The 57,671-nt window shown below is 41.8% G+C and carries 56 protein-coding genes, 1 tRNA gene and 2 pseudogenes (2 of these 59 cut by a window edge); 37 read left to right on the forward strand and 22 right to left on the reverse strand.

The window, feature by feature from the left end; translation table 11 throughout:
• The 3 genes from HXT41_RS05050 to HXT41_RS05060 form a co-directional block, all read right to left on the reverse strand.
• Positions 1-1,005: the 5' end (the start) of an LPXTG cell wall anchor domain-containing protein gene (locus tag HXT41_RS05050; protein ID WP_421788603.1), read on the reverse strand. The gene continues 2,520 nt to the left of window position 1, outside the view; only the first 1,005 of its 3,525 coding nucleotides appear in the window; it begins with the start codon at positions 1,003-1,005; its stop codon lies off the left edge, out of view.
• 185 nt (positions 1,006-1,190) lie between these two features.
• Positions 1,191-2,249, reverse strand: coding sequence for a hypothetical protein (locus HXT41_RS05055; protein WP_421788605.1), 1,059 nt, complete (start codon positions 2,247-2,249; stop codon positions 1,191-1,193).
• Positions 2,250-2,447: 198 nt separating this feature from the next.
• A complete protein-coding gene (locus HXT41_RS05060; protein WP_116431970.1) occupies positions 2,448-3,281 on the reverse strand; it encodes a tyrosine-type recombinase/integrase in 834 nt (277 codons plus the stop codon).
• 166 nt (positions 3,282-3,447) lie between these two features.
• On the opposite strand from HXT41_RS05060, the gene HXT41_RS05065 reads away from it, so the two are divergent.
• Positions 3,448-3,693 carry a helix-turn-helix domain-containing protein gene (locus tag HXT41_RS05065; RefSeq protein ID WP_421788822.1) on the forward strand — a complete coding sequence of 82 codons (246 nt, stop codon included), beginning with the start codon at positions 3,448-3,450 and terminating at the stop codon, positions 3,691-3,693.
• Here HXT41_RS05065 and HXT41_RS05070 read toward each other — a convergent pair.
• Positions 3,653-3,726 (reverse strand) — tRNA-Met (locus HXT41_RS05070). The genes HXT41_RS05065 and HXT41_RS05070 overlap by 41 nt on opposite strands.
• 155 nt (positions 3,727-3,881) lie before the next feature.
• Here HXT41_RS05070 and HXT41_RS05075 point away from each other — a divergent pair.
• The 17 genes and pseudogenes from HXT41_RS05075 to HXT41_RS05155 all read left to right on the forward strand — a co-directional run bounded on the left by HXT41_RS05075 (position 3,882) and on the right by HXT41_RS05155 (position 18,373).
• Complete coding sequence (locus HXT41_RS05075) at positions 3,882-4,913, forward strand: homoserine O-succinyltransferase (RefSeq protein WP_004109954.1); 1,032 nt, start codon at positions 3,882-3,884, stop codon at positions 4,911-4,913.
• Between the two features lie 201 nt (positions 4,914-5,114).
• Entirely contained in the window at positions 5,115-5,969 is an 855-nt protein-coding gene (atpB, locus tag HXT41_RS05080; RefSeq protein WP_004109952.1) for a F0F1 ATP synthase subunit A, read from the forward strand.
• 77 nt (positions 5,970-6,046) lie between these two features.
• Positions 6,047-6,280 (forward strand): ATP synthase F0 subunit C, encoded by a 234-nt coding sequence (gene atpE / locus HXT41_RS05085; protein WP_004109950.1) that lies wholly within the window; start codon positions 6,047-6,049, stop codon positions 6,278-6,280.
• A 55-nt stretch (positions 6,281-6,335) separates the two neighbouring features.
• On the forward strand, positions 6,336-6,878 hold the full coding sequence (locus HXT41_RS05090) for a F0F1 ATP synthase subunit B (protein WP_004109948.1): 543 nt from the start codon (positions 6,336-6,338) through the stop codon (positions 6,876-6,878).
• Positions 6,879-6,977: 99 nt separating this feature from the next.
• Entirely contained in the window at positions 6,978-7,559 is a 582-nt protein-coding gene (locus tag HXT41_RS05095) for a F0F1 ATP synthase subunit delta (protein ID WP_064621453.1), read from the forward strand.
• Between the two features lie 16 nt (positions 7,560-7,575).
• A complete protein-coding gene (gene atpA, locus HXT41_RS05100) occupies positions 7,576-9,237 on the forward strand; it encodes a F0F1 ATP synthase subunit alpha (protein WP_012913755.1) in 1,662 nt (553 codons plus the stop codon).
• A 3-nt stretch (positions 9,238-9,240) separates the two neighbouring features.
• Positions 9,241-10,245, forward strand: a complete 1,005-nt coding sequence (locus tag HXT41_RS05105; RefSeq protein ID WP_004574170.1) for a F0F1 ATP synthase subunit gamma — start codon at positions 9,241-9,243, stop codon at positions 10,243-10,245.
• A 6-nt stretch (positions 10,246-10,251) separates the two neighbouring features.
• Positions 10,252-11,739, forward strand: a complete 1,488-nt coding sequence (atpD, locus tag HXT41_RS05110) for a F0F1 ATP synthase subunit beta (protein ID WP_012913756.1) — start codon at positions 10,252-10,254, stop codon at positions 11,737-11,739.
• A 2-nt stretch (positions 11,740-11,741) separates the two neighbouring features.
• Complete coding sequence (locus HXT41_RS05115; RefSeq protein ID WP_033888552.1) at positions 11,742-12,056, forward strand: F0F1 ATP synthase subunit epsilon; 315 nt, start codon at positions 11,742-11,744, stop codon at positions 12,054-12,056.
• 576 nt (positions 12,057-12,632) lie between these two features.
• A complete protein-coding gene (locus HXT41_RS05120; protein ID WP_012913757.1) occupies positions 12,633-12,818 on the forward strand; it encodes an antitoxin VbhA family protein in 186 nt (61 codons plus the stop codon).
• An 18-nt stretch (positions 12,819-12,836) separates the two neighbouring features.
• Positions 12,837-13,556 carry a Fic/DOC family protein gene (locus HXT41_RS05125; RefSeq protein ID WP_116994916.1) on the forward strand — a complete coding sequence of 240 codons (720 nt, stop codon included), beginning with the start codon at positions 12,837-12,839 and terminating at the stop codon, positions 13,554-13,556.
• 294 nt (positions 13,557-13,850) lie between these two features.
• Positions 13,851-15,101 carry a Fic family protein gene (locus HXT41_RS05130; RefSeq protein WP_415705500.1) on the forward strand — a complete coding sequence of 417 codons (1,251 nt, stop codon included), beginning with the start codon at positions 13,851-13,853 and terminating at the stop codon, positions 15,099-15,101.
• 30 nt (positions 15,102-15,131) lie between these two features.
• Entirely contained in the window at positions 15,132-16,181 is a 1,050-nt protein-coding gene (locus HXT41_RS05135; protein ID WP_012913760.1) for an FAD:protein FMN transferase, read from the forward strand.
• A gap of 248 nt (positions 16,182-16,429) precedes the next feature.
• Positions 16,430-17,122, forward strand: a pseudogene (locus HXT41_RS05140) (type I restriction-modification system subunit M); the annotation flags it as partial.
• Positions 17,123-17,762: 640 nt separating this feature from the next.
• Positions 17,763-18,050 carry a terminase TerL endonuclease subunit gene (locus HXT41_RS05145; protein WP_199172869.1) on the forward strand — a complete coding sequence of 96 codons (288 nt, stop codon included), beginning with the start codon at positions 17,763-17,765 and terminating at the stop codon, positions 18,048-18,050.
• 12 nt (positions 18,051-18,062) lie between these two features.
• A complete protein-coding gene (locus tag HXT41_RS05150) occupies positions 18,063-18,191 on the forward strand; it encodes a hypothetical protein (protein WP_255408308.1) in 129 nt (42 codons plus the stop codon).
• Complete coding sequence (locus HXT41_RS05155; protein ID WP_080551010.1) at positions 18,188-18,373, forward strand: head-tail adaptor protein; 186 nt, start codon at positions 18,188-18,190, stop codon at positions 18,371-18,373. The genes HXT41_RS05150 and HXT41_RS05155 overlap by 4 nt, the downstream gene beginning before the upstream one ends.
• A 5-nt stretch (positions 18,374-18,378) precedes the next feature.
• On the opposite strand, the gene HXT41_RS05160 is transcribed toward HXT41_RS05155, so the two are convergent.
• From HXT41_RS05160 to HXT41_RS05170, 3 genes are all read right to left on the reverse strand, one after another.
• The gene (locus tag HXT41_RS05160; protein WP_102703314.1) at positions 18,379-19,956 is read right to left on the reverse strand and encodes an Eco57I restriction-modification methylase domain-containing protein; all 1,578 of its coding nucleotides are present in this window, start codon (positions 19,954-19,956) and stop codon (positions 18,379-18,381) included.
• A 62-nt stretch (positions 19,957-20,018) separates the two neighbouring features.
• Positions 20,019-20,423 carry a hypothetical protein gene (locus HXT41_RS05165; protein ID WP_116773841.1) on the reverse strand — a complete coding sequence of 135 codons (405 nt, stop codon included), beginning with the start codon at positions 20,421-20,423 and terminating at the stop codon, positions 20,019-20,021.
• 50 nt (positions 20,424-20,473) lie between these two features.
• The gene (locus HXT41_RS05170) at positions 20,474-20,914 is read right to left on the reverse strand and encodes a hypothetical protein (protein WP_421788608.1); all 441 of its coding nucleotides are present in this window, start codon (positions 20,912-20,914) and stop codon (positions 20,474-20,476) included.
• A 238-nt stretch (positions 20,915-21,152) separates the two neighbouring features.
• Here HXT41_RS05170 and HXT41_RS05175 point away from each other — a divergent pair, with 238 nt between their 5' ends.
• From HXT41_RS05175 to HXT41_RS05230, 12 genes and pseudogenes are all read left to right on the forward strand, one after another.
• Entirely contained in the window at positions 21,153-21,353 is a 201-nt protein-coding gene (locus tag HXT41_RS05175) for a hypothetical protein (protein WP_033888430.1), read from the forward strand.
• A 201-nt stretch (positions 21,354-21,554) separates the two neighbouring features.
• Complete coding sequence (locus HXT41_RS05180) at positions 21,555-21,716, forward strand: hypothetical protein (protein ID WP_004109027.1); 162 nt, start codon at positions 21,555-21,557, stop codon at positions 21,714-21,716.
• Between the two features lie 76 nt (positions 21,717-21,792).
• Positions 21,793-22,707, forward strand: a pseudogene (locus HXT41_RS05185) (type I restriction-modification system subunit M); the annotation flags it as partial.
• Complete coding sequence (locus HXT41_RS05190; protein WP_421788610.1) at positions 22,704-23,903, forward strand: restriction endonuclease subunit S; 1,200 nt, start codon at positions 22,704-22,706, stop codon at positions 23,901-23,903. The pseudogene HXT41_RS05185 and the gene HXT41_RS05190, both read left to right, overlap by 4 nt.
• A gap of 38 nt (positions 23,904-23,941) precedes the next feature.
• On the forward strand, positions 23,942-27,241 hold the full coding sequence (locus HXT41_RS05195) for a type I restriction endonuclease subunit R (RefSeq protein WP_421788612.1): 3,300 nt from the start codon (positions 23,942-23,944) through the stop codon (positions 27,239-27,241).
• A 188-nt stretch (positions 27,242-27,429) separates the two neighbouring features.
• Positions 27,430-29,160 (forward strand): FTR1 family iron permease, encoded by a 1,731-nt coding sequence (locus tag HXT41_RS05200; protein WP_076002587.1) that lies wholly within the window; start codon positions 27,430-27,432, stop codon positions 29,158-29,160.
• A gap of 95 nt (positions 29,161-29,255) precedes the next feature.
• Positions 29,256-29,900 (forward strand): iron transporter, encoded by a 645-nt coding sequence (locus HXT41_RS05205; RefSeq protein ID WP_076002588.1) that lies wholly within the window; start codon positions 29,256-29,258, stop codon positions 29,898-29,900.
• 72 nt (positions 29,901-29,972) lie between these two features.
• Complete coding sequence (locus HXT41_RS05210; protein ID WP_102155495.1) at positions 29,973-31,244, forward strand: DUF2318 domain-containing protein; 1,272 nt, start codon at positions 29,973-29,975, stop codon at positions 31,242-31,244.
• A gap of 12 nt (positions 31,245-31,256) precedes the next feature.
• On the forward strand, positions 31,257-32,591 hold the full coding sequence (locus HXT41_RS05215) for an ABC transporter permease (RefSeq protein WP_102155493.1): 1,335 nt from the start codon (positions 31,257-31,259) through the stop codon (positions 32,589-32,591).
• The gene (locus HXT41_RS05220) at positions 32,581-33,948 is read left to right on the forward strand and encodes an ABC transporter permease (RefSeq protein ID WP_012913771.1); all 1,368 of its coding nucleotides are present in this window, start codon (positions 32,581-32,583) and stop codon (positions 33,946-33,948) included. Before HXT41_RS05215 ends, HXT41_RS05220 begins: the two co-directional genes overlap by 11 nt.
• A 40-nt stretch (positions 33,949-33,988) precedes the next feature.
• Positions 33,989-34,834 carry an ABC transporter ATP-binding protein gene (locus HXT41_RS05225; RefSeq protein WP_004109895.1) on the forward strand — a complete coding sequence of 282 codons (846 nt, stop codon included), beginning with the start codon at positions 33,989-33,991 and terminating at the stop codon, positions 34,832-34,834.
• 44 nt (positions 34,835-34,878) lie between these two features.
• Positions 34,879-35,478: an FMN-binding protein gene (locus HXT41_RS05230; protein ID WP_116994918.1), complete on the forward strand. Its 600-nt coding sequence runs from the start codon at positions 34,879-34,881 to the stop codon at positions 35,476-35,478.
• Positions 35,479-35,490: 12 nt separating this feature from the next.
• On the opposite strand, the gene HXT41_RS05235 is transcribed toward HXT41_RS05230, so the two are convergent.
• Both HXT41_RS05235 and HXT41_RS05240 read right to left on the reverse strand, forming a co-directional pair.
• Complete coding sequence (locus HXT41_RS05235) at positions 35,491-35,727, reverse strand: hypothetical protein (protein ID WP_421788615.1); 237 nt, start codon at positions 35,725-35,727, stop codon at positions 35,491-35,493.
• Positions 35,728-35,901: 174 nt separating this feature from the next.
• Positions 35,902-36,405, reverse strand: coding sequence for a hypothetical protein (locus HXT41_RS05240; protein WP_116994920.1), 504 nt, complete (start codon positions 36,403-36,405; stop codon positions 35,902-35,904).
• A gap of 194 nt (positions 36,406-36,599) precedes the next feature.
• Between HXT41_RS05240 and HXT41_RS05245 the strand changes: the two genes are divergently transcribed.
• Positions 36,600-37,340 (forward strand): response regulator transcription factor, encoded by a 741-nt coding sequence (locus HXT41_RS05245; RefSeq protein WP_410310244.1) that lies wholly within the window; start codon positions 36,600-36,602, stop codon positions 37,338-37,340.
• On the forward strand, positions 37,334-38,551 hold the full coding sequence (locus tag HXT41_RS05250) for a histidine kinase dimerization/phosphoacceptor domain-containing protein (RefSeq protein ID WP_102703322.1): 1,218 nt from the start codon (positions 37,334-37,336) through the stop codon (positions 38,549-38,551). The genes HXT41_RS05245 and HXT41_RS05250 overlap by 7 nt, the downstream gene beginning before the upstream one ends.
• A gap of 38 nt (positions 38,552-38,589) precedes the next feature.
• On the opposite strand, the gene HXT41_RS05255 is transcribed toward HXT41_RS05250, so the two are convergent.
• Positions 38,590-38,850: a hypothetical protein gene (locus tag HXT41_RS05255; protein WP_012913776.1), complete on the reverse strand. Its 261-nt coding sequence runs from the start codon at positions 38,848-38,850 to the stop codon at positions 38,590-38,592.
• Positions 38,851-39,039: 189 nt separating this feature from the next.
• On the reverse strand, positions 39,040-39,252 hold the full coding sequence (locus HXT41_RS05260) for a hypothetical protein (protein ID WP_004105675.1): 213 nt from the start codon (positions 39,250-39,252) through the stop codon (positions 39,040-39,042).
• 423 nt (positions 39,253-39,675) lie between these two features.
• On the opposite strand from HXT41_RS05260, the gene HXT41_RS05265 reads away from it, so the two are divergent.
• Positions 39,676-39,963: an addiction module antidote protein gene (locus tag HXT41_RS05265; RefSeq protein WP_004109873.1), complete on the forward strand. Its 288-nt coding sequence runs from the start codon at positions 39,676-39,678 to the stop codon at positions 39,961-39,963.
• Between the two features lie 212 nt (positions 39,964-40,175).
• On the opposite strand, the gene HXT41_RS05270 is transcribed toward HXT41_RS05265, so the two are convergent.
• From HXT41_RS05270 to nrdH, 5 genes are all read right to left on the reverse strand, one after another.
• Positions 40,176-40,769, reverse strand: a complete 594-nt coding sequence (locus tag HXT41_RS05270) for a hypothetical protein (protein WP_041160459.1) — start codon at positions 40,767-40,769, stop codon at positions 40,176-40,178.
• A 368-nt stretch (positions 40,770-41,137) separates the two neighbouring features.
• Entirely contained in the window at positions 41,138-42,217 is a 1,080-nt protein-coding gene (nrdF, locus tag HXT41_RS05275; RefSeq protein WP_012913780.1) for a class 1b ribonucleoside-diphosphate reductase subunit beta, read from the reverse strand.
• Between the two features lie 82 nt (positions 42,218-42,299).
• Positions 42,300-44,525, reverse strand: coding sequence for a class 1b ribonucleoside-diphosphate reductase subunit alpha (nrdE, locus tag HXT41_RS05280; RefSeq protein ID WP_421788618.1), 2,226 nt, complete (start codon positions 44,523-44,525; stop codon positions 42,300-42,302).
• Between the two features lie 76 nt (positions 44,526-44,601).
• Entirely contained in the window at positions 44,602-45,102 is a 501-nt protein-coding gene (gene nrdI / locus HXT41_RS05285; RefSeq protein WP_116994922.1) for a class Ib ribonucleoside-diphosphate reductase assembly flavoprotein NrdI, read from the reverse strand.
• Between the two features lie 3 nt (positions 45,103-45,105).
• On the reverse strand, positions 45,106-45,366 hold the full coding sequence (nrdH, locus tag HXT41_RS05290; protein ID WP_004574150.1) for a glutaredoxin-like protein NrdH: 261 nt from the start codon (positions 45,364-45,366) through the stop codon (positions 45,106-45,108).
• 425 nt (positions 45,367-45,791) lie between these two features.
• On the opposite strand from nrdH, the gene gndA reads away from it, so the two are divergent.
• Complete coding sequence (gene gndA / locus HXT41_RS05295; protein ID WP_004574149.1) at positions 45,792-47,246, forward strand: NADP-dependent phosphogluconate dehydrogenase; 1,455 nt, start codon at positions 45,792-45,794, stop codon at positions 47,244-47,246.
• A gap of 89 nt (positions 47,247-47,335) precedes the next feature.
• On the opposite strand, the gene HXT41_RS05300 is transcribed toward gndA, so the two are convergent.
• From HXT41_RS05300 to HXT41_RS05320, 5 genes are all read right to left on the reverse strand, one after another.
• Complete coding sequence (locus tag HXT41_RS05300) at positions 47,336-48,673, reverse strand: ATP-binding protein (protein ID WP_116431957.1); 1,338 nt, start codon at positions 48,671-48,673, stop codon at positions 47,336-47,338.
• A gap of 280 nt (positions 48,674-48,953) precedes the next feature.
• A complete protein-coding gene (pgl, locus tag HXT41_RS05305; RefSeq protein WP_076002595.1) occupies positions 48,954-49,778 on the reverse strand; it encodes a 6-phosphogluconolactonase in 825 nt (274 codons plus the stop codon).
• Positions 49,779-49,832: 54 nt separating this feature from the next.
• Positions 49,833-50,774 (reverse strand): glucose-6-phosphate dehydrogenase assembly protein OpcA, encoded by a 942-nt coding sequence (locus tag HXT41_RS05310; protein WP_004109831.1) that lies wholly within the window; start codon positions 50,772-50,774, stop codon positions 49,833-49,835.
• Entirely contained in the window at positions 50,771-52,351 is a 1,581-nt protein-coding gene (zwf, locus tag HXT41_RS05315) for a glucose-6-phosphate dehydrogenase (protein ID WP_162863138.1), read from the reverse strand. Before zwf ends, HXT41_RS05310 begins: the two co-directional genes overlap by 4 nt.
• Before the next feature lie 103 nt (positions 52,352-52,454).
• A complete protein-coding gene (locus HXT41_RS05320; protein WP_421777236.1) occupies positions 52,455-54,893 on the reverse strand; it encodes an acyltransferase family protein in 2,439 nt (812 codons plus the stop codon).
• Between the two features lie 304 nt (positions 54,894-55,197).
• Between HXT41_RS05320 and HXT41_RS05325 the strand changes: the two genes are divergently transcribed.
• On the forward strand, positions 55,198-55,692 hold the full coding sequence (locus tag HXT41_RS05325) for an inorganic diphosphatase (RefSeq protein WP_004105658.1): 495 nt from the start codon (positions 55,198-55,200) through the stop codon (positions 55,690-55,692).
• A gap of 149 nt (positions 55,693-55,841) precedes the next feature.
• On the opposite strand, the gene HXT41_RS05330 is transcribed toward HXT41_RS05325, so the two are convergent.
• Complete coding sequence (locus HXT41_RS05330) at positions 55,842-56,633, reverse strand: hypothetical protein (protein ID WP_004109821.1); 792 nt, start codon at positions 56,631-56,633, stop codon at positions 55,842-55,844.
• A 240-nt stretch (positions 56,634-56,873) separates the two neighbouring features.
• On the opposite strand from HXT41_RS05330, the gene HXT41_RS05335 reads away from it, so the two are divergent.
• Positions 56,874-57,665, forward strand: coding sequence for a response regulator transcription factor (locus HXT41_RS05335; RefSeq protein WP_033888627.1), 792 nt, complete (start codon positions 56,874-56,876; stop codon positions 57,663-57,665).
• On the forward strand, positions 57,665-57,671 hold the start of the coding sequence (gene nth, locus HXT41_RS05340) for an endonuclease III (RefSeq protein ID WP_004109815.1). 668 nt of this gene lie beyond the right edge of the window; only the first 7 of its 675 coding nucleotides appear in the window; its start codon is at positions 57,665-57,667; the stop codon falls past the right edge of the window. The genes HXT41_RS05335 and nth overlap by 1 nt, the downstream gene beginning before the upstream one ends.

Consider the following 57,671-nt stretch of genomic DNA (forward strand, 5'->3'; position numbering starts at 1 on the left):
AGTGAACTGGCTCGTCACATCAGTACCCTTAGTGATGATGTCATCGACTGAGGAGACGGTAGTTGATGCCTCGGGGATTGGAGCAGCATACACATGCACATCATTCATGTCTGGATCCCACAAATAGTCAGCAGCCGTATAATCATCAGACAGGGTGAATGTGTCGAGGCTATCTCCCAGGTTCTCGCCCAAGCTACCGTTAACCACAGAGCCGAGCTTGTCGCCATCAAGGATAGTAGAAGCATCCGCACCGGTCGTGTTTGTATGCTTTGCGTCAATAACGGTTGCCCATTTACCGTTCACGTATTTGACCCAGGACTTATCAGGTGTGAAGTCCCACAGTTTCGGCTGATCTTTTGCAAGAACGATAACAATCAAATCAGTATTTGGCGTACTCATACCCTGAGCAGCGAATGAAGCGAGTGTATTAGCTGAATCAATATCATCAAACACTGTGTATTCGCTACCGCCGTGATTATATTTTCTGGTACCGTTCTGTGTTTCATTGTTCCATGCTGATAACCATTGAGCGCCAGTTGCTTGCGCGCTAGAAGTATTGTTATATTCTGGTTTTGTGACTCCTGGTCCTGCTGTTGTTGCGGTGAAGCCTACACCCCAGATACGGCAATCCGCACTACCCGTACCACCGCGAGCAGCGTATTCCGTCTCGCAATCACCACGAGCCTTCGATAATGCAGCGTTAATTTGCGCTCTAGCTGCTGCTTCTCGGGTAGCAGAGCTACCGATGGCTACACCTTCTGATTGGATAGCGCGCACCACTGCTTCATTATCTGATGCGGAACCTAGGTTATCATCGGTAACCCAGAATGTATTCGATTTATATGTGCCAGATCCGCCAGTGTTTCCACCTGTCCATCCGGCACCGCCAGCGGCAAATGCGGATCCTGTCAACATTGTTGATGCGACAACGATACCAGCAAGAGCGCGATGTGAACCTTGTCGGATCTTGTCTCTCATACTTTTATGCTTAGCGAAAAGCGACATAAAAGTCTCCCTTTTTCAAATTACTTATTATGAAATGCGAAACCAAAAAGTTTCACATTCAGTAATGAGAAAATGAAAAAATTTTATTTTATATCAATAAAAATTTGGTATTGATAAAAATGGTTGGTTTTAGAAGTCGTCTAAAACCAACCACTATGTAAAAGGAAAATGAGTAAAGATGGAAACTATTTGCTATTAGTTACATCACCGTCACCATCTGGTGTTCCATCGGTATTCCATCCAGTGCCACAGCGATAGATATATCGACATTGATTAGGCGTTCTATGTGATTCATTATATGCTTTCCCGTCAGCAAGGTACTTATCCCAGTCGACCGCACCCGAATTCTTATTCTGTGCTGGCGCACTATAAGAAGACCCACCACGAGTACTTGAACGAGGAGCTCCCGAGCTAGTACGAGCCGAAGACTGGGAACGAGCCTGCGGAGCTGCTTGCGCTGCTGCCGCTGCGGCAGCGTCTGCCTGCTGCTTCGCTTGTATACTTGCGTTTACACTGTCGATTGCGCCTTGGACTGGCTCAAGAGCCTTAGTCAAAGACTCGACGGTTGCTTTCTTATCATTCAACGCTGCGGTAAGCGTGTTTATCTGGTTTTGCAGGTTATCACGAGTAGCATTATCAGCCACTTGACCGTCTGATGAGGAGAGCAGATTATTCATCTCATCAAGCTTCGCCTTCACCATATTCTTAGCATTTTCAAGATCCTTCACATTCTTCGACTTTGTGACCTGAACGACTGAGTTTTTCAGAGCCTTAGTGGTCTTATTAAGCTGTGCTGTAGTCTTATCAAGACTAGACATGGTCGCGTTGAAAGCCTGAGTGTAGGAGATAGCACAATTCAAAGACTGCGCCTTACTTACCTTTTTACTCTTAGCATGCTGGGCTGTGAATGTGGTGTAGGTTTTAGCGTTTGCAACCTGCTCCACACTAGTCACAGTCTTAGCAGTTTCATCAGCATCCTGGCGTGTCTTCTCGTACTGTGCCCACGCTTTGGCGTACGCACTGTTTGCCTGGATGCACGCTTGAGTCTTGGAATCTCTTAAAGACTTCACACCCAGCATACTCGCAACCAGCAAAGCTATAACTACAACAACCGCAGTAGCAATGATGATAAGCTTACGCTTCTTCTTGCTCCCTGGCTTCTGGTCACCGCGACCAGAAATAGCATCTAGTCTCGTAATCTCGGTTTCTTGTTTAATAATCTGATTTTTATCCATATTAGCCATAATTATCCTTCGTCTTTCTATCTATGTTTTTACTATACGTAAATATTCAGGTGAAAGATATATACATACTTAGTGTCGTTCTAATTTTTCTTTCCTAATCTCGATAACTTTTGCTTTATACATAGTAGTGAGAATACGATTGGCAACTTTTTGATATAAAGTCAATATGCTCGTGTGCTCCCCTCATATTGTCTTGTTTTAGAGGCGAACAGCTTCTGTAATGGCACTGCTATCAGGGAATGTGAGACTGATATATATTTGAGTGGTTTCTACACTAGCGTGGCCAAGGAGTTTAGATACTAAGAGAAGGTCGTGTGTACTTTCATATGCCTTAGTGGCATATCGATGTCTGAGACTATGTGTGGAGTATCCGTTACCAAGAAGCTGAGAGATGTGATGCGCAATATAGGATGCTTCGACGTGACCGGTCCATCTGCTAGGAAACATGTATCCATGCTTGTTGGCGATGATTTGTGCGAGATCTGGCGCGATGGGGACAGTGCGTTCTTTGCGTCCTTTACCGTGTACAAGAAGCTGGGGATGAGTATTAAGCATCATAATATCGGATGAAGATACTTGTGCTATCTCACTACGTCGTAATCCACATTCTGCCCCGAGCCTGAGCATGGCTTCATACTCCTTGTTACCTCTAACTCGGGCTAAAGCACCACGAATGATGTAATCAGGACATGGATGAGGTATTGCGTATTCTTTACGAATTTTAGGTAACTTTACTGTTGGATTGACATCAATAATTTCTTCTTCAATCATGTATGAGTAAAACGAGCGTATTGTTGAAGAATAACCTTTGCGCGTTTCTCGTTTCCAGTCTTGGTGTGCAAAAAGCTCAACAAGTTGTTGTCCTGTAATATCTTCTGGTGGCTGATTAAGTAGGCGTGCAAGCCGACTGATTTTGTAGTAGCGGCATCTAATCGTATCTTCTGTATATCCACTTGCTTCAAGATATTCCAGCCAATGTGTAACATATGTTTCCCAACTATTAGGGAGTAGTTTTCTTTTGATTTTTAACATAAAAACATAGACTAGAATACGTAGAGAAAAGATTTTACGTATTGTTTCGTTACACGGTTTCAAGTCCGTTTTTTTTTACAAATACATAATATGTGATATACTATATATGTAACTAACCGATAGGATGAAAAGGCTAGTTGGTTTTAGGAAAGAAAGATGAATGATAATGGATTTGACATTGAATCAGATTGTGACAATGAATATTCGTATGCTTTTGGCGGGTCAAAGACGTACGCAAAATGAATTGGCGGAAGTATTAGATATGACACGACCGTCGGTCAATATGAGATTAAATGAAGCCACTCCATGGCGTGTTCCGGAAATAGAAAAGGCCGCAGAATTCTTAAAAGCAGAACCTACGACCTTATTCGTAGCGGGGCATGGATTTGAACCATGGACCTCTGGGTTATGAGCCCAGCGAGCTACCGAGCTGCTCCACCCCGCGTCGGCTACTTTTAGCAGCTCTATCTACGATAGGTGCAAATTTAAATTTGTCAACTTTCGGGCGTGTCTCGCTGTATTTGGTTAGAATTTTACGATTCGTGCACATGAGTGACATAGGCACAATAAACATAAACAAGTGTGGAGTATAATAAACACATGCCTATTAAGATTCCTGAAGGATTGCCAGCGCGAAGCATATTAGATGCTGAGCGAATTTTTGCATTGGAACGCCCAGAAGCAGAACAGCAGGATGTTCGACCACTTCGTTTGTTGATTTTGAATCTTATGCCCAAAAAAATCGAGACAGAAACTCAGCTTTTGAGACTCATCTCTAAGTCTCCTTTGCAAGTCGACGTCGATTTTATGAAAACTTCTACGCATGTATCAACGCATGTTAGCGCTGATCATTTAGTAAAATTCTATGAAAATCTTGACGCACTTCGTAACAACTATTACGACGGATTTGTTGTGACGGGAGCTCCTGTTGAGCATATGGAATTTGAAGATGTCGACTACTGGCACGAATTTACGCAAATTCTTGACTGGGCATCAACACACGTTTTCTCAACAATGTATTTGTGCTGGGGTGCAATGGGTGCGCTTTACTATCGATATGGCGTAAAAAAGCATGTTCTCAGCAAAAAAGTTTTTGGTGTGTTCCCGCAATATTTGCAGGATGAGTACTGTTTTCTTACAAATGGTTTTGATGAAATCGCTTTACAACCGCATTCTAGAATAGCGAGTGTTGATGTTGACAGCATTTCTGCAGATCAGCGTTTGCAAATTCTTACGTATGGTCCCGAATCTGGTCCGGGCTTAGTTGCTACGCGTGATTTTTCTGAAGTTTTTGCGCTAGGACACTGGGAATATGGCAAAATGACTCTTGCGCAGGAATATGAGCGTGACATGTTAAAAGGTTTGAGCAACGTTCCATTTCCTTACAACTATTTCCCTCATGACGATCCAAAATTAGAGCCATTATTTTCTTGGCGCGCGCACGCGAATTTGCTTTGGCGCAACTGGCTTAATTGGGTGTACGAAACTACGCCTTACAATCTTTCTGATATTCCTCATTTAAGAACTGCTGGAAGGCTTGGAACTGAACGTTCTATAAGACATGAGCCAGCTTCTCCGCGCTCCGATAATTTTTATCCATTTGACGGAGTTAAGTACGGTATGAATAAATAAATTTTGACGTTGCGTAATTTTATGTACAAGCAAAGAGTACAATCAGCAATTAGATATATTTTTCGTTTCGTGCCCCGCGCCTTACGAAATATGAAACATATGATCTAGTTGATATATATGCCGCAAGAATGAATGAATTGAGTATGTGAGTGAGCGGCACTGAATTGAGGCGTGTGAACGAATTGCTATAAGGAGGCACTTATGGATGTAATGGTTGATGTTTTACAGAAGACCACAACTGTAGCTTCTACTGTAGCTTCGAATAAACCAGAGCTACCTAATATTAGTGAGTTTTTGCCTCCAGAAATTTTGTTCCAAGGCACTCCATTTGCCATGAATCGCATTATTTTAGTGCGCTTACTTATGGCAGTAGTAGTAATGATTATTTTTGGAATTGGTGCTATGCGAGCAAAGGTTGTTCCTGGCAGATTCCAAAGCGTGCTTGAAATTTTGATGGATTTTGTGCGCTACAACATTGTTTACGAAATGATTGGCGAGGAACGCGGCAAGCGCTATGTGCCAATGATGTCCACATTATTCCTCACTATTTTCTTCTTTAATCTTTGTTCTGTGATTCCAGGATTAAATATGGCTGCAACCGCAACCATTGCTTGTCCGCTGGTATTTGCTTTGTGGGTTGTTTGCCAATATCTTATTGCTGGCATTCGCGAAAAAGGTTTTTTGCGATTCTTCCGCGAAGCATTGTTCCCAGCGGGTGTGCCATGGCCGATTTACTTTATTCTTTCGCCATTGCAGCTCATAGAATTAATAATTGTGCGACCACTTTCGCTTACAATTCGTTTGTTTGCGAATATGATTGCTGGCCATTTGCTGGTGGCCACTTGTTTAGTATTCACCAATTTCTTCGTGGTGGATTCCAGCAATAAACTCCTTGCCTTAGGCGGTGCTTTGTGGCTGCTTGGTGGCATTCTGTTTACCCTATTCGAAATTATGGTAGCTGGCTTGCAGGCATTTATTTTTACAGTGCTTGCTTCAGTCTACATTTCGGAAAGTTATCCGGAAGAGGAAGAAAAGTCTGCTGTTGTAGCTGCTTAATAAAAGTAGTTTAGATTTTCAGATTTTACATATCTTACGGGTTTATACTGGTTACTGTTTCAACAGAAAGGAAACCAATGAATAGTATCATCGCTCTTGCAGGTTTGACCGGCAACCTGAGCATTCTTGGCTTTGCTGTAGCAACTATTTCCCCTGCACTCGGCATGGCAATAGTAGTGTCTAAGGCTATGGAATCTACTGCACGTCAACCAGAGGTTGGCAACCGCATTCAGCTGTTTATGTTCGTCGGCTTGGCATTTATTGAGGTTTTGGGCTTGCTTGGCTTCGTTTCCTACATTATGGGAGCCTGAACAAAACTTACAATGCACAACACGAATAGTGTTGAAAGAATAGAAAGGACAAGCCATGGCATATGCAGCCGGAAGTAATAAGTTGGCGTTGTTCTTGCCTGAGCCTTATGACGTACTGTGGTCATTAGTAGTTTTGGTAGTTCTTGCAGCGTTTTTCTACAAGTTTGTTATGCCTAAATTCCAGGCAATTCTCGACGAGCGTGCAGAAAAAATTGAAGGCGGAATGGCTAAGGCTGCTAATGTGCAGCGTGAAGCAGACGAGTTGAAGAGCCAGATTGAAAACGAACTTTCTCAAGCTCAAACTGATGCTGCAAAGACTCGTGAAGAGGCTCGATCGGAAGCTTCAAAAATTATTGGCGAAGCTAGACAACGCGCTGAAAAGGATGCTGCGAAGATTATCAGTGAAGCGCAGCATTCCATTGAGGCTCAGCATAAGCATGCCATGTCCAGCCTCCAAGGAGAGGTGTCGGTTCTTGCAGCAGCTTTAGCTGGCAAGATTCTTGCATCCAAATTGGATGACGATACCGTCAGCTCCAAGATTATTGATCATGTGATCGATGAAGTTGGAGACACTAAAAATTCGGATCAAAGCAAGTAAAGTAATGTACAAAACTGAATGATCGCAAAATAAAATTACGGTTATTTCATTTTGTATTATTTGCATTACTTCGTTTTTTACAGAAACGAGGAGGTAAGAATGCCAGAAAAGGCATCGCGAGTAAACGATAGTTTGTCGCGTTCTTCGCTTGCTCAGGCCATCTCAGATGCGCACGATGAAGCGCAGCGCATTTCAGACGAGCTTTCGTCAATGATGGACATGATTGATAAGTATCCTGAGCTTTCTGATGCGATTACTGATCCGAATAGGTCTTCGGAAGATAAGTCTCGCCTTATTGACGAGCTTATTGGAGGTAAGGCGCACCCTGTTGTATTGCGCATTATGCATTATCTAGTAGGAACTTGGCACGGAGGTGCCGAAAGCGGTAAAACCGGTAGCTTCGGTGGTGCTTGGTCAGGATTTGAGCGTGAAGCTGGCGAAACATTGGTTACAGTCACTACTGCTCAGCCGCTTACAGATAAGCAAATTAAGCGTTTGATTGAAATCTACAGCAATAAGTTGGGTCATCGTGCATACATTAACCCAATTGTGGATCCAAACGTACTTGGTGGTATGCGTATACAAATCGGTGATCAAATAACCGATCGCACCATGTTGATGCAGCTTAAGCAGTTGCAGCGTTCTGCGCGAAATGGTGCTTGGACACAGGCAGTGAAGTAGTAAATTAAGGAGAATTATGGCGGAACTATCTATTGATCCCGCCCTGATACGCAAGGCGCTCGACGGGTTTGTTGACTCGTATAAGCCTACCGACATGCCAACGCAAGAAGTTGGCTATGTTGTTACGGCTGGTGACGGCATTGCGCACGTAGCTGGATTGTCCGGCTGCATGGCAAACGAGCTGCTCACATTCGAGAACGATACCTTGGGTCTTGCGTTCAACCTTGATGCACACGAAATCGGCGTCGTTATTCTCGGCGATTTTACAGGTATTGAGGAAGGGCAGGAAGTATACCGCACAGGCGAGGTGTTGTCTGTGCCGGTTGGTGACGCTTATCTTGGTCGTACTGTGGATCCGTTGGGTAATCCAATCGATGGTTTGGGTGCGATTGAGTGCAGTGAGCGTCGTATTCTTGAAGCCCAGGCTCCAGACGTTATTCACCGTCATCCAGTCGATGAACCATTGTCTACTGGTTTGAAGGCTATTGACGCAATGACGCCAATAGGTCGTGGTCAGCGCCAGTTGATTATTGGTGACCGTCAAACAGGTAAGACTGCAATCGCAATAGATACGATTATTAACCAGCGTGCTAACTGGGAAACTGGAGATCCAAAGAAACAGGTTCGCTGCATTTATGTAGCAATCGGTCAAAAGGGTTCTACTATTGCTTCAGTGCGCCAAAGCCTTGAAGAAGCAGGAGCTATGAAGTACACCACAATCGTGGCAAGTCCAGCTTCTGATTCTGCAGGTTTTAAATACATTGCACCTTACACTGGTTCTGCAATCGGTCAGCACTGGATGTATAACGGCAAGCACGTTTTGATTGTTTTCGATGATCTGTCGAAACAAGCAGAAGCATACCGTTCAATTTCCTTGCTTTTGCGTCGTCCACCTGGGCGTGAAGCTTACCCAGGCGACGTGTTCTACTTGCACTCTCGTCTGCTTGAACGTTGTGCTAAGCTTTCTGACGATTTGGGTGGCGGTTCTATGACCGGTCTTCCAATTATCGAAACCAAGGCAAACGATGTTTCTGCATACATTCCAACCAACGTGATTTCTATCACCGATGGTCAGATCTTCTTGCAGTCTGATTTGTTCAACGCCGGTCAGCGTCCAGCAGTAGACGTTGGTATTTCCGTGTCTCGTGTTGGTGGTGCAGCTCAGGCTAAGGCTTTGAAGAAAGTCTCCGGCATGTTGAAGATTTCCTTGGCTCGTTACAAGTCTTTGGAATCCTTCGCAATGTTCGCTTCTGATTTGGATGCAGCCTCAAAGGCGCAGCTTACTCGCGGTGCTCGTTTGACTGAGCTACTTAAGCAGAAGCAGTTCTCTCCTCGAGCAATGGAGCAAGAAGTTGTTTCTGTGTGGGCTGGTACTCATGGCAAGCTTGACGATATTCCTGTGAAGGATGTGTTGCGTTTCGAAAGCGAATTGTTGGATTACTTGGATAAGGGAACCGACATTTTGCAAGTAATTCGCGATACTGAAGACTTCACTAAGGAAACTGAAGCTAAGCTTGATGCAGCCATTGATGATTTCCGTAGGACGTTTAAGACATCTGCTGGCAAGCCTTTGATTGTAAAGGATTCTTTGCCGCCGGCTGAAAACCCTGCTCCTGTTGAGAAGGAACAGCTCGTAGCTAAGCCGAAAGCAGACAGTCGCGAGCCTGAGGGGAAGTAGCGTATGTCCTCCCAACTTGCATTGAAATCGAGAATTATTTCCACACAGTCTTTGGGTAAAATCTTTAAGGCTCAGGAAATGATTGCGTCTTCTCATATCGCTAAAGCGCGAGATATTGCGCTTAATGCTAAGCCTTATAGTGACGCAATTTTCGATGCCGTGCAGGCGTTGGTAGCTCATCACGAAGCAAATATTAAGCATCCTATTTTTGGTAAAGAGCATGCTGGCAATCGTGTAGCAGTTTTAGCTCTTACTTCTGATCGTGGTATGGCAGGTGCGTTTACGTCTTCGATTATTCGTGAGACTGAAGCACTTCTTGCAAAACTCGATGCAGAAGGTAAGCATGCAGAACTGTACGTGTACGGTCGACGCGGTGCAACTTACTACAAGTATCGCAATCGCGATGTGGCAGGTACTTGGGAAGGTTCTACTGACCACCCAGACGTTACTATTGCTGAAAAGATTTCCGATACTTTAATGGACGCTTATATGACGCCGGAAGCAGAAGGCGGAGTTTCGGAACTGTATATTGTGTTCACTGAATTTATAAATATGGTGAGGCAAAAAGTTCGTACGTTACGCATGCTGCCAGTTGAGTTGGTTCCTTTGAAGGACGGTGAAGAGTTTTCTATGCATCGTCCTGACTATGAAGCAGCTTCTGGTCCTTCAGCAGCATTGTCGTCTACGAGCGCAGTTTCGGCTCGTGAAGAAGCAGTGAGCCGCAGCAATCCAGAAGCTGTGGAGTATTGCTTCGAACCAAGCCCGGATGAAGTATTGGATGCTGTTTTGCCGAAGTATATTCAGTCTCGTATTCACGAGTGCTTACTTACTTCTGCTGCTTCCGAAACGGCAAGCAGACAGAACGCTATGCATACGGCTACAGATAACGCCCGCAATTTGGTGGATGATTTGACAAGAAAGCTTAATGCTTCTCGTCAGGCATCCATTACTCAAGAACTTACCGAAATTATCGGCAGCGCTGATGCGCTGAATAATGAGGAGGATTAGGAGCATATGGCTGAAAATCAGACCACAGCGCCTCCAGAAGCTGAGCAGGAGGTCGATCCAACAGCTGGTCGCGTAACCCGCGTTCAGGGTTCCGTGATTGACGTTGAATTCCCGGTCGGCTATCTGCCGGATATTTACAATGCTCTCAAAGTCGATATCAACACCGTTGGAAACACCGAGGGAGATACCGTCCACGAGATTACGCTGGAAGTTGAGCAGCACCTTGGTGATTCGACTGTGCGTGCAGTTGCTTTAAAGCCTACTGACGGTTTGGTTCGTGGTGCTTTAGTGCGAGATACTGGCGGCCCAATCTCTGTACCTGTTGGTGATGTTACTAAGGGTCACGTGTTCGATGTTACAGGCAACATTTTGAATGCTAAGCCTGGCGAGCACATTGAAATAACTGAGCGTTGGCCAATTCACCGTAACCCACCTGCTTTTGATCAGCTTGAGTCTAAGACTCAGATGTTCGAAACTGGTATTAAGGTTATCGATTTGCTTACCCCTTACGTTCAGGGCGGTAAAATTGGTCTGTTCGGTGGTGCAGGCGTTGGTAAAACTGTGTTGATTCAGGAAATGATTCAGCGCGTTGCACAGAATCACGGTGGTGTGTCTGTGTTTGCTGGCGTTGGCGAACGTACCCGTGAAGGTAATGATTTGATTGGCGAAATGGCTGATGCTGGCGTTTTGGAGAAAACAGCGCTTGTCTTTGGCCAGATGGATGAGCCTCCTGGGACTCGTCTTCGCGTGCCTCTTACCGCTTTGACTATGGCTGAGTACTTCCGCGATGTGCAGAATCAGGATGTGTTGCTGTTCATCGATAACATATTCCGCTTTACTCAGGCTGGTTCTGAGGTTTCCACGCTGCTTGGTCGTATGCCTTCCGCAGTTGGTTACCAGCCAAACTTGGCAGATGAAATGGGTGCATTACAGGAGCGTATTACTTCTACGCGCGGCCATTCCATTACGTCACTTCAGGCTATTTACGTTCCTGCAGATGATTACACTGATCCTGCACCTGCAACAACCTTTACGCACTTGGATGCAACTACTGAGCTTTCGCGTGATATTGCAGCTAAGGGTATTTACCCAGCTGTGGATCCTTTGACTTCTACTTCTAGAATTTTGGATCCGCGTTACGTTGGTCAGGCTCATTATGATTGCGCGAACCGCGTTAAGGCTATTTTGCAGCGTAACAAGGAGCTTCAGGACATCATCGCTTTGATTGGTATCGATGAGCTTGGTGAGGAAGATAAGACTACTGTCAGCCGCGCTCGTAAGATTGAGCAGTTCCTTGGTCAGAACTTCTATGTGGCTGAAAAGTTCACTGGTCGTCCAGGTTCTTATGTGCCAGCAGACGAAACCATTGAGGCATTCACTCGCATTTGCGATGGTGTTTACGATGAGATTCCTGAGCAGGCATTCTCTGGTATCGGTGGCATTGATGATCTTGAGCGTCGTTGGCACGATATGCAGCAAGAGTTTGGTGCGTGATTATGTCGGAGAAGCAAGTAAAATCGCTGCACGTTAGTGTGGTGGCAGCCAGGCATCCTGTTTGGGAAGGTGACGCCAAGTTTGTGGTTATTCCTTCTGTGAATGGCGCAATGGGCGTGCTTCCTGGACATGAGGCTGTGCTTGCGTTGATTGATCACGGTTTTGTGAAGGTTGACGATTTGAAAGGCGTGCGTCACGTTTTTAAGGTGACGGATGGCTTCTACTCGGTTGACTCTGACAATATTACGATTGCTGTTGAGCATAGTTGTAACGTTGATAAAGACGGCAACGTGCTGCCTAACGCTAAGGTGATTTAAGGTTGCTTTTGTTGCTTATGTAAGTTTGTTGCTTTTGTAAGTTTATGAACTTGTGTAAGCAAGGTAATCTCTTCTAAGGCAGGAGTTTGGGATATTCTCAGGCTCCTGCCTTTTTGTTTTTATAGCGCGTTTGTAAAGAAAATAGATCTCAGAGGCGAAGCACTGTTACTAACTCAGCTAACGAACTGAGAAAGTAACGGTGATTGGCAAAACACTGTTAAAAACTCAGTTAGCCGACTGAGAAAGTAACGCTCACAAACGAAACGACGTGTTTGTTTCGAGCAGCCATTGCGCTATGTCTATTACGCGGATTCCTTCAATGTCGTAAGAATCGTGGCGAGTGTTTGCAAGCAGATTCGCACTTTCACTTTCAAAACTGTAAAATTTTTTCACTTTTGAAAGTGAGTGCCTATTTGCGTTCGTGTGCGAAGGCTCTTTCTTTTTGCTTAAGTTTTGCGAATCTTTACTTTTGAATATGCAAAATCGCAAAATATGCTGTGATCAAAATGCATTGCGAATAGTAAAATAGTGTGTAGTTATTTTTGATTTTTGAGCGGGTTCTGGCAGGGAGAAGAAATGATTGATAAAGAAACGCAACGTAGGCGTCAAGAAAATTTGGGTCTTGCAATAGCTTCAGGCAAACTTGAAGGCAATTCGCCTTCAAAAGAGTTTCTTTATGACGCAAATCAATATGCTAATGGTCTTATAAGTAGCAATGAATTTGTTGCTAGAATGCGTTCTAGATATGGCGTGATGGATTAAGTTATTGGGTTGTGTGTCGTGGAAACAGTTTTTGACCCTTATCTTATTCCTCACACAAGGGTATTGAAGAACAAATCTAATATAAATAATCAGATTGAATTAGATAAATATGAGAACGATGCTGTTCTCACAAGATGTTCTATTTTGTACGAAAACTTGCCACATGCTGAAGGAACTGTTAAGCAATTGCAGTGGATTCATCATTATCTTTTTCAAGATGTTTACGATTGGGCTGGCCAGATTCGCACTATAGATATGACTAAAGGCGGCGGCGAACCGTTTCATCCGCTTGAATACATGGGCGTTGGGATTCGTTACTGTGAGCAAACGCTTAAAAATGATAATTTATTGCAAGGTTTATCTATTGACGAGTTTATTAGTAAGCTAAGTGTAAATTACAATAATTTTAATGTTTTACACCCATTTCGTGAGGGCAATGGTAGAACGCAACGCGTTTTTTGGGATATAGTTGCGCGAGATGCTGGATACCATTTCGATTGGGGATTAATAACGCAGCGTGTTAACGACGAAGCTTCAATCCAGGCTAAAGATGCTAACGATACGAAGCTTCTTGAGGATATGTTCCACATTATTACAAAGCCTTTGAATGTTGAGCTTTTAGCTCAGCAGCAGTTTGCGCATCTTGTTGAAGAAGAATACGAATACGCTCCGAATGTGGCTAGTGTTTTGCAAGATAAGGATTACGCTGCGTATAAAACGCGTTACGGCATAGATTGAATTTAGCGTTTGAGTATTGCGAACGCCGAAACGAGTGGTGTGATGTTGCCAATGCTTCCGATGTTTCTATAGCGCGTTTTTGCCAAAATGTCGGTATAGACGAATGTTTTTTGTGTGCTATGCCTTCATTTTGCCAAAATGTAGGTATAGAATAGACTTTTATATTAGTTATGCAATCATTTTGTGATAAATGCGTTATTTGCGTATAAGCAAAATATCGCAAGCAAAATATTGCAAGACATCACTACAAAATCCTCAATAATGTAAACGCAATAATGTAAACGGAGTCGCATTATGGATTACAAAACAATACGCAAAATAGTTGCAATGTCTAAAAGTAATGCAAAACCTTGTGATATTGCGGAAGAAGAGTATTGCTTGCGCATTGATAATCCAGTGACGTATCGTTCTGGAATCGTATTTGATGCGCATGAGATTTTTGCAATGTGCGTAACGGATCTTGTGACGTATATGAATTATATTGCGAATACTGAAAAAGCGGTTGAAAAAGCGTGGAACGAGTTGCCGCGGTTTGCTCAGCGCGAGTATTTAATGCAACTTATTGCAAAAGAAGTGCAAAATACCAACATTATTGAAGGTGTTCACAGCACTAGAAAAGAGCTTTCCAAAGCACTTGATGCTGCAAACGAGCAGAATAATCATACGCGTTTTAGTGAATTTACTAAGCTTTTTCTCGAGCTTGCGGATTCAAATGAATGTGACACTTCGATTCCACAAACCTTGCAAGATATACGAAAAATCTACGACAGTATTATGCAGGGCGAATTAGAAGCAAATAATATTCCAGATGGCGAGATTTTTAGGAGTGGAAAAGTAAGTATTCGTGATGGTGCAAATAATGTAGTGCACGATGGCGATGCAACGGAAGCAGAAATTCAAGATCATTTAACACAGATGTTGAGTTTGATGAATAGCAGCGAAGTTCCAACGCTTATTAAGGCGTGCATGTGCCACTATGCTTTTGAGAGCGTGCACCCGTTTTACGATGGAAACGGTAGAACTGGGCGGTTTTTGCTTGCTTTGCAATTGCATGAGCATCTTTCGATGCCAACAATTTTGAGCTTAAGCTCTATAATTTATGCAGAAAAATCTGGATACTATGCTGCTTTTTCTAAAGCTCAGGAGCTGTTTAATTGCAATGATTTAACTATGTTTTGTTGCACAATGTTGGAATATATTGTAAAAGCACAGGGCGAAGTGTTTGAGAATATTAGTGTGCAATTAAAGCACATTATTTACTGTATGGGTAAGCTGCGTGAGCTTTTCTCAGAGGAAGAAATTTCTAAAGTGCAGTGTGAAGTTCTGTCTATTTTGTTGCAAAATAAGCTTTTTTCGTATAATCCAACTCCGATGACTCGCAAGCAATTAAGCGAATATGTTGGCAATGCAATTGCTGAGCAGGTTGGTGAGAGAAAGATTGTGAGTGCGCTTAACGGTTTGATTGAGCTTGGAATGGTTGATTCTATTGGCGAACGCCCTATTCGGTATGAGCTTTCTAAAAAAGCGAATGAAATGTTTGCGTGAGGCAAGCGATGTTTTTGTGTGAGGAAAGTGATGTTTGGGAATGTAATGGCGATTGAGCGCGCGCTTGGCACGGGGATTATTATCTCTAGCAGCGTGCCGATTTCGCAGCGCGTGCAGAATCGGATTCGCGATTTTATTGAAGAGTATGAATCGGTGCTTTCGCGCTTTCGTGCGGATTCGCTTGTTTCGCGCATGGCTTGTGCGGAGCATGGCGGCGAGTTTGAGTTTCCAACGTGGGCTCAGCCGCTTTTTGCGATCTATAGCGAGTTTTACGATGCCACGCACGGTGCTTTTGACGCTTGTATTGGTGCGGATCTGCTTGCGCTTGGCTACAACAATTCTGTGCAATTCGTTCCGGAGTCGGCAGCTAGCGCAGGCAAGAACGATAATAGCAGCAGCTACAGTTGCTCTAACTATCGCCGCGCTCTGCCAGTTAAGTGGGCAGATATTTCGCGAGATGACGGCGGCGCAACGCTTCACACAAATAAGCCAGTGCAGCTTGATTTTGGTGCAGCCGGTAAGGGCTATTTTGTAGATCTTGTAATGCAGATTATTAAAGAGGAGTTTAGTGACGATTCGACTGCGAATAATTATTTTCCTTCGGATTTTGATTTTTTGGTAAACGCAGGCGGAGATATGCGCGCTTGCTTTAGCAAAAAGAATAGTCAAATAAAAGTTGCGCTAGAAAATCCTTTTGACACAACGCAAGCGGTAGGTGTGGCATCAATCGCAAGCGGAGCGTTGTGTGCTTCGTCTGCTGCAAGAAGGCGCTGGAAAGTAAAAGACACAAATTGCCTTGCAGCTGATGCTTTTGAATCTAATGTAGTTGCAACTCACCTTATCAACGCTTTAGATGGCGTACCTTCGCAAAAACTTTCTGCAAGCTGGACTTACGTTCCTGCTAAAACATGTGCTTTTCCGACTGCTTACGCCGATGCGCTCGCAACTGCGCTTTTTATTTCGCAAGAAAGCGATTTGCAAAAAATCGCGCAAACTACCGGCGCTGAGTTTGCTGTAATGCAGCCAAATCATGCGCTTCGCAAAACGTGTGCTTTCCCAGCGCGCTTTTTTGCTGAATAATCGCCTTATTGCCTAATGCGTTGTTGCGTTGTGTCTTTTGTAACTCAAGGCTTGCGCGCACAAAATCGAAGCTAGACGCAAGCAATGAAAATAACATTATGCAAATAACATCGCTGCTGATTGTGCGCGTTTACAGTAGAATATTAAAGAACGCTTATTTAATTATTGCGTAATTATTGCGTAATTATTGAGTTTATTTAATTATGGCGCATGCGCTTGCACAAATTGCACAAATAGGGAGCGGCAAAATGGACACTCGCAAAGAAGAAGAACGCGCGGAATTGCATCGCACGATTTGGAAGATTGCAGACGATTTGCGAGGTTCTGTTGATGGTTGGGACTTCAAAGCATACGTATTGTGCACAATGTTTTATCGCTATATTTCCGAGAATTTATGCGATTATATCAATAAAGATGAGCACGAATCTGAAGGCGGCGATCCAGACTTTGATTATGCAAAAATAAGCGATGAAGATGCCGAGCCTCTTCGCAGTGAAATGATTAGTGAAAAAGGCTTCTTTATACTTCCTAGCGAGCTGTTTTGCAATGTGCTTAAGAACGCTCCTCAAGATAGCAATCTAAACGAAACGTTGAGCCGCGTGTTCCGCAATATTGAAGCTTCTTCTCAAGGAACTGATTCGTCTGGTGATTTTAAGGGATTATTCTCCGATTACGATGTGAATAACATTAAGCTTGCAGACACTGTTGAAGGCAGAAATAAGCGTTTTGTTAAGTTATTACAAGTGATTAGTGAGATGAAGCTTGGTAGTGTAAACAACAACGTGATTGAGGCTTTTGGTGATGCTTACGAATATTTGATGGGCTTGTACGCTTCTAACGCTGGCAAGTCTGGTGGCGAATACTTTACGCCTGCAGAAGTCTCAATGCTGCTCACGCGCCTTGGAACCAATGGAAAATCAAGTATTTCCAGCGTGTACGAGATAACTTTACAGGAAATGATACCAAGCCTATTGGCTGTTGCCTAAAAGAACACTGTAAATAAGGGTTTATTGTAGGCTGGCTAAGCAGAAGAACGTGAATGAAGGTCTGGCGTGAATTGACGCTGGATTTTTTCTTTTTATGGGGTGTCTTTTTTGGTTTTAGGGGTGTGTGCTACTTAGGCAAGGGGGTGCTCTTTTACTTCTTAGGGGGTCTATAAGTGCTGGACTTATTCCGGAGGCTGAGTGATGTATAAGATTAAAAAGCGACCTCTCAAAAAGAGAGTGTCTGCCTAATGTCTAAGGCGTAGCATCGAGACGGATTGAATGTACAGGATGGATATAAGGAGGTAAAAATGATAACAGTAGACAATCTTCAAGCATTATTAATAAAACTTGGTTATAAACAAATTGGTCAGCAGTATACTGTACTGGATTCCTACCGAGTGTCTGACAGAACGTGTGCAGCAAGATGAAATCCCTTATGACAAGTGGTATGAACGGGGCTTGATACGTCTTTGCACTGGAAAGGCAATCAACTATTCCGATATAACAACAGAGTTTTGTAAAGTGTTGCAAAATACGAATTATTACCGGCGTGGGTATATTATTACATCTATTTTGCAAGGTATTTTGTAGAAAAATGCAAATGCAGGGCTTTAATATGGTGCGCTGCATACAAGAGGCAAAAACTCTTTCTCTGCCTATGCAGATGTTAGGGGCAGACTTACAGGCACATAAAGTTATATGCGGCAATAACCCGGTTTTGAAATGGTGCTTAACGAATACGGGCGTGCAGACTGACGGAAACGGAAATATCGTTCCTATCAAGAACCAAAGCCCAAAACAGCGAATAGACGGCACGGCAGCACTGCTTGACTGCTATGTGGGGCTATATGAGCATTACAACGAATATACAAGTGCAATCTAAGGGGGTGGCAGCATGAAATTGAAAGATAAGAAAATAGAGATTTTAGGAAAGACCTATACGCATGATAAATACGGCAATAGCAAAGTGAGTTTGCACCCATTACCCCGCCGCTGTGGGCGTATTTTCGGCATTTATCCATGAAAGAATTATGCGGCACTGTCACGCATGTTGAAGAAGAAGCCCCGTTTATTATCAATTACAGAACGGATATAACAACAACCCATGTAATTCTATATAAGGGGAACTTGTACGAAATAATACGGGTTGATGTTTTCGAGGGCTACAAAAGCGACCTCACGTTATGCTGTAGGCGGATAGAGTAAGCAATTTACTTTCTGAAATTAGAATACAGTTCATTTATTGTATGATTCAATTCAGAATGTAGCTTTTCACATTCTGTAATTTTTCCTTTCTCCCCAAGGGAAAGAATATGTTTTACCTTATTGTTAATTTTCTCTAAAACTGATTTTGGCGGTTCAAAATAAGGAATTTGTTTAATGTAGTTGGCTGAATTATTAGCAGTTGGATTGATAGTATGAATTAGTTCATTCACAATATCTGAATTCATAAGTGCAAGCACGTACAGTATCTTCGATTGATCTTTCGGGAAAATTCCGACAATAGATTGATCGAATACTCTATTTTCGATATAGAACGCACGTATGGTGCTTGCCTTAACCATTGGTATTGCAACGCCCTTTTTGAAATAGAATGCTGAATTTTGAAACCGTGATTTTGGATGACTATTATAATATTCAATAGTATCTTCATCCCATCGAACAAACCATTCATCTTTTTCGCGATAATATCTAGTTTTTGAAGCACTTTTTACATAAGGAATGTAGCCTTCTGAAACTTCTTTGATTCCTGATAATGAACTACAATTAAATATTTGTGAAGGATTTACTTTCTCATAGTTCTTGCTGCCTTTCACGCTATCATCAGCAGCGCGAATAAATCTTTTATTGTCACCTGTATAAAATCCAGTAACAATGTTTGCAATATCGCCAAGACGAATTAAAGCAGTGTTTATTATTGCATTCGTTGAACTATCTGCAAGAATAAAACGGTGCTTGTCGTTTGTAAGAACATCCGACTGTTTTACAAAAAAGGTACTAAGATTATCTGGAAGCTGTGAATCATTTAATAGCAACTGAAATTCATTAGCAGATTCAAAACCTTGTACAATTCTTACGGTATTATTTAAAGCATTTTCTTTGTTTGTTCGTTCTAATGTTATGATTGACAAGTTAGAATAACCAAAACTAACACCCGGAAAGAATTTTGAAGGGAAAGTAATGATTTCGACTATCCTTGTTGATGTTAGCAGCAGTTCACGTAATTTCGCATGTAAATTCAAAAACAAGTACGTGTCGGGAATAATGAATGAAAGCCGACCACCATTTCTTAACAGTGAAATGCAACGTAATAAAAAAAGTGAATATGTTTCTTTTACATACTGCCCCGGATATTTTTTCTTTAGTTGTGCCCTCTTATCATAATCTTGCCACGCCCCATAAGGCGGATTGCCTATTACTTTGTTGTAATGCCCACCTATTGAACCAAAAAAATTAAGCTGTTCATCAAGCAATGTATCTGTTTGCTTAATCCACAATTCCGGAGAACTTAGCAAATCTAATCTTTCATCTAACAGAGTGTCTGTTTCTCGTACAGTGATGGAAGGAAGATCTTGATATTTTGAATTAAGAATTTTTATTGCTTCTGCATTGATGTCAAGCGCATCAATTTGAATCATTTTATTAGAGTTCAAAATTTGGTCAATAAATATTCCTTCCCCCGCTGACGGCTCAAGAATAATATCGTTTTCCTCTATTTCCAAACGGTTAACCATATAGGATGTAATTTCGTCTGAATTTGTATAGTAGGAACAAAAAGTATCTTTCATACACAGCACACGCCTTTCGATTACTTAAGATAAAACTTAAGATAAAGTATATGCTGTTTTTGTTACCACGTCAAGTATTTTAGTAGATCGTTAGCTTGTAAGTGTTGCTTGAAATCGGCACTTATATCTTTTTTCCAATCTGCATTTACATCTAACCAATTACGCAAATCAAAACCAGTAAAGGACTTAATCGCTTCATAACAATCATTAGCGCAATATACATCCCAATAAGGCGAATTCTTTAATGTTTGGAGATAATGATTGTTTTCATCTTCGTTCTGCCGAACAAATAAAAGTGTTTTTTCGCCAGCACCAAGCGAATTATATATACTTGCAACTAAAAGCAGACGGTTCGTATTTCCTTTTTCGTTTGAACTAAACCCACTTTTAAAATCACAGTTATAGTGAATACCGTTCTGCTCAAAGTGAAGATCAAGCGCTAATTTTATGCCGCCGCTATCAACCATAGTCCACGGTATAGAATAGTGTCGTTTTAACTCTTTTTTAATATCATCAGCTAGCTGCAATGAATTGATATAATCAGTTGCGTTCTTTTGTATTCCAGATTGAACATCTTCAAATTTTGGGGTTCAATAATACGTAATGTTTTAATAGGATATTCAAACGGTAAACGACAGAACGGTTCCCACAATTCCCCAATACGTCGAGCAAACGCCATGTATTCATAAGGCCATACCTTATTGCGGTATTCCAACATTGCAATATATGACGCATATGTCATGCACATAATTTCATTAAGAATGCGCTCATTATCCCACTTTTCAGAACGGGACTTCCTAAGAATTAAAGATAGTTTTTCATTGCGGTAGTTCTTAATGGACTTATTGATTTCGCTTGCCTTATCTTTTTTACTTTTTCGAGTGTGCGACAACGCCACCAAAACTGAATCTGAATAGATGCGAAAATCATTAAGCCATTCTGCCTTAGAATGTAGCATGATAATTTATCTTCTTTCATAGTACAAAAATCTAGTCTTTATTATACATAAAATTAGTGGTTCGCTCAATCGAACAATTATTTTATTGTCGCTTAAATAGGCAAAAGTCGCTTACGAATATCAGAAATAATAAAATATATATTCAAGAAACTAGAAGAAAAACACAATGGTGATCTTTTAGAAATAGAGATTAATCCTGTTCATAGCAGAGCTTCATTATCAAAAATACGTAATGTAAATGATTGGGACACTGGCTTTGATGATGGCTATTCATTTTGGGAAAAAGGCGATAGCTTTAGAAAATCTGGAAGCTTTGATGAAGCAATTGATTGTTTTGACAAGGCTAGATTTAATGGCTATTGTGCTTCAGCGCTGTATGAATCCTATGCGATGGCATTCCATAAGACAAAAGACTATGACAATGAAATTGATATCTTAAATGAAGGAATCAAGAGATTAGCAAAACTTAATATGAAAACTAGTCAATTGATTACCAGACGAAACAATGCCATTAAAGCATTGATAAAACAGAGAGAACGGAAAAACGCAAGAGTCTAAAGCAAGGCGAAAGCTAGAAAAAAGCACTTGTGCTCAATCAGAAAAAGCCACTAAAAACAAAGCTGGTCGCTCAGTATTCCAGATGGATGATGAGGGAAACATCATCGAAAGATTTGAGACAATTGCAGATGCAGTAAGAAAAACAGGTGTAAATTCTAAAAGCATTCGTGATGCAGCAAAAGGTGTTCAAAGACATGCTGGTGGGTATGTTTGGAAATTTGTAGATGAGGAAAGTATCGATTAAAAGGTTTCAGAGTACAGAACAATAGTTTCAGAGTTCAAGGTCAAGGTTTCATTGTATCCAAATGGGTAAGAAACTAGATCCTGCGTGCGGTTCTGGCTCGCTTCTGCTAAAAGCCAAAAAAGTGCTAGGCATTGAAAATATTAATGGCGGTTTTTACGGCCAAGAAAAGAACGTTACTAGCTACAACTTGTGCCGCATGAACATGTTTTTGCACGATGTGAATTTTAACAAGTTTGAGATTACTTGCGGCGATACTCTTATAAATCCGCAAATCGATGCTAATAAAAAGTTTGAGCTAGTTGTTTCTAATCCGCCTTATTCCACGAGTTGGGAGGGGGATTCTAATCCGTTGATGATTAACGATCCTCGTTTTGCTCCAGCTGGAGTTCTTGCTCCAAAGAGCAAGGCGGATATGGCGTTTGTGTTGCACTGTTTGGCGCATCTGGCGGAAGATGGTGCTGCTGCTATTGTTTGCTTCCCTGGGATTATGTATAGAGGCGGAGCCGAGCAAAAGATTCGCCAATATTTAGTTGAGCATAATGCTGTTGATTGCGTGATTCAACTTCCAAGCAACTTGTTCTTTGGCACTTCGATTGCTACGTGCATTATGGTTTTGCGCAAAAACAAGCAAAACGACACTTCTATATTGTTTGTCGATGCCAGCCAAGAGTTTATAAAGTCAACGAATAGTAACAAGCTTTCGGATGAGAATATTGAGCAGATTGTTAAGTGGTACACTTCTAGGCAAGATGTGGAGCATATTGCGCGCGTTGCATCTTTGGAAGAAGTGGAGTCAAATAAATACAATCTTTCCGTTTCTACATACGTTGAAGCAGAAGATACTCGCGAAAAGATTGATATTACGGAGCTTAATGCGCAATTAAAAACGATTTGCGCTCGCGAGCAAGAGTTGCGCGAACAAATTGAGAAGATTGTAAGCGAGATTGAAGCTGGCGGTGTTAACTCTGATAATAGCGAGGTGACTCAATGACTAGCAAACTTGAGGAGTTAATCGCCAAGCTTTGCCCTAATGGCGTGGAGTATAAGGCACTAAGTGATGTGTCTGATATGAAGCGCGGCATGACTGTTACAAAAAAGAGTGTTAATCCTGGTGATATTCCTGTGATTTCTGGCGGTCGCGAACCAGCTTATTATTGTGATATTTCTAATAGGAATGGCGAAACTATCACTGTTGCTGGCAGTGGTGCAGGTGCGGGATTTGTGCAATATTGGGATAAACCTATTTTTGTTTGCGATGCCTTTTCTGTTAAGGGTGTAAATGATTTAACATTAACTAAGTTTTTGTATTATGTTTTGCTTAGTAAGCAGGAAGCTATTTATGCTACGAAAAAAGGCGGCGGCGTACCACATGTGCATATTTCAAGCATAAAAGATTTTGAAATTCCAGTTCCGCCGCTTGACGTACAGGCGGAGATTGTGCAGATTTTAGACACATTCACAGAGCTTACAGCAGAGCTTACAGCAGAGCTTACAGCTCGTAAAAAGCAATACGAGTATTATCGAGATGCTTTGCTTACATTTGACGACAACAATCCTCTACATTCGCTTATCTCACGCTACTGCCCAAACGGTGTGGAGTATAAGAAGATTGGCGATATTGCCTCCGTAGATAGGGGTGGAAGTTTACAGAAAAAAGATTTTTGTGAGCACGGAATACCATGCATACATTATGGTCAAATTTATACGAAATATGGTTTGTTTGCTAGTAAATCTTATACATTCATAGATAGTGAATGTGCAAGTAAACAAAGATTTGCGCATAAAAACGACATCGTAATGGCTGTAACAAGTGAGAATATTGAGGATGTTTGTAAATGCGTGGCTTGGTTTGGTGAAGAAGATGCTGCTGTTAGTGGACATTCTGCAATTATTAGGCATAACCAAAATGCAAAATATTTAGTTTATTATTTTCATTCATCAATGTTCTTTTTACAGAAGAAGAAACTCGCTCATGGCACTAAAGTAATTGAGGTCACTCCATCTGATTTGTTAGATGTCAAAATCCCAGTGCCGCCGCTTGAAGTGCAGCGCCAAATCGTACAAATTCTGGATCGTTTTGACGCACTTTGCAATGATTTAACTCAAGGCTTGCCTGCAGAAATCGAAGCTCGACGCAAGCAATACGAGTATTATCGCGATCAACTCCTAACCTTCAAGCGTGCGTAATTAAAAATTCTAGTGTGAGTAGATAAGAAGGAAGCAAAATGAAAATCGTGTTAGAAAATCAAGATAGCACTGTAATGTCTACGTTTACGCCAAGCGCGCGCAACGACGGCAGCTATCAAAGCGAAGCGCAGCTCGAAGAAGAGTTCATTAACATTTTGCAATCCCAAGGCTACGAGTACGCTCACATTCACAGCGAGAAAGATCTTATAGCAAATCTTCGCGTGCAAATCGAAAAGCTCAACGACTACCATTTTTCGAATGACGAGTGGGAAAGATTTTTCAAAGAAAATATTGCAAACAGCACTGACGATATAGTTAAGAAAACAGATACTATTCAGCGAGATAACGTTAAAATACTCAAAAAAGATGACGGCGTAGATAAGAACATTACTATTATTGACAAAGAAAATATTCACAAGAATATTGTGCAAGTAATCAACCAATATGCTGTTAACGCAAACGATAATGCAAACAATAATGATGCAAATGGCCCTGCGCGTAGCAATCGTTACGATGTGACTGTTCTAGTAAACGGCTTGCCGATGGTTCATATTGAGCTAAAGCGCAGAGGTGTGCCTATTAGAGAAGCGTTCAATCAGATTAACCGTTATGCTCGCGACTCATTTTGGGCTGGAAGCGGACTATTTGGATACGTGCAAATTTTCGTAATCTCAAACGGCACTGAAACAAAGTATTACTCCAACTCAACTCGCAATAATGCGTACAACGAGCAGAAAAGTAAAGGATCTAGCAAAAGCACAACAAGTAACAGTTTTGAATTTACAAACTATTGGTCCGATGCTCAAAACACTATAATCTCCGACTTATGCGATTTTGCTAAAACCTTCTTTGCAAAGCACGTAATTCTTAACATTCTCACAAAATATTGCGTTTTTAATGCAGAAGATTGCTTGATGGTTATGCGTCCATACCAGATTACTGCAGCAGAAAACATAGTGAATCGCGTAAAATACATGTTTGCTAATGCGAGCAAAATGCCGGCAGCAGAGCGTCAAAAGGGCGGATATATTTGGCATACTACTGGATCTGGTAAAACGCTAACTAGCTTCAAAACATCGCAGCTAGTAAAAGCTTTGAAAGACGCAGAAGGCAATAATCTTGTTGACAAAGTTTTGTTTGTTGTAGACCGTAAAGATCTTGACTATCAAACAATGAGAGAATACGACAGGTTTGAAAAAGGAGCCGCAAATAGTAACACTTCAACAGCTGTGCTTACAAAACAGCTAGAAGACAATACGGAAGAATGCAGGCTTATTATAACCACTATTCAAAAGCTTAGTAAATTTATAAGCAACAACCCAAGTCATGAAATTTACAAAAAGCGCATAGTGTTTATTTTTGACGAATGCCACAGAAGCCAGTTTGGAGGCATGCATGCAGATATTGTAAAACACTTTAAAAATGCTCTGCTTTTTGGGTTTACTGGCACGCCAATTTTTGAAGCGAACGCTGCTGGCTCCGACGCTGCGCATCTTTCCACAACCGAGCAAACCTTTGGACCGTGCTTGCATACGTACACAATCATTAACGCGATTAACGATAAAAACGTGTTGCCATTCCGCGTGGAATACGTTGCTACTGTAAAAACGTCGAGCGAGCTGGAAAAAGCAACCGACGAATTGGTTAAAGATATTAATCGAACCGATGTAATTAAGCATCCGGAGCGCGTGCACAATGTTGTTCAATACATTATTGAGCATTTTACTCAAAAAACGTATCGCAACGAGAAAACTTACAAGTACAAGCGCATTCTTAACGTTAAAGAACTTGCCGCAGATAAGCACAATACTTTAGATACTAAAAAATCTTCTGAAGCAGTTGACGTAAACGGCTTTAATTCAATCTTTGCTGTTGCAGACATTGAGCTTGCAAAATTGTATTACAACGAGTTCAAAAAGCAGCAGCAAAATCTGCCTCCAAGCGAACGCTTAAAAGTAGCAACTATTTTCAGCTATGCAGTAAACGAAGGGGAGTCAGATTCTTCGGAGTATAGCAACGGCATGGGTTCTCTTGGAGAAGAAAATTCAGAAAGCACTGCAAAGCTAGACGCAAATTCGCAAGAATTCTTGGAAAGCGCAATAAAAGACTATAACGAAATGTTTAATACTACTTACGATGCGTCAAATAACAAATTCCAAAACTATTACAAAGACGTTTCAATTCGCATGAAAAATAAGGAAATTGACGTTTTGATTGTAGTCAACATGTTTCTAACTGGTTTTGATGCAACAACTTTGAACACGCTTTGGGTAGATAAAAATCTTCGCATGCACGGGCTTATTCAAGCGTTTTCGCGCACAAATCGAATCTTGAACTCTGTTAAAACATTCGGAAACATTGTGTGCTTTAGGGATTTGAGTTATAGAGTTGACGAAGCGGTAGCTCTTTTTGGAGATAAAGATGCGCAAGGTATTGTGCTTTGCCCTACGTTTGAGCAGATTTTCAACGGTTACGTTGACGATAAAGGAATTGAGCGTTGCGGATACAGTGATTTAGTAAATGAGCTTATGGAAAAGTATCCGCTACAAGGATTCAACATTGTTGGAGAAGAGAATCAGAAAAAGTTTATATCGCTTTTTAGCAATATTTTGCGCTTGCGTAACATGCTAAAAGCTTTCGATCAATTTGAAGGCAACGAAATAATTAAAGAGCGCGATATGCAAGATTACTTGGGGCATTACCAGGATTTGCATGAAGAGTGGAAGCGCAAAGAGCAAAAAGGCGAGATTGCAAACATTACGGACGATGTTGTGTTTGAGATGGAGCTTGTGCGCCAAGTAGAAGTAAATATTGACTATATTTTGATGTTAGTAGAACAGTACCATAGCAGGCATTGTAAAGATAAAAATGTTCTTGCTTCTATTAGGTTGATGGTTGATGCAAGCCCTCAGTTGCGTAGTAAAAAGAAGCTTATTGAAGGGTTTATTGCGCAGCTTAACGAGAATGAGCTTGGGAAGCTTGTGGATTCTGAAGGTAACATTACTGTTTACGATTCTAACGGCAACAAGGTGAGTATTGTTGATTGCTGGAGCGAGTATGTTGAGCAAAAGTATAATCATGACTTGGCGCAATTCGTGCAAAGCGAAGGATTAAACGATGCTTTGACTCGCAAGTTTATGGAGAAATCTTTTAGCGCTGGCGAAGTGAGTGAGCTTGGTACAGACATTAATGATTTAATGCCTAGAATGAGCAGATTTGGCGCTGCGGCTAAGGCGCGCGCTGAGAAGAAAAGTCGCATTGTGGAAAGTATGAGAAACATGTTTAATGAGTTTGTTGGGCTTATTGGCTTTTCTCAATACGATTCGCAAAAAGATTGATAATTATCGTTATCAATATCATTTTTGTAATATTTGCGAGTTTTTTGCGCTGAACTATATCAATCTACCTGATATATCGATATTATGTACCTGTGGGGCCTTTGTAATGGCAAGTTTTAGTTGGGTGCGCTCAATCGGGGTAGAGCGCGTTGAGAAGCAGGAAGTGTAATAAGACACGAGGAGATGTTATGCGCGCGTGTAAAAGTGTGCGCCGAGTTGTTTCCGGTGCTACCGCGCTCATGCTGGCTATGTGCATGGTTATGTGCGCATTTGCGAGTTTTGTTATAAGCTCGTTTGCTGTAACTACGCCAGCTTTTGCAACAGACGCAGATCGTTCGTATGCTAGTTGGTCGGAAGTTTCTAAGGCGATTGATAGCCAATTGCAGCAGGGTCAAAGCGAATATAAAAGCGGCAATAATTCGGGAGCTGCCACTAGATTCCAAGCAGCTTATAATTCCGTTTATGTTGCTTCGAATATGATTACTGTTGTTCGAGATACTTTTGGTCAGAATAAAGTTCAAGAGCAAGGCGATCAATTCCAACAGTTGCAAACGCTTGTGTATCAGCAAAATCAAGGTTCACAAATAAGTGCTGTTTCAACGGCTCTTGCAGCGGATGTTGCACAAACTGCATCTAGTCTCGATGCCAACTTAAAAGTGGATAAGCCAAATGTTTATGCACAAAAGTTGCGTGCGCAAATTAAAGCAGAGCGCAAAAAGCTAGATGCTGCAAAAAAGAAAAACCTTGGACGCAATGGTCGTACGTGGGGTCAAGTTGCTCGAGAAATGAATGTTATTCTCGACAAATCCGTTGCAAAATACAAGTCTGCAAAAGGTAATAAAACTCAAGTAGCATCTGCAGTTGATTTAATTAACGAAGCCTATTACCAGTATTACGAAAAGCTCGGTTTCGAGAAGAACGTGATGAATGCAATAAGCGGAAGTCGCGTTTCGACTGTCGAATATCAATTCAAAGAGTGCCGCCAAACAATGAACAACGGTGCAACTGTTGAGCAAGCTAAAAAGTTCGTAACGGATCTTAAAGCGATGCTTATTGAAGACGCAGCAAAATTAGACAAAGGCGCATCTTCAAGCGCAAATCCATTTATGCAATTCATAACTAGCTCATTTGGTCAAGCTTTCGTGATTTTGCTTCGTGAAGGTTTGGAAGCGTTGCTAGTTGTTGCAGCAATTATTGCTTACCTTGTTAAATCCGGTCACAAGAATATGGTGAAGTATATTTACCTAGGTATTGCGGCTGGAATTGTGGCATCTCTTGCTGTAGCTGCACTATTCGGCTTGCTATTTAATGGCTCTGGTCCGCAGCAGGAGATTACAGAAGGCGTTGTTGCATTGTTCGCAATGCTTATGCTGCTTTACACGAGTAACTGGATGATTTCTAGATCTTCAGTGCAAGCATGGAATAAGTATATTAGTGAGCAAACAACGGCAGCAGTTTCTAAGGGAAGCTTGGTTTCTTTAGCGTTATTGAGTTTCCTTGCTGTGTTCCGCGAAGGCGCTGAAACTGTAATCTTCTATCAAGCAATCTTTGCAGTTTCAAACGGAGCTGACTCTATGATTTGGGGAGGCTTCATTTCCGCTGCTGCAGTTCTTGTAGTGATATTCTTGCTGATTCGTTTCGCATCTGTGCACATACCAATTCGCCCATTCTTTACTGGAACAAGTGCTCTTATGTCTGTTCTCGTAGTGATTTTTGCAGGCGGTGGTGTGCACGCGTTAATCGAGGGCGATGCTCTCGAAGGAATGTATATTCAAGGCTTGCCAACTAACGATTGGCTTGGGTTCTATCCGTATGTTGAGACGATTGTTGCTCAAATTGTGGCAGCAATTGTTGTGATTTCACTGCTTTGCGTATCTATTGCGCGAAGTCGTGGGAAACGCGCGGTAGAAAATAAATAAGCAAAACAACAAATAACCAACTAATAAATAATTAATAAACAACCAATAACAATAATTAAATAAAAATAACTAACAACAAACACAGAAGGTTAGATATGAAGAATAATAAAATGACAGCACTTGCAGCTTTGGCTCTTGCTGGACTGCTTGCGCTCGCTGGCTGCGGTTCTAATGGCAATTCAGCTAAAACTGATGCTAAGTCACAAGCAACCGAGCAGAAGGCTGACGACAAGGCTGACGACAAGGGCGGTGATAAGGGCTTTGAGGAGGTTCCAGTTGGTCCTCACCAAGATCAGAACATTGGACCTCTTACTATTGGCGCTGTGTACTTCCAGCCAGTGGACATGGTTCCAGCTGGTATGGGCTTGAAGGCAAGCGAAGCAAGCTTCCACCTTGAAGCCGATATCCACGCTAACCAAAAAGGTACAAAGCTTGGCTACGGTAAGGGCGAGTTCATTCCAGATTTGACTGTGAATTATGAGATTGTCGATAAGGCAAGCGGCGAATCCGTTGGTAAGGGCACGTTTATGCAGATGAACGCTTCCGATGGTCCTCACTACGGTGCAAACGTTAAGCTTGACAAAGCTGGAAATTACAAGCTCGTGCTTTCTATTGAATCCCCAGAAAAGAAGGGTTGGATGCTTCACGTCGATCCTGCTACCGGCGTAACCGGTCGCTTCTGGACTGAGCCAATTAAGGCAACCTTCGACGATTGGAAGTACACTCCTCGTCAGTGGTAGTGATAGCTAGTTAATAATTAGCGATTAATTAATAATTTTAGTAAATAATAAGTAATAGCAAAGGAGGGAGTTATGCTCAGACTGTTTGTGGCAGTTATGCCTGGGCTGCTCCCTCTTGCGCTACTCACAATGGGATTAAGCACGTCGCTTACTGTTGGCGAGGGGCGAGATAAGCCTCTGAGTGCACGTTGGAGATTGTATGGGCTGTCTGCAGGCACAGTCGCAGCTCTTATTTTTGCTATACTTCGCGCATCTGTAGTAATTAATCAGCGAAACTTTATTAATATGCCGGCGTTATGCATTGCGGTTCCGCTTGATATTGCTGCAATTATTGTGGTTATTTTTTCACACAAAATAATAAAAAATTGGCGTAATTGCCCGCTTTTAATGCACATAAGTAACGCGATTGGTGCATGTTGCTTAGCGTTTACTGTGTTTTATGCTTTACCAGATGTTATTTTGCAACTTACTATTTTCGTAGATTCAAGCACTCCGCCTTTTACATCAGACATGTTACTTCGCGCGCTTGGTTTTGTGCTTGGCGTTATTGCTGCTATCTGCTTAAGTCTTATGGTGCGTTCTTTGCGCACTACGTCTAACGCTATTTGCTTCAAAATTGCTGTAGTTTTAAGCATGATTATTTTGCTAGTGCAGCACATAACTTCACTTTTGCAGATTATGCAAGGAAGCATTTTGCTTTATATGGATGACTTTTCTTTTAGCGTGCTTGTTTGGCTAATTAATAACGCTCCATTAATGATTATGGCGCAAATTAGCGTGTTCATGATTCCTGCTGCTGCATCCGTAATAATCGGCTTTAAAACGGCTGTAGTTGGTGAAAATGCAGCAGAAATTCGCACGAAGCGAGCGTTTAAAAGGAAATCTCGGAAGTCTGCGCTCGCAGCTCTTTTGGCTGCTATCACAGTAATACTTACGCTTACTGTAGGCGTATCTATTATGAATATTAAACCAACTCTTACTCCGCCAGAACCGTATGAATTGCACGATGGTGTTGCAACTATTAATTACGTTCAAGTTTCAGATGGTCATTTGCATCGTTTCCAATACAAAGCAAAAGACGGCACTGTTATGCGTTTTATAATCATTAAAAAGAATGGTGGAGCGTATGGCGTTGGATTGGATGCTTGCGAAAACTGCGGCGATGCAGGCTACTATGAAAAAGACGGTAAGATTATTTGCCGTAAGTGTGATGTAGCAATTAATTTGGCAACTATCGGTTTTAAAGGTGGTTGCAATCCGATTCCGTTCCCGTATAAGGCTGGACATGGCAAAATCACAATTCATACTGCTGATTTAGACGTGCTCAGTTCGCATTTTAAGTAAGGGAGAGTTGCTATGTTTATGATGCGCATGGTTGCTCGATCTCTTGTGCGGCAATTGAAAAAGCGTGTGTTAATTGCGCTCGTAGTGTGCTTAAGCGCGTGCGTTAGCGTGTCAATGCTTAGCGTTGTGTATGACGTTGGAGACAAAATTAACGCAGAGCTGAGTTCATATGGTTCAAATATTGTGGTTCAGCCAAAATCTAGCGCTGTTGTAAATGATTTGTATGCTTCTCGAGAGCAGATTGATACTAATGGTTCTGAGAGTTTAAAGGCTGCGGAAAGCCACGAGTCTACTGCTTCGCTAAAAGAATCTGATGCTGCAAAAATAAAAATGATTTTCTGGGCGTTTAATATCACTAATTTTGCGCCGAAAATAATTGTTCATGCAAATCTTGAAGCGAAATCTTCTGGCGATTTGGTAGTGCCTATTATTGGAACTTGGTTTAATCGTAAGCTTGCGCTCGCTTCCGGGGAAACAACAGTTGTTGGTGTTAGAGGTTTGCGCTCTTGGTGGAAGATTAATGCAGGTCGTTGGGCAAAAGATAATAAATCTGAAGCAATGGTAGGTGCGCAGCTAGCTGAGCGTTTGCACTTAAAACTTGGCCAGCGTTTGCGTTTGATTCGTGACGAACGCGAGGTTTCGTTGCGCTTGGTTGGCGTATACGATTCTGGCGACGACGACAATAACGCAATCTACGCAGGTTCTAGCGATGCTCAAAGCCTTGCAAATAAGCCGAATAAGGTTGATTCGATTGAAGTAAAGGCGCTTACTACTCCTGAAAATGATTTAGCGCGAAAGGCTGCTAAAAATCCGGCAGTGCTAAGCCAGGAAGAGTGGGAAACTTGGTATTGCACGGCTTACCCGAGTTCGATTACTTACCAAATTGAGGAGGTAATTCCTGGAGCTGTTGCAAAGCAGGTTCGTCAAGTTGCGGCGTTGCAGGGTAACGTATTAAATAAGACGCGTGCTGTTATGGTTTTGATGACTGCGTTGAGTTTAATTGCTGCTGCTGTTGCTGTGGCGAATCTTATGGCTGCTTCAATTTCTGAGCGTTCTGGCGAGCTTGCATTGCTTAAGGCTTTGGGTGCACGTGATGGTGCTGTTGCTCGTCTTATGCTTATGGAAACTGCGGTTATTGCGTTTGGTGGAACGTTACTCGGCATGGCTTTGGGATTTGCGGTGGCGCAGATTATTGGTTTCACAGTGTTTGGCTCTTCGATTTTGTTCCGACCAATGGTATTTGTTCTAGTGTTCGTGCTGCTTGCGTTGACTGTGCTTGCGGCTGCAGGCTCGTCGATTCGTTCGATTTTGAGTGTGCGTCCTGCGGAGGTGCTTCATGGCAGGTAAATCTTATATGACTTCCAACAATTCTATGTTTATTACCATGCTATTTAGCGCGGTATTTCGTAGAAAATCGCGTGCTTTGATGGCTGTTATTGCAACGCTTGTTGGTGCTGCTACGCTGTTTTGTTTAGCTGCAATCTGCCTGGTTGTGCCTCAGCAAATGAGCGATGAAATGCGTGCTTATGGAGCGAATATTATCGTAACTCCAATTGAGGGTGAGTGGAAAAACGGTATTGATCGCGCGATGGTTTTGCACACAAACGATATGGTTCTTGCAAAAGGTGCTATGCGATCTGCTACATATCGTTACGAAAACGTGCGTATTAACGCAGCTCCGTATGTTTTAGCAGGAATAGACGTTCGTTCAGTAAAGTCGCTTAATAAGCATTGGAATGTAGACGGCTCTTGGCCTAGCAGTGGAAATGTTATGGTTGGGCGAGATGTAGCTCTTGCGATGGGCTTAAAAATAGGTTCTCGAATTGCGATTGCATATAGATCTTCGGATAATACTGCCGGCTCGCATAAGCCAGCAGAGAAGTCTGCAAATAAGTCTGCAAATAAGTCTACAAGTGAATCTGCAAATAAGTCTACAAATCAGTCTGCAGATAAGCCAGCAGAGAATCAAGCGCAAAATTCTTCTGCAAATTCTTCAGATCAGTCTGCGCAAAATTCATCTCAACAAAAGCTCGTTGAAGGCAGAGTCTCAACGGATATTATGGATACTCACGGCACAACTTTCCGCGTTTGTGGCATTTTGGATACAGGCGGTGCAGAGGATTCTATGCTATATGCGCTAAACGCAGATGTAAATTCTCTTACGGGAGTTAAGCGTGGAGCAGATGTAATTGCTTACTCGTCTTCTTCACCTAGCGTTGATGCGGTTGTGAGAAGTATTAACGACATGACTTCTATGCGCGTGCGCGCTCAGCAAGTTACTAAAGTTACTGCTGCTGACACTGGTATTATCACTATGCTTCGCAGCCTGTTCTGCATTGTATCGCTAGTTGTTCTAGTATTGATGATGGTTGGCGTGAGCACTACGATTTCTTCGATTGTGCAGCAGCGTCGAAATGAAATTGGTTTGCGCAAAGCTTTGGGTGCGAGCGCACGGAGTATTGGCGTGGAGTTTACTGCTGAAGCTGGAGTATATGGCTTCGTTGGCAGTATTGCTGGTACTGCGGTAGGGTATGTGTTTGCCCGTTTGCTTGCTGCAATGGTGTTCTCGAGAGATTTGGGCGTGAATTGGTGGCTAGTCGTGTTCTCTATTGTATTTAGCGTTGCTGCGTCTTGCGTTGCTGCTTTGCCGCCTGTTTTGCGTGCTTCAAAGATCGACCCTGCGATTGTGCTTCGGGAAGAATAGCTTTTAGAGTGATTTTAGAGTGATTAGTTAAGGATTTAATATGACAGAGAATATAGAAAATAAGTTAGATAGCGCGGAGTCTAAGCCAAAAATGCTGTTGACGTTGGATCATATTTCCAAGATTTACGGATCTCTTCGAGCTGTTGACGATTTGTCGCTCACTGTGCCAGAAGGCGAGTGGCTTTCTATTGTTGGCTCCAGTGGTTCTGGCAAAACAACGTTAATGAACATTATTGGCTGCATGGATTCACCATCTAAAGGTTCCGTGTCTTTGCAAGGTCGCAAACTTGAGGATTTGAATGCCGGTCAACTCGCTGACGTTCGTAAAAACGTAATCGGTTTAGTTTTTCAAAAGTTTTATCTTGTTCCGCATTTAACAGCTGTTGAAAATGTGATGGTTGCGCAATACTATCATTCTGTTGTTGACGAAGCTCAAGCAATGGACGCTTTGGATCGCGTGGGCTTGAAGGATCGCGCTCACCATCTGCCAAGCCAGCTTTCTGGCGGTGAGCAGCAGCGTGTGTGCGTTGCTCGTGCGCTTATCAACTGCCCTAAGTTGCTTCTTGCGGATGAGCCGACTGGTAATTTGGACGAAAAAAATGAGCAGATTGTGCTCGACTTGTTTAAGCAGCTGCACAATCAAGGAACTACGATTATTGTTGTAACTCACGATTCTCTGGTTGCTCAATGTGCTGATCGTGAAATTATGCTCAACCACGGTGTGCTTGTTGGTGAGCGTTGGAATAACGAGGATGCTCGCAAAGCGTACGAGGCGATTGGTGGCAAGCCTGCGTTTACGAGTGCTCACGTTGATGAAAGTGTTGTGGAAGCTTTGCAAGACCATGAGCCTACTAAGTCGCCTAAATTAGCGAATTTAGATGATTAGTTGCGTGGGTTTTAAAATATACAAGATTTAAAGGCGATGATTTTATGGTTTCAGATAATATGTTTCACGATGTTTCACATGATGATTTGAAATCCAAAAAAGTTGCAAAAACCGTTGCTGCGCTTGCAATTGTAGCTGCATCGTCTGCTACGTTGTCTGCTTGCGGTGAGTCGAGTGCTGTGCCAATGAACGATGAGTTCGCTGGTAATTCTGGTCAAAGCGCGGATGATGGCGGTAATCCTTCTGGAAAGTACGATGCTGGTGCTCAGCAATCTAAATCTTCTGCGCAAAGTGAGGATTCTGGGGATTCTAAAAACCAATCTAAAACTGATACTGGCAATTACAAAGATGGTGACTATAAAGTCAAAGCTACGTATGGTCCGGTTGCAGAAGACAGTTTTGATGTGCGCTTAAGCGTTGCAAATGGGAATGTTAGCGATGTGCAAATGACGCCTCATCCGTTTACGCCGATTTCAAGAGGTCATATGGATGCATTCTCAAAGGCTATTCCAGGAAAAATCGTTGGAAAGTCGTTGAAAGATTTGCATATTTCGGTTGTTGCTGGAGCAAGTTGGACTAGCGATGCCTTCAACAAAGCACTTGATGTTGCTCGCCAAGAGGCTTCAATTCAATCTGCAAAATAATCTACAACCACCTTAATCTTTGACTTCAAGAATAGTGCCTTCGTTGCGAATCATCGTTGCTGTCATGGCTCCATTTGCTGCCATAAATGGAATAATCGCATTGCTATATTCGTGCATGAATTGTGCAAAATCATGATTCCAAGAAATAATTGCAACATACAAAAGAAGGAACTCAACTGCTGTAAATAATGCCCACTTAAGAATCCAAATAAGCGTTTTTTTAATAACTTTTATAGAGTCCTTGCTCATGAGTTGCCTTCTTTCCAATTTGCTGTTTTGTTCGTGAGCATTGTAGCTAATTAGCGTACGTTGCTTCTCGTTCGTATGTATTTCTAGTATAAATGCCGCAAGTCTTCGAGCAATACGATGTACTCAAAAGTTATTACTCAACGTAATGGTAGATTGCCAATAAGTCTTAAATCTTTACAAATCGCTTTCATCAATAGGGTGACCTTGTGGACGCTTTATTACTCGCCGCAAAATCACCAATGTTAAGACGCCATTTGCAATTCCGTAGTAATAAATCCAAGGAACGTGAATAAGCCCACAAATAAAGCATGAAATAATATTTGTTAAATTATTTAGATAATTGCTAAGTATTTGCTTATTTTGTGATTCGACTTTTTTGCGTTTTTGCTCAAGAGTTGTTATGTAATCTTTGTTGTTTTCTATATTCTCAACATCACTACTTATGCTGTTAGCGCCTGCGCCGTTAAGATTAGATATATTATTTTCTATATACGCATTTTTTGCTTTAATAACGCTTTTGCGCAAGAAAAAATATGCATAAGAATACAATGCAACAGAAAGAAGTCCTAAAACAAGCCACAAAACGAAAAAGCCAAAGCTACGCATAAAAGCAGCTGTTGAGGCAAGTGCCATCGCAGCTACTTCTGCGGAGTGCAATACTACTAATCGTTTTGTCATATAATCCTGCTGCAATCATTATTGAAACTGCATTTTCAAACGCAACTAAAAGTCACATATTGTTACTTATTATAAGCACATATGATTTACGCGCAGTATTTGTAATCATTTATTACTACACAATTTGCCCTACTTTGCGCGCGTTTATAAAGTAGAATATAAGAAAAGTAGCGTGTGATTGCAAGAAAGCCATTATGCCAAAAACGTATGCAATAGTAGATAACGACCCACTAGTTTTAGCGGTTATGCGAAACGTGCTCAGCAAGCTTTTGCCAAGCGAGTACGTGTGCAAATGGTGCGTAAAATCAGGCGTGCAAGCTTTGAAATATTGCCAAGTAACAAAAACAACTCCGGATTATATTTTGATAGATATGTCAATGAAAGACATGTCTGGAGTAGACGTAATACGCGCAATTCGTGAGCAAAACAACAGTATCATTTTAATTGGCATGACTTCATACGATTGTAGAACCTACGCTTCGATGGTTGCGCAAGTTGGTGGGCAAGCTATGGTTGCTAAAGACAATTTCAAAGGGTTAGCAGAAGCTTTGCAATATTGCGATAATCAAAACGTGTATGGCTGTCGATGTGTTAAGGATGTTGCTTACGATTTTGTTACTCCGCAAGAATCTTTTATTAGGCTTTCTAAATCAAGGTCGCGTAGCGTTTTGCCGCCTCAAGAACTAAAAATCATGGATCTGCTCTCTAAAGGTTGCACAACAAATCAGGTTGCGGCTCAACTTGGTCTTATGCCAAACACTGTAAACACGCATATTCATAGGATTTACAAAAAATTGCATGTTTCTAACCGAGTGCAAGCAATATCCGCGTTTGCTGCAATGCAAAATCGTGAGCAAACTAGCAATCTGCAATATTTGAATGATTCGCCGCAGAGTCATCCGAATCCTTCTCAAGAAACGGATAACGCATGTTAATGAAAACATTTTCGCGCGTTATTGAGTTGGTTAAAAGCTGGAAAATTCAGCGAACTTTATTCATAATATTGGCGACTCTTGTAGTGTCAATGGATGTGCAATCGTGCAATACAGCTGGGTTGTGGCATAACCCGCAGCAATCTGCGTGTCAATACGTTTGGATGTTTGCAATATTTCTTTTGATTGCTTTTCCGCGTCAAGTATCACTCGTAACTCCGATTTTGTATTGCGTAACGTTAGCAGTACCAGGTGTAAATGCGACGTGCGTGCTTTTTGCGCTGATTGCTAGCATGTTTGTTGCAGGCTTTTATGATTCGTGGAAGTATTTGCTTTGTGCGTACATAGTTTCGCTGAATATTATGTACTTTGCAAAAATGGCGTACATTCCGTTTACTTTTCCTTGTTTTATTCTTATTTTCATGATTTGTGGTTACGTTTTGCGCAAATATTTGAACATGTTGGAAGAAAATAATCGCGCAAAAATGGATATTGTACGGAGTAAGTTCCAGTCTTATATTGCGTCGGTTGCGTTGCAATTGCATGACGATGTGAACAATGAGATTACGGATATTACGCTGCTTGCAACGGATGCTTTATATGCTGAGAACAATGAACATACAAAAGAATCGTTAGAGCAGATTATTGAACATTCGCGTAATGCACTTTCCAAAGCGAGACTTGTTATCAGTCTGCTTGAGCAAACTGAACAAAAGTATGATGATTCTTTAGATTCAAATATTGCTAGTACGCAGTTTGTTTATAGTTCTAATAGCAATGATTGCATGAATTTGGCTGATTTCTTATGCAATATTCGTGCGCGTTTACAGGCTGAACGGCAAATTTGTGAGCAGCTTGGGTACTATGGCTCTCTAACAGTGGTTGATAAAAGTTCGGGGAGTGGTGATTTTGCTGCATCTGCAACTGTTAGTACTGAAAAAGCTCAATGTGCTATTCGCATGTGCAGTGAGTTGCTTACTAATATTCGTAAGCATTGCAGTACTAGCGTTGACTTTTCTATGAACGTTACTGTTGATGAGCGAGAATGCAAAATAATGTGTATGAATTCGTTGTCGAATAAGTTTGGTGGAAGACTTGTTTTTGGCAAAGGACTACTATTCCACAAAAAATCCGTGGAACGTTTAGGTGGATCTTTAAACGCGCAAAAAGATGATGATGCATGGTTGGTCAATGTTGTTATTCCGCTAAACTAGTATCAATCAGACTCTCGCTTTATCGTGGTTAATTTACGCTACCTGTCCTCTTCAAGACCAGCAGTGAATTTTTCTGCTAAGATGTGAAAGCCTTCTAAATATTCTTCATAACCATCGGCAATAATCGCATCGTCATGAACTACAAACTTATTATTTTCTAACACTACATACTTGGTAAAGAATTGCTCAAGCTCTGCAGCCAATTTATCAAAATCTTCTTCAGAAAGATTATCGTCATCGTTACTAATATTTGCTGCAGCAGATGGATTCCAATTTTTTACTCCAAAATCTTGACTCATGACATTCCTTCTTCTTAATGTAATCTATGAATATTGCATATTAGCATCTTAGACAGCAACCGAAAAGTTACTGATAAATAAAAACAACCAAATAGGATTAAAATCTACCGTAATATAACTTAGAAAATATGAAATAGAAGATTAGCGAAGTGCTGTGTGCATTTCGCTAATCTTCATGAAATAAATTGTTCAATAACGATCATCAGGTATAAAGGCACGTGCAAAAGCAACAATAAGTGTAAAAACAAATGTTTCAATCCACCTATTTGGAGATGAAATGTAAGCAATTGTATTGCCACTAAATATTGCAAAAATTCCAAGCAAGCCAATAAATGTTAACGGCATATAAGTAGCTTCTCGTTTGATAAGTCGCTTAAAATAAGCCAAGATTTGCTTTTTCATAATGATTTACCTACCACTGGTTGCGACACATTGTCACTGTTGTAACTACTGCAGCTACTGTCTTTGCTAAGCACTTCACCGCATAACTCCTTTACTTAAAACGCTATTTTGCTGCACAAATAAATTGTGCAATGGGTCTCAGTGTAATAAAAAATACTGTCATGTAATCAGCTGTAACTATTTTTAGCGACACAGTAAAATTGGCAATACTTGTAATTGTTATTTTTGGCTCAGTAGAAATTTTATGCTGCAAAAATCAACCCAAACACATACGTTATAGTGGCAGAAATTGCAAAATTAGCAAAAACTGTCACGATAACTGATATGATTGTTTACTTATATTGCAAAACTGTATCCTACAGGATAAAATACTTTTATGGAGATACTTAAAACAGATGAGTATCGCAATTGGATGAAAAAGAAATGGTAAATATAAGTAAATGGGATGCGAGTGAGTATCTTGAGGACGATGATGATGTTATTGCGTATCTCAATGCTGCAGCAGAACTTAACGATCCTCGCTTGTTGCAAGCTGCTATAGGCGATATTGCAAAAGCTCGAGGCATGAAAGAGATTGCTCAAAAAGCTGAGGTCGGAAGGGAAAGCCTTTACAAAAGCCTAAGACGAGATGGCAATCCTAGCTTTCAAACTATTGCGAAAGTTGTTCAAGCGTTAGGTGGACGCATTGCAATAGAACCAGCAAATGCGTGACATACCCAGTTATCGTGGCAGTTTTTGCTAATTTTGCAATTTTTGCCACGATAACTCGTATAGCATAGCGACTGTGCAATTAAAGTTATGCGATACAGTCGCGTAATTAGTTAAAAAATATTGCCTGTTCATCAACCTCGTCGATACACAGGCAATATTTTCAAGACAACAAAATTTGGAAACTAATCTAAGTTATATTGCTAAATCGTTTACTATTTTGCTACGTCAAGAACTACTAAACGTTGTCCGCCATAAGTTCTGGCATCGAGACAAGTTTGAATAAAGTAAGCAGATTTAGGGAATTGCTCAACGTACTCTTTGAATACTTTTAGCAACTTATCCGAGCTTCCGCCACCCTCAAAGTCTTTATAATCCGCCACTTTGTAATCTTTGCCGTTTAATTTAACTGGCATGCCTTTTTGGAGTTTCTTTAATAAGATGCCTGAACTGTTCAAACGGTCTACAACCATATAATGGCCAGTGTTAACCTGGAACCAGTCGTCTTGAAGAGTCCAGTGATAGAAAGCATCTTTAACGTAAGCCAACTGATCAGGATAAGCGTCCCAAATAACGCGTTTAGTTTCACCTAGGGCTTCCAAAGTCCCTTCTTGTCCCTTTACAAAAGCTTCGGCGATTTTCTTTTTTGAGGCTTTTTTGATTGGTTTTGAATGTTTTTTGGTAGAATGACGGCTTATTTTTGTTGGTACTGGTTTGTTTGCTTCGGAGTTACCGCAGGCTGCTAGCCCTACTAGCGAGCTGAAGAGCACTACAACACAAAGTAATTTTTTATAAGTCATTTTCCCCATAAATGGATTTCTTTCTTCTTGTAGATGCGTCTAACGGATGTTAGTCATCTTTATAAACTTGAACTCCAACTTTAGTGCCTGCTCAGTTCAGCTCAAAAATCTTGGTTTGAACGTGAGTAGGAAGTGATAATCGCTGCCGATTTTTGCATAAACGAATCAACAAGACCAGTTCCTTTTCACATAGTGTACCATAAAGGCTGAGTGACCTGTGTTGCTTTCTGACTTTTTAGCTTTTTTATATAGACTCTATTTAGCTGCAATAATTAACCTAACTAAATCAAAATTGGTTAACTAATTAAATTAATTAGTTAACCAATCAGTTAGTTATTCAGTTATTCAGCAAATCAGTTAGTAAATCAACTATTTGATTAGAAGTCCCAATCATCGTCGTCGGTTTCAACTGATTTGCCCATAATGTAGCTGGAACCAGAGCCGGAGAAGAAGTCGTGATTTTCGTCGGCTGCAGGAGAAAGAGCAGCGAGAATTTCTGGGCTTACGTGAGTTTCTTCTTCGCTGTACTTAGCAGGGTAGCCAAGGTTCATTAAAGCTTTGTTAGCGTTGTAACGCACGAAGTCAAAAACGTCATCGTGGAAGTCAAATCCTTCATAAATCTGACCAGAATACTCAACTTCCAGATCATACAAAGTGTCGAGCAAGTTCATAGTGAACTTTTCAAGATTCTTCTTATCGTTCTCGCTTCTAAGCTCCAAACCGCGCTGGAACTTGTAGCCAGAATAGTAGCCGTGAATCGCCTTATCGCGCAAAATCAAACGAATCATATCTGCAGTGTTCATCATCTTGCCGCGAGAAGCAAAATAAAGCGGAAGGTAGAATCCCGCGTAAAGAAGCAACGAAGAAAGCATAGTTGCAGCAATCTTGCGCTTAAGCGGATCTTCGCTCTCATACTCGCAAAGCACTGTGGTAACACGCTGCTGCAAAACGTCGTTGCCAACAGCCCAACGATAAGCTTCGTCAATCTCTTCGCTAGAGCAAAGAGTAGAGAAAATAGAGGAGTAGGAGCGAGCGTGAATCGACTGCATAAAAGCAATATTCGTGTAAATAGCCTGCTCGTGCTCCGTGCGAGCGTGCTCAATCTGGCAAAGCTCGCCAATAGTTGCCTGGCTGGTATCAAGCAAAGTCAAGCCTGTAAAAACGCGAGTAGTGGTCTTGCGCTCAAGATCGGTGAGGGAACGCCAAGAAGGAATATCGTTGCTCAGCGGAACCTTTTCTGGAAGCCAGAAGTTAGCAATAAGGCGATTCCAAACGTCCAAATCCTTGTCGTCAACAATATTATTCCAATTAACTGGGCGTACGCGCGATCCGTGATGGTAGCGGTACTGAGATGGTGTGATAGAAGCTGCCATCATAGCGTCATCTGCGATTACGCGATTTGTGCCGAAAGGCTTATCGAGGCTACTTCTAAGCTCGGTTGGGCTGAGTTCTGTCATTATTACTCCTGATTCTGTGTTTACGTTTTATAAAATTTTTAAGTTTTTGATTTGGCGTGCGAAAAATTCACAGCGTTACGACTTACAGCGTGCAGCTTACGCAACCTTCGATTTCCGTACCTTCCAAAGCCTTCTGGCGAATACGAATGTAGTAAAGAGTCTTAATGCCCTTACGCCATGCGTAAATCTGAGCCTTGTTCAAATCGCGAGTAGTCGTAGTGTCTGGGAAGAACAAAGTAAGCGACAATCCTTGATCCACATGCTGAGTTGCTTCGGCATAAGTGTCAATAATTGCCTTCCAGCCAATCTCATAGGCGTCCTTAAAGTACTGCATATTGTCGTTCGTCATGTATGCAGCAGGGTAGTAGACGCGTCCAACCTTGCCTTCTTTGCGAATCTCAATGCGAGAAGCAATCGGGTGGATTGAACTTGTGGAATGGTTGATGTACGAGATTGAGCCAGTTGGAGGAACAGCTTGCAAATACTCGTTGTAAATGCCATCGCTCAAAATCTCGTCGCGCAACTGCTCCCAATCGCTGACGGTTGGAATCGCAACGTTAAAACGGGCAAACAAATCGCGAACTTTTTGAGTTTTAGGCTCAAGCGAGCGGCTGCCATCTGTGTACTTATCGAAGTAGTTGCCTTTTCCTGCAGGCTTAGCGTAAGCGCTCGTCTTAAAGTTTGCAAAAGCGTGGCCGCGCTCTACAGCCAAAGCGTGAGAAGCCTTATAAGCGTGGTAAGCAACCGTCATAAAGTACATGTCTGTAAAGTCAAGAGCTTCCTCGCTTCCGTACTGCATGTGTTCACGCGCAAGGAAACCGTGCAAATTCATTTGGCCCAAGCCAATAGCGTGACCTTCCGCGTTACCGCGACGAATCGAAGGCACAGAATCAATAGAAGTATGCTCCGAAACAGAAGTGAGCGCACGCACAGCCAAATCAACGCTTGTGCCCAAGTCGCCATCCATTGTCTTAGCAATATTAAGAGAGCCAAGATTGCAAGAAATATCGCGACCAACGTGGCTATAAGACAAGTCGGCGTTATAAGTGCTTGCTTCCTGAGTTTGCAAAATCTCAGAGCACAAGTTGCTCATAGTAATGCGACCCTCAATAGGATTCGTGCGATTCACAGTGTCCTCAAACAAAATGTAAGGATAGCCAGACTCGAACTGAATTTCTGCAATCGTCATAAAGAATTCGCGAGCGTCGATGTACTTCTTGTGAATACGAGGATTTGCAACCATCTCATCGTAATGCTCTGTAACAGAAATATCTGCAAAAGGCTTGCCATATTCGCGCTCAACATCGTAAGGACTAAACAAAGCCATCTTTTCCTTACGCTTAGCAAGCTCAAAAGTAATATCTGGAATCACAACACCCAAAGAAAGCGACTTAATACGAATCTTCTCGTCTGCGTTCTCGCGCTTAGTATCGAGGAAACGCATAATATCTGGGTGATGCGCGCTAATATACACTGCACCTGCACCCTGTCGAGCGCCAAGCTGATTAGCGTAAGAGAATGAATCTTCCAAAAGCTTCATAACAGGCACAACGCCACTCGACTGATTCTCGATTCGCTTAATTGGAGCGCCAAGCTCGCGCAAATTCGTAAGAAGCAGAGCAACGCCGCCGCCGCGCTTAGAAAGCTGCAAAGCAGAATTAATTCCGCGCGCAATAGACTCCATGTTATCTTCCAAACGCACGAGGAAGCAGCTCACAGCTTCGCCGCGCTGAGCTTTACCAAGATTCAAGAACGTTGGGGTGGCTGGCTGGAAGCGGCCTGCAAGCATTTCGTCTAAGTAGTTGGTCGCTGCTTTTTCGTCACCATCTGCAAGTTCCAAAGCGACTGCAGCTGCGCGCTGAGCGAAGTTTTCCAAATACTGCTTGCCGTCGAAAGTCTTCAAAGCGTAAGAAGTGTAGAACTTAAAAGCACCCAAGAATGTGCCGAAAGTGTGGTGAGCGGCTTCTGCGTGCTCGTAGAATTTATCTAAAAACTCGTCGCTATATTTGTGGAAAACGTTGCCGTTGTAGTAGTAATTGTTAATCAAATAAGTCAAGCGCTCGCGAGTGGAAGCAAACTTCATGCTATGTTCTTGCACGTAACCCGAAACGTAAAGCTTTTCTGCTTCTTGATCTTTATCAAACTGAATGCCTTTTTCTGGGTCAAAAAGACCGAGCATAGCGTTAAGAACGTGGTAGTCGCGGCTGTTGCGGATGCGCTCTGCTGTTGTACTGGCAGTTGCGCTTGCAGAATCAGTGTGATCAAGATTAAGCGAAGTAGATTCGCTCATCGGATCCGTGCTATTCATGGGGTTTGTTCCTTTCTTCATGCGTTATTTTTGCTTTTTCAAACGCTTTTTGTTTTGTTTCTTTTACTTGTTTTGTTTATTTTGTTTCTTCTGTTTCTTTGAGTTGTTTTAAAAATCTCGGTATGCCCTGCGCTACTTTTTCTATATCTTCTGCAGTTCCCGTAAGTTCAAACGAGTACATATTTGGGATTCCACACTTTCCTGCAATTTGATCACCTGCAGCGCAATATGCTTCTCCAAAATTCGTATTTCCGGAAGAAATTACTCCGCGAATAAACGAACGATTTTCGCGATTATTTAAGAATTTGCGAACTTGCATCGGTATTGCTTTCGCAATATTTCCACCGCCGTAAGTTGGAACAATCAAAACGTACGGTTCGCGCACGTTTAATTCCGGCTCTTTAGGACGAAGCGGTATGCGATATACGTTCACGTTATTGCTTGGAAAATCGCAATTTTGCACAAATCTTAACGTGTTTTCCGAAACTGAGGAAAAGTAGACTACAGCTCCGATTGATTCACCTTGTGCGCGCGATTCAGGCTCGCTTTGTTGTGTTATATTTTCTTGCTCACACATTTCTTATGCTTCTTTTGCTGCCTCTGCGGAAGTTCCAAGTTTATCCGCAATTTGCGCAATTAAATCTGGACGGTACCCACTCCAGGATGCGTCGGGAGCAATGACTACTGGAGCTTGACGGTATCCTGCATTTCTTAACTGTTCGAGTGATTCAGGGCTTTTTGACAAGTCTACAGTTTCGAAGTTCACGCCAAGTTTTGTGAACTGTCGCTTAGTTGCATCACACTGTGGGCAATGAGGTTTAGTAAACACTGTGATAGTCATTTCAATCTCCTCTGGTGATGGGGAATTTTGCAATTCCGTGTTGTATCGACAAAAGCCAAGTAGCTAGCTTACTCTGAATAAGCACTATTTATAGTGGTGTGTCGACTGTGTAAACACTATATATAGTTATTATTAAAATAGCTAAAAATAGCGTGTTTGTAAGCGTGTCGTGTTTTATGAAGTAAATATGAGCTTAGTTTTAACGATTAAAAATGTAATTTATTTCACAAAATTTATATTTGAAACTACTTAACTTGCACATTGTTAAGCCTTGTGCATATCCGCCTATAAAATTATTGAGTGCGTTTCTTGAAGGGGCGTAACGCAAAATAAAAAATTGTGTATTTTGTAGATAATGCAGATTGCTTGGGTGCGCAAAGCATGCGTGCAAATAACAAAACAAGTACAAGATAAGAGGTGTCATTATGACTCAAGCTCAGGCAAATATTGGTGTTGTTGGTTTGGCTGCCATGGGTTCGAATTTAGCGCGTAATCTTGCGCATCATGGAAATACAGTAGCTGTTTACAATCGTCATTATTCGCGCACTGAAACTTTAATGAATGAGCATGGCAGTGAAGGTGCTTTTGTGCCTTCAAAAACTGTTGAAGAATTTGTGGCTTCTCTAAAGCGTCCGCGCACCGCAATCATTATGGTAAAAGCTGGTGCTCCTACGGATGCTGTTATTGAAGAACTTGCAAATGCTATGGAGCCTGGAGATATTATCGTCGACGGCGGAAACTCTTATTTTGAAGATACGATTCGCAGAGAGCGTGACATTCGTGCGCGTGGTCTTCATTACGTTGGTTGCGGTGTTTCTGGTGGCGAAGAAGGTGCTTTGCGTGGTCCTTCGATGATGCCTGGCGGCACTGAGGAATCTTGGAAGACTCTTGGTCCTATTTTGAAGTCTATTGCTGCTGTTGCTGAAGGTGAGCCTTGCGTAACGCATATTGGTACCGATGGTGCTGGTCACTTTGTGAAGATGGTTCACAATGGCATCGAGTACTCGGATATGCAGCTTATTGCCGAAAGCTACGATTTAATGCTTCGCGGTTTGGGCATGAAGTCCGACGAAATCGCGGATGTGTTTAGCGAGTGGAATAAGGGCGAGCTTGATTCTTATTTGATTGAGATTACTGCGGATGTGCTTCGCCAGAAGGATGCTAAGACTGGTAAGCCTTTGGTTGAGATGATGGTGGATCATGCTGGCATGAAGGGCACTGGTACTTGGACTGTACAATCTGCGCTTTCGCTTGGCATACCAGTTACGGGTATCGCTGAAGCCGTGTTTGCTCGCGGACTTTCCAGTCAGGTTGCTTTGCGAGAAGCTGCCGAGAGTCAAGGTTTGACTGGTCCGGATGTGCATTTTGATTTGAACGATGCTGAGCGTAAGGCGTTTATTGAGGATATTCGCCAAGCTTTGTACGCTTCTAAGATTGTTTCTTATGCTCAGGGATTCGACGAGATTGCTGCTGCTGCAATTGAGCATGATTGGAAGATTGACCAGGCTGCAGTTGCTCGTATTTGGCGTGGTGGATGCATTATTCGCGCTCAGTTCTTGAACCGCGTTTCCGAGGCTTTTGAGTCTGGTGAAGCAAGCGTTTCTTTGCTTTTTGCTCCTTACTTTAAGGATGCAATTGAAAAGTCTCAAGCTGCTTGGCGTAGGGTTATTGCGCGTGCGGTGGAGCATGGTGTGCCTGTGCCAGCATTCTCTAGCTTGCTTGCATACTACGATGGTTTGCGTTCTAAGCGTTTGCCGGCTTCGCTTATTCAGGCTCAGCGCGATTTCTTCGGTGCTCATACTTACGGTCGTATTGACGAGCCAGGCGTATTCCACACTTTGTGGGCAGAGCCTAATCGTCCAGAAGTAAAGCAAGATTAGTGCATGTAAAAGTGTATATATAAAATTTAAAATGTCAATTATGTAAAAAGCGTCACATGCGTTGTTATTCTGCATGCGACGCTTTCTTTTTACAATACAGAAGCCATGTAGTACGGTAGGTAAAGTAGTTTGCCTTCGCGCTTAATTTCTCCGTGGTGAAGCACGATTCCTTCGCTGCTGGTTTTACTAAAAGCTTCCATAAAGTTTGTAATTGACTTTACATTTTTACTGCTGCCAGATTTTACTTCTATCGGAATAATCTTGTTATTTTTTCTTAAGAGAAAATCTATTTCCATTACTGTCTTTTTGGTATTGGTATTTGTTTTTTTGTAAAAATACGCGTTGTGTCCATTTGCTTTTAGGCACTGTGAGACAATATTTTCTATTATCATTCCTTCATTAATGTGTAATTTGTCTAGCAGAATTGCCTTATAAAGTTCGTTTTCTAGGTAAGGCTTATCTTTGTATGCTAACGAAGTTAAGAGTCCTGTATCCATCATGTAGCATTTGAAAGAAGGATTGATAGTAGATAGATTCAAAGCTACACTCGGATCTTCAACGCTGTTTGCAATGTTTACTATCATTGCTTCTTCAAGCCAGCGTATTGGATTCCTATACTCTTTAATGCGCGCGTTGGAATCTACGTGAGATAGCATGTAACGTTTGTCATGTTTGGAAAGCTCTGCTGGAATTCTATCGAAAAAATTAGTTACGTAACTAGGGTTTTCTTCTTCCTGGTCTTGCATATCTTGCTTATAAAGATTGATTATTTGTTGTTTAGCAAAGTCAACCTTCGCAAAATCTTTTGTATCAACATATGCTTGAACAGCTTGTGGCATTCCTCCAACCAACATGTACTCTCTAAAAGACTTCATTATGCTCTGGTGCATACTGCCCATAGGTTTAAGTGAGTCAAAGTGATCTTTAATAGTAGGGAAAATCATGTTGTTATTGTTCGCTAATAAATACTCTTCATAGTCAAGTGGAAGTACTTCTAGCGTGTATTCTTCTGAGGGTATGAGAATATCCTTGCTTTTCTTTGTAATAGAAGCAAGTGAGCCTGTTTCAATGTAATCATAGCGAGCGTCTTCAAGCAGAGTTTTTATTGCTTGCCGAGCTTGCGGAAATAGTTGTATTTCGTCAAGTATTATAAGAGATTCTCGCTTATAAAGTCTGGTATTATAAGCTAACTGTATTGTGTTAAATAGAGTATCTAAATCTCTTAGACTGTTTATAAAAAGTTGCTTAATGTCTTCTTCGGTTTGATCGAAACGAATAAGAATATAAGACTTATACTCTTCTTTGCCAAGTTTTTCAGCTAATGTTGTTTTGCCAACTCGTCTTGCTCCTTTAAGAAAAAGCGCATAATTTGGCGCATATTCATGCTTCCATTTCAGCATTTCTTTGTATATTTTTCTATCAAACATGCGATTTTTGTGCTCTTTCTTTTATTACAAATTTGTGCTTGATTTGTTCAAGTGTTGCCGAGTGCGGTTTTCCTTGTAATTTCAACGGTTTTATAAAGATTTTCCCAAATGCGACATATTTTGTCAAGCAGATTTTCCCAAATGCGCCACGTTTTTATGGTTCGATTTTCCCAAATGCGCCATGTTTTGAACACGCTATTTTCGCAAATGCGCCAATTTATGTAGCGCATTTAATCTTTGACTTGCTGAATATTATGCATGTTGCTAGAAAACTATGCAGTTATTCAATAGCAGCTTGCAAAGTTTCTGCGGTGGTTAGCCAAGAGATTTCGTCTGTTCCGTTTGCAAAAGACGCAGGATATTCAGGATTATTAGCTCCCGAAAGTGAATTCATTAAAGCAGCGCCCTTTTCTGCTCCGGCAGTCAAAAACCAAGTGCAGTGACTGTGAGCTAATACAGGAACAGTAAGAGTTAAGCGCATAGGCGGCAACTTAGGGGAGTGATTTACTCCAACAACAATGCGATCGCGATTATTAACCTGCGGTAATCCTGGGAAAAGTGAAGCCATATGCGCATCCGGCCCCATACCGAGAATTGCTAAATCAAACACTGGCTCTTTGCCAAGTATGCTCACAATTTCTTCCTCATAGTCGTGCGCTGCAGCATCTAAAATAGCGTCATTTTCAGCGTCGCTGGCTGCTGCAATTTCCTCCGCATTACGCTCATCTGCAGGCATTTCGTGAATATGAGATTCTGCCAAAGCTTTGTTAGAAGTAAGTAAGTTAAGAAACATTTCGCGAGCCTTGCGTGCATTGCGATCCTCGCTATCATAAGCTACGAAACGCTCATCTGCCCACCAAATATGCACTAAATTCCAATTAATTGCTGGTAAAAGTGGATTGCTAGCAAGCATTTGGAACATGCGTATTGAATCTGTGCCACCAGTAAGAAGTAAATGGAATGGTTTATTGAGATTTTGCACATCATTCTGTGATTCCATAATAAGAGTCACCAAGCGTTGGGCTGCAACAGCTGCAAGCACATCGCGATTATCGTATCCGTAAATACTTGCGTTATGCGCAAAAGTAACTTCATTATTTGTCATAGTTGTTCCTTTTATGCCATTGAAAATGTTTCACGAATTGTTTCACGTAATGATTCACGCATTTTCTGCAGGATTATCTCGCACCAACTGCGCGTAAATTTCGTCAGGATCAATGCGTCGCAATTCTTCGCTTAAGCAATCATCCAGAGTGCGAATAGGAAGCGCAATAGGTTGTGCAGCCTGTCCAGGCAGACTAATCAAAGCTTGATCTCCGCCAGCAGGGCGAGTGAGTGACAATGTGCCATCCTCGCGTTCTAAAGTTACGGAAGTAATAGCTTGAGCTTCAGGATTTTCAACTATTTCTACAGGAACATGCAAGCTACTCTTAAGCCAAGCTGCCAGTAAGTGCAAAGATACGTAATGAGTAGGACCCACAATCTTCGCGCTAAGAATAGGCAAATGTGGAGGTTGATCGAGCATAGAAGCAAGTAACGCGCGCCAAGGAGTTAAACGCGTCCAAGACAAATCTGCATCTTGCGGAGACCAGTTTTTGCGCAAGTTTTGCACAGTTTTAAGAGTATCGTCTGCTCGCTGTGCGTCAGTAATTCTGCTACTTGCCATAGCTCCAAGCAAATCGTGAGCAGGATCTTCAGGAGCGTTTGTTGGCCACCATGCAACAATCGGCGCATCTGGCACGAGTAGTGGAATAACAAGCGTATCCGGATGACGAACTAAACCGTTGTGCGGATACAAAATAATAATTTCACCAGCTCCAGCATCTGCGCCAAAACGCACTTGAGCATCAAGATTTGGCACAACTTCACCGCGCTCAGCAGCGTGTTCGCTAGACCAATCTCGAACCATTGCAATAACTCGGCAAGGATGCTCGCGACTAGCTGCGTTTGCTGCATCAAGTGCATGCTCTAATTCTTTAAGAGTTGTATCAATAAGCAAAGTGAGCACTCGACCAGTAGCGGATTCGCCGCGCTCTTCGTGCAATTCGTCGATTTTTGCTGCAATTTTGCTTGTATTGGTATCAGGAAGGTTGATAATCATGGCAATCTCCAATGGCGATTATCTCGAGCAAGCATAGCATCAGCTTCTGCTGGACCCCACGTTCCAGCGCGATACGGTTGCGGTTGTGTGCCAAGCGAACTCCAGAATTCCTCAATAGGGTCAAGAATTTTCCAACTTAAATCTACTTCTTGCGTAGTTGGGAATAGCGGTGGTTCGCCAAGAAGTACGTCAAGAATTAATCGCTCGTAAGCTTCAGGGGAACTTTCAGTAAAAGAGCGTCCGTAACTAAAGTCCATAGAAACGTCTCGAACTTCCATAGCTGTGCCGCCAGGAACTTTTGCGCCGAAACGCATAGTAACGCCCTCATCCGGCTGAACTCGAATCACAATAGCGTTACTGCCAAGTTCGCGCACAGCAGTAGACTCAAACGGCAAATGCGGAGCGCGCTTAAAAATAACAGCAATTTCCGTAACGCGCTTGCCTAAACGTTTTCCGGTTCGCAAGTAGAACGGAACTCCAGCCCAACGGCGAGTATCAACGTCAAGTCGCACTGCAGCGTACGTTTCAGTAGTGCTTTGAGGATCAATGCCTTGTTCTTCCAAGTATCCAACAGCTTTGTAAGAGCCCTGCCATCCTGCTGCATACTGTCCTCGAGCAGTGTTGGCAGCCAAGTCTTGAGGTAGTCGGATTGCAGATAATACTTTTGTTTTTTCAGCAGTCAAATCGCTAGCGCGGAAGCTTACAGGCTCTTCCATAGCAGTAAGAGCCATAAGTTGAAGCAAATGGTTCTGAATCACGTCACGAGCAGCACCGATTCCGTCGTAGTATCCGGCTCTTCCGCCAATGCCAATATCTTCAGCCATCGTAATTTGCACGTGATCGACGTAATTTGCGTTCCAGATCGGCTCGTACATTGCGTTAGCAAAGCGGAAAGCCAGCAAGTTTTGCACAGTTTCCTTGCCTAAATAATGGTCAATTCGGAATACAGAATTAGGATCAAAAACTTCAGAAACGACGCGATCCAATTCTCGTGCGCTTGCTAAATTGTGGCCAAAAGGTTTTTCAATAATTACGCGTCGCCAAGCATGCTCAGAAGAGTGCGAAAGACCTGATGCTGCAAGCTGTTGGGCAACAACTGGGAAGCTGGAAGGCGGAATAGACATGTAAAAAGCGTGATTTCCGCGAGTACCTCTGTCTCGATCAAGTTCGTTCACTGTTTTGCTTAAACGCTCAAACGCGGACGCATCGTCAAAGGTGCCGCGTACGAAACGTATGCCTTTAGCGAGATTAATCCAAGTTGACTCACGAAATGGCGTTCTGCAATGCTGCTCAATATTTTCGCGCACAAAGTTTACGAAATGTTCATCCGTCCAATCGCGTCTCGCAAAACCAGTTAAACCAAATCCTGGAGGCAAAAGCCCGCGATTAGCTAAATCATATACTGCTGGCATAAGTTTTTTGCGTGCTAAATCGCCAGTAATGCCAAAAATTACTAGGCTGCACGGACCCGCAATGCGAGCTAAACGCAAATCACGCGGATCGCGCAGAGGATTCGTCCAAGTAGATACGCTTTCCCCAGCGTCTTGCGAATCACGTAGTGTCCTCAACTCAGTCATAGATACTATCGTAATATTTCGTAGCTATTTTCACCACGCAAAACGCAATTTATTATGCTTAATAACAGTATTAAAAAGTTTTAGCGCGTTATAACTCTAATTTTCAGCCGCCGCATACAGCTAAACGAATCATCTTCGCGTATTGTGGACCGCCGATTGGAGTTAAGTGAACTCCATCGTCAGTCAAATATTCCGAGTGACCATTACTCAAACCATGCCAGTCTATAATGCCAACATTATGATGAGTTGCTGCGAACTTGCGTAAGCTATCGTTCGTTGCATCCTGCCAAGGTTGCGGAACTCGTGTGGTAACGAAATAAACAGGTCTACCTTTTGCGACATCAACCATGTGTTGAAGCACGCTATCGTCATGAGGAGGACCGTTGGTTCCAAGAGCGAAAATCACCACATCTCCAGCGTGTTTTACCGAAATATCTTTCTCGTATTCATCAGCTCCGTGGAAAATTTGTCTACTCACTTTTCCATCTATATAAGCGTTAGGCATAACTTGCATCAAATATGGTTTAGCGCCTTCAGTAATAGAATCTCCAACCATAGTTAAGTTTACGGAACAAGTATTGCGTCGTTTGTCGATCCGCGTATGAGTAGTAACAAGATTTCGTGGAACTTTTTCCGCAATAGGGAAGAGAATGCGATACTTCGATGGTGTAGGTGGAAGAGACTGTTTTACTACATTCTTTTGCACACCTTTTGGAACTGCTTTTTCTTTTGTTTCTTGCTTAGAATTAGTTTTGTCAAAAGCAGTAGGTTTTTTATTTGACGATGAAGATTGCTCTACTTGTGCTGTCAATTCTGGGCGAAGCTGCATTGACCTATGCTTAGCTATATCTTGCCAATTTACTGGCAAGATAATTAACGACACAATAATTATGCAGCACAAAGTTAGTGAGACAGAGCGAATAAGCTTAAATAATTGTTGATCTTGTATTGGCTTTTCAAATAATTGATACAAGCATTCTGCAAGTACAACTATTACTAGTGCTTGCAAGACTTGCTCTCCTGTAGATACAGCAGTTGTTCTATTTGCTGGGTTGAATAATTCAAGAACAGGGAAGTGAACTAAATAAATTGCAAAAGAGCGTCTGCCGATATAAGCGAGCGGAGCCCATGCAAATATTCTTGAGCAAATATTATCAGTTTGCGTGCAAGACCACAGTATTAGTGTGCAAGCGGCTGCTGTTATTGTGTATCCGCCAAAAACAAATACTGAAGATGTGCCTTCTGCATACACGAAGCAGCAGCACAACACAATTGTTGCCAACAGTCCAATGCAAGATCTCTGCCATGCATGAAGTGGATTATAAAAAACAGTTTTTGGCTTATTGAATGCGTTATTTGGAAGTTCTTGTATATCTGGAGCTACGCTATTATCTGATAAATCAATTTGTAATCCTTCGCGCAAGTCAGCAGGTATTCCATCTTCAGCAAATACTTTTTCGTTATTTGCGTAGGCTTTATCTGATTTTTTCGTTAGTGCTGAATTATCTACACTACTATCTGCATTACTATCTAACTTAACTGATGAAGCTAAGCTGACCGATATGTTCTTTTTGCCCATCAGCAAATGTAATGCATGAATAAGCCACGCGTGGAATGAATGTTTGGCAAACCAAGCACCGTACATTGCTAGCATTGCACCCATTAAGAATTCTGATGCTCTCGTATCTAGAGAATAGTAGACGCGAGCTGGAGTTGTGTAATTGTTAAATAAGTAGGCAAAAGTAAAAGTAAGAATAGAAGAAAGTATGGCTAAGCCTGCTGTGATATACATGCGTATTAGCTTGCTACGCACGAATTTAATAAGTGCAGCAAGGATAATAGGCCATATAACAAAAGCCTGCATTAAAAGTCCGAGATACCAAAGATGTTTGATAGGAGAAGGTAGTCCGGACTGTTCAAAATATGAAAGCTTACGAGCAACATACATTATATTGCTAAAGAATCCGGAGCCTGAAAGAGCATCCGCTTGTAACTTTGGTAGTAGACTTGGCGAAAAAAGCCACATAATTGGTGCTGTTATAGCGATAATTCCAAGTGTTGGCGGCCAAATTCTTTTTACGCGCTTTAGTAAATACTCCCAGTAATGCCTGATTCCTTGAGTATTTTTATTATTATCTTCGATATTTTTTGCATTTTTTGCGTTTTCATCTGCGTTTAAATAGCGCAGAACTGATCTCGTGCAAAAATATCCTGCCAATACCAAAAACAGTGTTACTCCAAGGAATCCTCCCATAAGAAGGCTTGGACGCATATGAAAGCATACAATACCAATAATTGCTAGAGCTCTTAAACCGTCTATTGCTTTATTTCGCTTCGAAACAGTATTTGTAGGTAAAGTAGATGATTGTTTATTTTCAGCTTTTGCGCTATTAATAGTTTTTTCTACGGTATTATTTGCGTTTGCTGAAAGATTAGTTGAGGTCGTTTTACTAGCATTTTTTTCTGCAGGAACCTTCTTTGTTTTGAAGGATTGACCTGCTTGTGAAGCAGTGGAAGTGTTCACGCATCTTTTTTTTGTCATCTTGCCTACGCTTCGGTAACCATACTGGTAATGTATGCAACATATCGTGTGTAAAACGTAGCAATAGTAACTGTGTATTGAGACACTTTTATAGCTTAAAGCGTGTCTTGTTGCTATGCCTAGGATGTGTTAGAAATATGTGATTTTATGCTACTTCTGTAAGTGATACAAAACGTTTATTATTTAACGAAATTTGTTAACAAAATTTTGTTTTATATGCTCTATTGCTGTCGTTCGTCGGTGCGCGCTAAAGTGAGATAGAACAGTTATATGAATTGTTATTAAAGTTATCAAAGGAGCCAATATGGCAGAAACTTTTAACGTTGTGGTAGAGATTCCACGCGGTTCTAAGAACAAGTATGAAGTGGATCACGAAACTGGTCGCGTATTCTTGGATCGCACCCTTTTCACAGCTATGGGCTATCCAGATGATTACGGTTATATTGATGGCACTTTGGGCGAAGATGGCGATCCACTCGACGCTCTTGTTATGATTCCAAATTCTGTGTTCCCAGGATGCGTTGTTGAGTGCCGCGCTGTTGGCTTGTATCACATGGTTGACGAAGCCGGTGGAGACGACAAGGTTTTGTGTGTTCCAGCGGACGTTCGTTTCGACGACATCAAGGATATCGATGACGTGAACGAGTATCACAAGGCTGAAATCAAGCACTTCTTCGAGCAGTACAAGGCTTTGGAACCAGGTAAGGAAGTTCTTCCTGGTGACTTCTGGGCTGGCGTTGAGCAGGCTGAGAAGGAGATCGTTGCAGCTCGCAAGCGCTTGGAAGAAAGCGAAAAATAAGTTTCGCTTTTAATGAGTAAAACAATAAAAATTAAAAGTTAATAAATAAAACGTCGAAGACACATACTGTGTTTTCGACGTTTTTATGTAAGTGCGTGCTGCTTTCAGAAGTAAATTAAAACGTAACGTTGCATACGCTTTTAATAATTTTAAGCAGCTACTAGCATTCCAAGGCCTGCAATATACACGAGTATCCCTGAAAGCATTATTGGCAATATAGAAATAGCGATATCGTGTGAAACTATTCCAGTTTCGTATTCTTCATAATTGTTGCGAACCCATAAATATGAAAGTCCTGATAGCGCGATTAGCATAAATATGCACAGTACTATAACGAGTATTCCACCGTCTAAATTGCGAAGCGATGGCATAAAGCTAATAATTGACGGCAAAAATAGCCAACCCGGAAGTGCTGCACAAGCAATACTTGCAGTAAGCGTGTGCGAAAGATTTCGTACTAAATTTGTGCGATTCTCGCGCAGCATTTGCCTCAAGAATGTTACAAATGTTGCTGCTACAAGAATTAGAGCAAAAGATACAGCCCAGCGTTCGTAAGGGTGAATTGCAGCAATGAACTTACTCATTGACACAGTTTCGTTATCAATAATGACGCTTTTTGGTAGCCATCCCTTTAATACTCCGGTTGCAAACCATGTAGAAGCAATTCCTGCGCATAATGCAATAGCTCGGTCAATTACATTTCCGTGCAGTGGCCACAACGCTATAAATGTAAGCATTATGATAAGGCATAATATAAGTGTTATTTTTGCTGTTGCGATTGGCAATATTGCTGCAATTGCGAGAAGTACTACAACAAAAATTTGGCTTACAAACATCGCTAATGCGTTCATGCTAGGTATACGGGTATGTTTTTGAACATTTACGCAAGAATTATCATTTTTCTGCATCTTGTCATTGCAGATACGTGTTTCATTGCTCATACACACTCCCTAGTGCCGTAATTTTATATTTATAAAGCGTAATATGTCCGTAAAACATTAACAAATTACTTTGTTTATTTACTAATGTAGCCTATAACCTGCACTGCGCTTTATTGTGTTGATATTTTTTATCTTTGGAAAATGCAAGTGTTGCGCTTATCGCTATTTTTCGCAGTATGGTTTACAATTCCTGTAAAGGCTGAATTTGCTACTACATCAATTGTTTGTTGGAGGCATCATATGACTGATATCACATTGATGACTTCGTGTGCTTCTCCCTCTTCAGTTTTACCTTCACTTACTTTGTTATCTCATAAAGTGCGTTTACTTTCTTTGGATACGTCAAGTTTGGCAAAACTGCCCGCACAAACCATTCTTTTGCTTGATGCGCGTGAGGATTTAGCTCTCGCTAAATCAATGTGTTCTTCTCTGCGTGTTGCAAATATTACGGTTCCTGTCATATTAGTTATAACTGAGGGTGGTTTTACTGTAGTAAATCCTTCGTGGAACATTTCTGATGTTGTGCTGACTAATGCTTCTCCTGCAGAAGTAGAAGGTCGTTTGCGTTTGGCTTCTTTGCAACACGGATCTTCTGATGATTTATTTGTGCATTCGCAAGGCTCTGAAATTGATGATTCTTTCAATTCAGACAATGGAACTATGCGTTCTGGAGATCTCGTTGTAGATATGCGTAGCTACACAGTGAGTTTGCATGGTCATCCTGTTGATTTAGCTTATAAAGAATTTGAATTGCTGAAATACTTTGTGCAGCATCCGCGCAGGGTGTTTACTCGCACTCATTTGTTGCAAGAAGTATGGGGCTACGACTACTACGGTGGCACTCGTACTGTAGATGTCCATATTCGTAGGCTCCGTGCAAAACTTGGTGTTGAATATGAACATTTGATTGGCACAGTGCGTAATGTTGGCTATCGCTTCGATCCTTCGGAATCAGATGAGAATAGCGAGATTTCCGAAAGCAGCATTGAAGATGATTCTGAAAATGATGCAGATAAGCAGTCTGCGCAATAATGATTT

Source organism: Gardnerella sp. DNF01189 (assembly GCF_049244195.1).
In the GTDB taxonomy this organism is placed as follows: Bacteria; Actinomycetota; Actinomycetes; order Actinomycetales; family Bifidobacteriaceae; genus Bifidobacterium; species Bifidobacterium swidsinskii.

Coding starts and splice junctions, on each gene's coding strand:
- HXT41_RS05055 (WP_421788605.1), bottom strand. CDS start 2,249: ATGGCTAATATGGATAAAAATCAGATTATTAAACAAGAAACCGAGATT.
- HXT41_RS05060 (WP_116431970.1), bottom strand. CDS start 3,281: ATGTTAAAAATCAAAAGAAAACTACTCCCTAATAGTTGGGAAACATAT.
- HXT41_RS05065 (WP_421788822.1), top strand. CDS start 3,448: ATGGATTTGACATTGAATCAGATTGTGACAATGAATATTCGTATGCTT.
- HXT41_RS05075 (WP_004109954.1), top strand. CDS start 3,882: ATGCCTATTAAGATTCCTGAAGGATTGCCAGCGCGAAGCATATTAGAT.
- atpB (WP_004109952.1), top strand. CDS start 5,115: ATGGATGTAATGGTTGATGTTTTACAGAAGACCACAACTGTAGCTTCT.
- atpE (WP_004109950.1), top strand. CDS start 6,047: ATGAATAGTATCATCGCTCTTGCAGGTTTGACCGGCAACCTGAGCATT.
- HXT41_RS05090 (WP_004109948.1), top strand. CDS start 6,336: ATGGCATATGCAGCCGGAAGTAATAAGTTGGCGTTGTTCTTGCCTGAG.
- HXT41_RS05095 (WP_064621453.1), top strand. CDS start 6,978: ATGCCAGAAAAGGCATCGCGAGTAAACGATAGTTTGTCGCGTTCTTCG.
- atpA (WP_012913755.1), top strand. CDS start 7,576: ATGGCGGAACTATCTATTGATCCCGCCCTGATACGCAAGGCGCTCGAC.
- HXT41_RS05105 (WP_004574170.1), top strand. CDS start 9,241: ATGTCCTCCCAACTTGCATTGAAATCGAGAATTATTTCCACACAGTCT.
- atpD (WP_012913756.1), top strand. CDS start 10,252: ATGGCTGAAAATCAGACCACAGCGCCTCCAGAAGCTGAGCAGGAGGTC.
- HXT41_RS05115 (WP_033888552.1), top strand. CDS start 11,742: ATGTCGGAGAAGCAAGTAAAATCGCTGCACGTTAGTGTGGTGGCAGCC.
- HXT41_RS05120 (WP_012913757.1), top strand. CDS start 12,633: ATGATTGATAAAGAAACGCAACGTAGGCGTCAAGAAAATTTGGGTCTT.
- HXT41_RS05130 (WP_415705500.1), top strand. CDS start 13,851: ATGGATTACAAAACAATACGCAAAATAGTTGCAATGTCTAAAAGTAAT.
- HXT41_RS05135 (WP_012913760.1), top strand. CDS start 15,132: ATGTTTGGGAATGTAATGGCGATTGAGCGCGCGCTTGGCACGGGGATT.
- HXT41_RS05145 (WP_199172869.1), top strand. CDS start 17,763: ATGCAAATGCAGGGCTTTAATATGGTGCGCTGCATACAAGAGGCAAAA.
- HXT41_RS05150 (WP_255408308.1), top strand. CDS start 18,063: ATGAAATTGAAAGATAAGAAAATAGAGATTTTAGGAAAGACCTATACG.
- HXT41_RS05155 (WP_080551010.1), top strand. CDS start 18,188: ATGAAAGAATTATGCGGCACTGTCACGCATGTTGAAGAAGAAGCCCCG.
- HXT41_RS05160 (WP_102703314.1), bottom strand. CDS start 19,956: ATGAAAGATACTTTTTGTTCCTACTATACAAATTCAGACGAAATTACA.
- HXT41_RS05165 (WP_116773841.1), bottom strand. CDS start 20,423: ATGGTTGATAGCGGCGGCATAAAATTAGCGCTTGATCTTCACTTTGAG.
- HXT41_RS05170 (WP_421788608.1), bottom strand. CDS start 20,914: ATGCTACATTCTAAGGCAGAATGGCTTAATGATTTTCGCATCTATTCA.
- HXT41_RS05175 (WP_033888430.1), top strand. CDS start 21,153: ATGATTGGGACACTGGCTTTGATGATGGCTATTCATTTTGGGAAAAAG.
- HXT41_RS05180 (WP_004109027.1), top strand. CDS start 21,555: ATGGATGATGAGGGAAACATCATCGAAAGATTTGAGACAATTGCAGAT.
- HXT41_RS05190 (WP_421788610.1), top strand. CDS start 22,704: ATGACTAGCAAACTTGAGGAGTTAATCGCCAAGCTTTGCCCTAATGGC.
- HXT41_RS05195 (WP_421788612.1), top strand. CDS start 23,942: ATGAAAATCGTGTTAGAAAATCAAGATAGCACTGTAATGTCTACGTTT.
- HXT41_RS05200 (WP_076002587.1), top strand. CDS start 27,430: ATGCGCGCGTGTAAAAGTGTGCGCCGAGTTGTTTCCGGTGCTACCGCG.
- HXT41_RS05205 (WP_076002588.1), top strand. CDS start 29,256: ATGAAGAATAATAAAATGACAGCACTTGCAGCTTTGGCTCTTGCTGGA.
- HXT41_RS05210 (WP_102155495.1), top strand. CDS start 29,973: ATGCTCAGACTGTTTGTGGCAGTTATGCCTGGGCTGCTCCCTCTTGCG.
- HXT41_RS05215 (WP_102155493.1), top strand. CDS start 31,257: ATGTTTATGATGCGCATGGTTGCTCGATCTCTTGTGCGGCAATTGAAA.
- HXT41_RS05220 (WP_012913771.1), top strand. CDS start 32,581: ATGGCAGGTAAATCTTATATGACTTCCAACAATTCTATGTTTATTACC.
- HXT41_RS05225 (WP_004109895.1), top strand. CDS start 33,989: ATGACAGAGAATATAGAAAATAAGTTAGATAGCGCGGAGTCTAAGCCA.
- HXT41_RS05230 (WP_116994918.1), top strand. CDS start 34,879: ATGGTTTCAGATAATATGTTTCACGATGTTTCACATGATGATTTGAAA.
- HXT41_RS05235 (WP_421788615.1), bottom strand. CDS start 35,727: ATGAGCAAGGACTCTATAAAAGTTATTAAAAAAACGCTTATTTGGATT.
- HXT41_RS05240 (WP_116994920.1), bottom strand. CDS start 36,405: ATGACAAAACGATTAGTAGTATTGCACTCCGCAGAAGTAGCTGCGATG.
- HXT41_RS05245 (WP_410310244.1), top strand. CDS start 36,600: ATGCCAAAAACGTATGCAATAGTAGATAACGACCCACTAGTTTTAGCG.
- HXT41_RS05250 (WP_102703322.1), top strand. CDS start 37,334: ATGTTAATGAAAACATTTTCGCGCGTTATTGAGTTGGTTAAAAGCTGG.
- HXT41_RS05255 (WP_012913776.1), bottom strand. CDS start 38,850: ATGAGTCAAGATTTTGGAGTAAAAAATTGGAATCCATCTGCTGCAGCA.
- HXT41_RS05260 (WP_004105675.1), bottom strand. CDS start 39,252: ATGAAAAAGCAAATCTTGGCTTATTTTAAGCGACTTATCAAACGAGAA.
- HXT41_RS05265 (WP_004109873.1), top strand. CDS start 39,676: ATGGTAAATATAAGTAAATGGGATGCGAGTGAGTATCTTGAGGACGAT.
- HXT41_RS05270 (WP_041160459.1), bottom strand. CDS start 40,769: ATGGGGAAAATGACTTATAAAAAATTACTTTGTGTTGTAGTGCTCTTC.
- nrdF (WP_012913780.1), bottom strand. CDS start 42,217: ATGACAGAACTCAGCCCAACCGAGCTTAGAAGTAGCCTCGATAAGCCT.
- nrdE (WP_421788618.1), bottom strand. CDS start 44,525: ATGAATAGCACGGATCCGATGAGCGAATCTACTTCGCTTAATCTTGAT.
- nrdI (WP_116994922.1), bottom strand. CDS start 45,102: ATGTGTGAGCAAGAAAATATAACACAACAAAGCGAGCCTGAATCGCGC.
- nrdH (WP_004574150.1), bottom strand. CDS start 45,366: ATGACTATCACAGTGTTTACTAAACCTCATTGCCCACAGTGTGATGCA.
- gndA (WP_004574149.1), top strand. CDS start 45,792: ATGACTCAAGCTCAGGCAAATATTGGTGTTGTTGGTTTGGCTGCCATG.
- HXT41_RS05300 (WP_116431957.1), bottom strand. CDS start 48,673: ATGTTTGATAGAAAAATATACAAAGAAATGCTGAAATGGAAGCATGAA.
- pgl (WP_076002595.1), bottom strand. CDS start 49,778: ATGACAAATAATGAAGTTACTTTTGCGCATAACGCAAGTATTTACGGA.
- HXT41_RS05310 (WP_004109831.1), bottom strand. CDS start 50,774: ATGATTATCAACCTTCCTGATACCAATACAAGCAAAATTGCAGCAAAA.
- zwf (WP_162863138.1), bottom strand. CDS start 52,351: ATGACTGAGTTGAGGACACTACGTGATTCGCAAGACGCTGGGGAAAGC.
- HXT41_RS05320 (WP_421777236.1), bottom strand. CDS start 54,893: ATGACAAAAAAAAGATGCGTGAACACTTCCACTGCTTCACAAGCAGGT.
- HXT41_RS05325 (WP_004105658.1), top strand. CDS start 55,198: ATGGCAGAAACTTTTAACGTTGTGGTAGAGATTCCACGCGGTTCTAAG.
- HXT41_RS05330 (WP_004109821.1), bottom strand. CDS start 56,633: ATGAGCAATGAAACACGTATCTGCAATGACAAGATGCAGAAAAATGAT.
- HXT41_RS05335 (WP_033888627.1), top strand. CDS start 56,874: ATGACTGATATCACATTGATGACTTCGTGTGCTTCTCCCTCTTCAGTT.